The following is a 41,750-nucleotide window of genomic DNA, read 5'->3' as shown; positions in this document are numbered from 1 at the left end:
GGCTCCGGTCTCGTGGGCTCGGAGATGTGTATAGGAGACAGCCCCATCCCCAAGTCGGGCGAGGCCCTGCCCGTCATCGGCCTCGGCACCTGGCAGACCTTCGACGTCGGCGGCGCCGCGGGCGAACGCGCGCCGCTCACCCAGGTCCTCCAGAAGTTCTTCGCCGCGGGCGGGCGCCTCATCGACTCGTCGCCCATGTACGGCCGCTCTGAATCCGTCGTCGGCGACCTGCTCCAGCAGACCGGCCAGGAGAAGACCCCCTTCCTCGCCACCAAGGTCTGGACGCGCGGCAAGGCCGAGGGCACCGCGCAGATTCAAGCTTCGCTCCAGCGCATGGGCCACGGCCGCATGGACCTGATGCAGGTGCACAACCTGCTCGACGTGGACACCCACCTGCCCGTGCTGCGCGAGCTGAAGGCCGCGAAGAAGATCCGCTACGTGGGCGTCACCCACTACGCGCGCAGCGCCTTCGATGACCTGGAGCGCCACATCAAGACGAGCGCCCTGGACTTCGTGCAGCTGCCCTACTCGCTCGCGATGAGAGACGCGGAGGCGCGCCTGCTCCCCGCAGCCAAGGAGCACGGCGTCGCCGTGCTCGTGATGGAGCCCTTCGACAAGGGCAACCTGTTCCGCAAGATGAAGGGCCGCGCCCTGCCCGCCTGGGCCGCCGACTTCGACTGCGCCAGCTGGGCGCAGTTCTTCCTCAAGTTCATCCTGGGCCACCCCGCCGTGAACTGCCCGCTGCCCGCCACGTCCAACCCGGCCCATCTGGAGGACAACGTGAAGGCCGGTCTGGGACGGCTGCCCGACGAGAAGCTGCGCGCGAAGATGGTGAAGCTGCTGGAGGGCTGAGGCCCCTCCAGGTCGCCGCTTAAAGGTCGGACGACGGCGTGTAGCGCAGCTCGCCGCTCGGCTCCAGCACCAGCCCGGTGCCGGGCTCGCCGCCCTCGTCGTCGCGCCCCACCTCCAGCACCTGCTGCTCCGCGTCCCACTGGCCCAGGTAGTACTCGCCGCCCGCCACCATGCAGGCGCGCCCCTGCGACACCAGCGTCTCCACGACCTCCTTCCGGTCGCTCGTGAAGCGCAGCAGCGTCCACGTCTTGCCGTCCTCGCGGAAGCCCTTCACCAGGTCCGCCAGCTCCTCGTCGCGCGGCGCGCCGCCCGCCGTCTCCTCGCGCTTCCACTGGCGCGGCTCCTTCGCCGGCTGCGTCTTCTGCCACGCCCGCGCCAGCTCCAGCAGCTTCTGCTGGGCCCCGTCCTGGAGCGCGTGCATCGCGTCCGGCAACTCAATCTCCTCCAACGCCAGGAGCGCCGTCTCCAGCTGCAGCGCCTTCAGGCTCCACTCGTTCCACGCGGTCTTCAGCATCCGTGTCGCTCCCGGCCGTCGCGCCGCCCAGCCCAAGAAGGTCAGGAAGAACGTGGCGCCGCACGCCCCCTATCACACGCCCGCCTGCCCTGGCGCCGACCAGCCTCACCGCCAGTGTCCGTCCCCCACCTGCTGCCTACCTTCAGGCCCCAAGGGGAGGCGTGCATGACGACGACACAGAAGGACCCGCAGGACGTGGTGGCGCATCTGGGCAAGCTCATCCACGGCATCAAGGTCGCGATGATGACGACCGTGGACACCGACGGCAGCCTGCGCAGCCGTCCGATGTGGACCTACGACAAGGACTTCGACGGCGAGCTGTGGTTCTTCACCAACGACCACACCCACAAGGTGGACGAAGTGGAGAAGGACCACCACGTCAGCCTCGCGTACGCCGACCCCAGCAAGGACCGCTACGTGTCCGTCAGCGGACGCTGCCACCTGATCCGCGACAAGGCCAAGGCGAAGGAACTGTGGAACCCCAGCCTCAAGGCCTGGTTCCCCCAGGGGCTGGAGGATCCGAACCTCGCCCTCTTGCGCGTCAGCGTGGAGAAGGCCGAGTACTGGGACACCCCCAACAGCCGCAGGGTCCAGCTCGTCGGCTTCGTGAAGGCCGTCCTCACCGGCGAGAAGTACCACCCCGGTGACAACCAGAAGCTGGACCGCACCGTCACGCCCCGCCACAACTGAGGCCGGCCGGGCCCTCCAACCTTCCTGGAACCTGACAGCCCTGTCAGGGTTCAAGGAACGGAGGAAGCCCCAGATTTGTAGGACCGACACCCACCCGGCACCCCCATCCAGGGGAAATGTGCCGAGGTGGGTGACACTTTTACGATGAGTTGCTGTTTCTCTGACAGCCCCGTTCGCCGTGGCTTGTAGCGGGGGCCCGGCCTGGGTCATGCAGCCGCTCGCCTCCGTGCTACGAGCCCGAGCAGTCGCCACATCACGTTGAAGTGACGAACGGTTTAGAGTATCAACCATCCGCTTTCGAGATTTTCCACCTTCCGTCCGGCAGCCTGCCGGCGCCGGAGGGAGTGACCTCGGAGACGCTCATTGGGGCGGAGCGATTTCCCGCCTTCGAAGGAATCAGGACGATGGAGAACAAGAAGATGGTCGCGAAGCCCGAGGGCAAGCTGGCGGTGCTCATCCCGGGCCTGGGCGCGGTGTCCACCACCCTGATGGCGGGTGTGGAGCTGGCGCGGCAGGGCAAGGGCGCCCCCATTGGCTCGCTCACGCAGATGGGCACGGCCCGTCTGGGCAAGCGCACCGACGGCCGCACGGTGAAGCTCAACGAGCTGGTGCCGCTGGCCACGCTGAACGACGTCGTCTTTGGCGCCTGGGACATCATCAGCGAGGACGCCTACCAGGTGGCCCAGCGCTCCGGGGTGCTGAACGACAAGCACATGGAGCAGGTGAAGCCCTTCCTCCAGAGCATCAAGCCCAAGAAGGGCGTGCACGACGGTGAGTTCGTGCGCCGCATCGAGGCCAACCACGCCAAGGCCACGAAGACGCACCGCGAGAGCATCGAGGCCATCCGCCAGGACATCCGGGACTTCAAGAAGGAGCTCAACGCCAAGCGCGCCGTGATGGTGGTGTGCAGCAGCGTGGAGACCTTCCGCCCCCTGCCGGAGGCGTTCCAGTCGCTGGCCAACTTCGAGAAGGCGCTGGACGCGAACAGCCCGGACGTGAACCCCACGGCGCTGTACACGTACGCGGCCCTCAAGGAGGGCGTGCCGTTCGCCAACGCCACCCCCAACGCGAGCGTGGACACGCCCGCGCTGCAGGAGCTGTCCCGGCAGGAAGGCGTCCCGGTCGCCGGGCGTGACCTCAAGAGCGGCCAGACGATGATGAAGACCGTCATCGCGCCGGCGCTCAAGGCGCGCATGCTGGGCCTGGAGGGGTGGTTCTCCACCAACATCCTGGGCAACCGCGACGGCGAGGTGCTGGATGATCCCCAGGCCTTCAAGGCGAAGGAAGTGACGAAGTCGAGCGTGCTCGACACCATCCTGCAGCCGGACCTGTACCCGGAGCTGTACAACAAGTACTCGCACAAGGTGTCGATCCACTACTACCCGCCCCGCGGCGACGCGAAGGAGGGTTGGGACAACATCGACATCACCGGGTGGCTGGGCTACCCGATGCAGATCAAGATCAACTTCCTGTGCCGCGACTCCATCCTGGCCGCGCCGCTGGTGCTGGACATCGCGCTGTTCCTGGACCTGGCCAAGCGGCTGGAGTGGCGTGGCATCCAGGAGTGGATGTCCTTCTACTTCAAGAGCCCCATGGCGCACCCGGGTCTGCCGGTGGAGCATGACCTGTTCATCCAGCTCACCAAGCTGAAGAACACGCTGCGTGTCGTCGCGGGCGAAGAGCCCATCACCCACCTCGGCCTTGATTACTACGGGGATGACCTCCCGCTCGCCCGCTAAGAACTCCAACGCGTTCAAGTGGCTCGTCACCTTCCTGGCGGCGGGCCACTTCGCGCTGGTGTTCATCACCGGTCGGATCCGGTGGGAACACGTCGCGGCGGATCTGCTGCTGGTGGTGCTGGCCTGGGCCGGCGCCGGCCCGCGGCGGTTCCTCCGGGGCGCGTTCCCGCTGTGGTTGACCGGGATGATCCTCGACAGCCAGTCGCTGTGGCTGGGGGTGCGTGGCACCATCCACACCGGCGACCTGTGGGCGCTGGAGAAGGCGCTGTTCCCCGCCCCGGGCGGGATGATCTGGCCCGAGTGGTGGTGGCACAACCCCAACACCCCGTTGGACCTGCTGTGCGGCTTCGCCTACGCGGCGTACCTCTACGAGGTCTTCCTGGTGGCCATCTGGTTCTTCTTCAAGAAGGACCGCCGCTTCGAATCGCTCTGCTGGGCGTTCTTCGTGGTGAACGCCATCGGCGTCGTCATCTACGTGCTCTACCCCGCGGCCCCGCCCTGGTACGTGCTCCAGTACGGCCCCGGCCCGGCGAACCTGGCGGCGCTGCCCAGCCCCGCGGGCACGGCGCGCTTCGATGCCTTCTTCGACATCAAGTACTTCGCCAACTTCTACTCGCGAAACCCCAACGTCTTCGGGGCCATGCCGTCGCTGCACGCGGCCTACCCGCTGATGATGGTGCTGGTGCTCTGGTACCGGGGCACCGCCTGGCGGGTGGGCACCATCCTGTTCGCGCTGCTCGTCGCCTTCTCCGCCATCTACCTCACGCACCACTACATCCTCGACGTGCTGGCGGGCTTCATCGCGGCCGTCGTGGCGTTCGTCGTCGTGAGGGCTGTCTTCGCTCGTTGGGTCAGCGAGGCGCCGCAAGCGGTGCCCGTGCCCCTGCCGTCTGGAGGAAACACCCGTGCATGACAACGTCCTGGCCTGGCTGAGTGGAGACCTGTCCCCCTCGGCGCGCATCTGGACCGCGCTGGCGCCCGCGCTCCTCGCGATCGCGTACTTCCTCGGGGGGCTGCTGCTGTTCTGCATCCGGTGCGCCATCAAGGGCATCCCGCAGGACGCGGAGACGCTGACGCGCGGCAAGTCCATGCTGGTGGGCTTCTTCCTGCGGCACTACTTCTTCTGGGTCATCCAGCCGCTGTGGCGCGTGCTGCTGCGCTCGGGGCTGCCGGCCAACTCGCTGTCCATGCTGTCGGGACTGTTGGGCGTGTCCTCCGGCGTGGCGGTGGCGGCGGGCCGCTTCACGGTGGGCGGCTGGCTGTTCCTGCTGGCGGGCGTGCTGGACGTGATGGACGGCCGGGTGGCGCGCACCCGCAAGGAGGCCAACCCCGCGGGCGCGGCGCTGGACTCCGTGCTGGACCGCTACGTGGACTCCGCGATGTTGATGGGACTTGCCTGGTACTACCGGGACACCTGGGTGCTGCTGCCCGCGCTGGGCGCCCTGCTGGGTTCGTCGCTGGTGCCGTACGTGCGCGCCAAGGGCGAGGGCCTGGGCGTGAGCGTGCGCGACGGTGCGATGCAGCGGCTGGAGCGGGTGCTGTTCCTGGGCGTGGGCACGGCGCTGTCGCCCATCCTGGAGGCGCTGTTCTGGCCGGAGCAGAAGCACCCCATGCACTGGCTGGCGGTGGTGGGGCTCGTCTTCGTCGCCGTCATGAGCAACGTCACGGCGGTGGCGCGCTTCCGCACGCTGGTGCGGGCGCTGACGCCCAAGAAGCCCGTGCAGCCGCGCTCGGGCGTGGCGCTGTTCGGCTTCAACGCGGCGGCGGGCGCCATCGCCACGGCGGTGGACTTCGTCGCGGTGCTGGGCATGGTGGAGTGGGCCGGGCTGTCGCCGGTGCTGGCCACGGTGGCGGGCTGCGTGCTGGGCGGCGTGGTGAACTACTCCATCAACCGGATCATCACCTTCCGCAGCCACGGCGCGGTGGCGCCGCAGCTGGCGCGCTACACCGTGGTGAGCGCGACGAGCGCGCTGCTCAACGCGGGCGGCGTGGCGCTGCTCACGCTGCACCCGCAGCTGAGCTACACGCTGGTCTGGTGGCTGGTGCGCGGCGTCGTGTACTTCGCCTGGAACCTGCCCCTGCAGCGCGACTACGTCTTCAACGATACGTCGTCGGACGCGCTGCTGGAGCAGCGCCCCCATGCGGCGTGAGACGCGCCGCCGTGTCACCGGGCTGATGCTCGCCGCCGCCCTGGCGTTGCCGGGGCTTGCGGGCGCGGGGGTGCTGGAGCCGACCTTCAGCACCAACGACCGGTACGGGGAGAGCTTCACCTTCATCGCGGACACGGACGACGGCGGCTTCGTGCTGACGCAGCTGTCGGTGACGAACATCGGCCCGGGCTCGCGCACGGGCATCTGCCGGGCCACGGTGCTGCGCCCCGGCAAGCCGCTGTGGTCGCCGCAGGTCCGGGTGGGCGGCAAGGAGTGGAGCTACGACGCGGCCACCGACACGCTGAAGGTGGGCACGTGCAGCGCGAAGGCGACCGACAAGGGCGTGCGGGTGGACGTGGCGCTCGACGGCGGCAAGGTGGTGCTGGACTACGCGCAGAAGCCCGCGCCGTGGTCCCCCGACGGTTCGGTGGTGGAGCTGGGCAACGACCGCTACCGCCATGAGGTGCTGCTGGGCGCGAGCCCCGTGAAGGTGACGCTCCAGGTGCCCAAGGCCTCCGAGGAGACGCTGGTGGGCGGCGGCTACGCGGACCACAGCCGGTCCACCATCGCCCCGGCGAAGCTGGCGAAGCGCTGGGTGCGCTTCCGCGCGCTGCGCGGGGGCCAGCGCGTGGTGCTGCTGGCGCGCGAGGGGCTGGAGGGCGACTACGGCCCGGTGTACCTCTGGGAGGACGGCAAGGCGCCGCGCCTGCTGGAGTCATTCACCCTGGGCCGCGAGGGCACCAAGGAGCGCAGCGCGTGGAAGGCGGAGTTCACCGGCGACGACGGCCGCCAGGCCCTGGCCCTGCGCACGACGTCGCTGTTGCAGCGCAGCGCGCCGGTGGAGTCGCTGGGCGTGCTGGGCGGCCTGGTGAAGCCGATGGTGGGCTCGCCGGTGACGTACCTGCACCGCGCGGTGCTGGAGCGCGCCGGCAAGGCGCCGGTTGAAGGCCTGATGGAAGTCACGCTGGAAGGCGAGTAGCAGGAGGCGAAGGGCCCGTGAGCGAGTCGCTGCTTCGGTCGGTACATCACGTCCCCGGCGTCCGGGGATTCGTGCGCAAGCAGGTGCTGCGGGTGGTGGCGCGCGGGGTGGAGTGGAGCACCAAGCTGCCCGGCCAGCGCGCCCTCAACGTGTCCCAGGTGAGCCCGTGGCTGCACGTGGGCGGCGGCGTGCCGCGCTCGCGCTACGGGGAGCTGAAGGCCCGGGGCATCACCGCCGTCATCGACCTGCGCGCGGAGCGCTGCGATGACCGCGAGGCCCTGGCCGCGCTGGGCATCGAACTCCTGCACCTGCCGGTGACGGACCGCTTCCCGCCGTCGGTGGAGCAGCTGTCCCAGGGCGTGCGCTGGGCGCTGCCCCGGCTGGACGCGGGCGGCGTGCTGTACGCGCACTGCGAGCACGGCGTGGGCCGGGGCCCGCTGATGGGGCTCGCCGTGATGGTGGCGCGCGGCTGGGATGCGCCGGAGGCGTACCGGGCGGTGCGCCACGCGCGCTGGCAGGCGACGCTGAACGACCGGCAGCTGCGGGGACTCGCGGACTTCGTGGCCGCGTGGACGGGCGTGCCGGACCAGGCCGCGTAGCAGCGGGCGCGGCTGCCAGGCACCTCACGGCTTCACGCCGGAGCGCTCCTCGGGAGACGGGGCCTCGCCTGACGCGTCCTTCCCGGCGTCCCGGAGGCGTCGTCCAACGCTGCCCATCACGCGGTCCACCCACCGGTTGCTGATGCCGAAGTTGCGGTCCGGCGTCGCGAAGTGGTGGGCCATGTGGTGCGCGCGCAGCTCCCGGCCCCAGGCCGTGCGCGGCGTGCGGTGGTGCGTGGACCAGTGCATGAAGTCGTAGAACAGATAGCCCCAGACGATGCCGACGAAGTACGGGAGCGTCTGCGCCGGGTGGCCCACCAGCCACAGCAGCCCTCCGATGAGGAGGGCCATCGGGATGCTCACGCTCAGCGGCATCACCAGGCGCTGGGCGTCGTCCGGGTACTTGTGGTGGTAGCCGTGCGCAATCTCATGCACCCGCCGGGTGATGGGGCCGTTGCCCTCCCAGTGGAAGAAGAACCGGTGGATGCAGTACTCCATGGCGAGCCACGTCAGCACGCCGAGCGGCACGAACAGCGCGCTCATCCCCACCGTCGTCCATCCCCCGGACAGGCCCCACCCGAGCAGCCCCAGCGTGAGCGGGCCGTAGAGCAGGGGTGGCACCGCCGGGTGAAGCTTCGAGCAGGCCTCGAGGAAGGCGTTGTCGAACATGCGGCCGGATTGATGGCGGAAGTAGGAGCGACCCATGCACGGATGAGTCTTGGGCGTGGGGCCGCCAGGGGCCTCTGGCCCGTTCGTCTCACGGGAGTGTCGCCTGAATGAAAAAGGCCCCGGCGCGGGGTGCCGGGGCCCTTCTCTTCCGCAGCCGCGGTCCCGCGCTTCAGCTCTCCGGCGCGGGGTGCTGGGCTTCGTCGCCGCCCGGCGTGCTCGTCGTGGCGCCGTGCTTGTTGCGCCAGCGGTCCACCAGCAGGAGCAGCGCCGGGAAGCCCACCAGCACGACGACCATGTTCACCGCGAAGCCCAGGTTGGCCAGGTCACCAATGGAGTTGAGGCCCGGGTGCTTGGCGAACACCAGCGCCAGGAAGCCGATGGCGCTCGTGAGCAGGCCGCCGGTGATGGCCTTGCCCGTCTCCGCGTACACCGTGGCGAAGTCCGCGCCCGGTCCTCCCAGGCGTTCAATGAGGTGTACGCCCGCGTCCACCGTCGTCCCGATGAGCACCGGGATGACCACGATGTTGAGGTAGTTGAACTGCAGGCCCAGCAGCGCCATCAGACCCACCAGGGCCGCGATGGACAGGAGCGTGGGCAGCATGCAGATGAGCGCGTTGCGCAGGCTGCCCAGCGTCATCCACATCGCGAAGAACACGCTGAGCACCGCGGCCACCAGGATGCGCGGGCTCTCCTTGGCCACCATGTCCAGGATGTCCGCGAGGATGAGCGCCTCGCCCGCCGCGGACACCTGGCTGCCGTCCGACAGCTGGAGGTTGCGCACCTCCTTGGTGAAGCGCCGCGTGCCCACGCCGTCCGACAGGCTCACGTTCGCGTAGACGAGCACCACGCCGCCCTTCTGGCCCGTCGCCGGCTCGAACTGGCGGCGCAGGCTCACCGGCAGCTGCTCGCGCGTGAAGGGCTGCGCCTGCGTCATCTTCTGCGCGCGCACCAGGTCCGCGCGCGTCTCCTTGGCCACCCTCTCCGGGTCGATGCGCGCCAGCTTCTTGTGGATGGCCTGGAGCAGCGCGTGCTTCTCATCCTGCTGCTGGGGCACCAGGTCCTCCAGCGCGCCCACGAAGTCGATGGTGGAGTCCTTGCCGGACTGCTGCTTGCGCGCCTGGAGCTGGTTGACCACCTCGCGCTCCATCTTCTCCGAGTCCGTCAACACCACCACCGGCGTCGCCGAGTACCCGAGGATGTGGTCGATTCGCCGGTCCAGCCGCACGCTCGGCAGCGTCACGTCATCCAGCTTGGTGGAGTCGTAGTTGAACGTCACCCGGTACGCCTGGCTGATGAGCCCCACCAGCGCCACGCCCAGGACGAGGGACACCGCGCGGTAGCGGCGGGGCAGGAAGCGCGCCAGCATCGCCACGGGCCCCGACTGCGATTGGTGCTGGCGCGGCGTCCAGCCCCAGCGCGACACCAGCCCCAGCATCGCCGGGAGGATGAGCAGGTAGGACGCCACGCTCACCAACATGCCCACCGCCGCGATGACGCCGAACTCGTGGAACGCTCGGAACTCCGACAGCGACAGGCTGAGGAACGTGAGCGCCGCCACCAGCGCGGAGATGAGCGCGGAGAAGCCCGTGTGCTTGAACGCCTCACGCACGGCGTCCACGGACGACAGCCCCTCCGAGCGCAGCGTGCCCCAGCGGCCCAGCAGGTGGATGCCGTGCTCCACGCCCAGGCCGCCCAGCACCGCGGCGAGGAAGCCCGTCAGGAGGTTCACCTGGCCGTACGCCACGCCCACGAAGCCGTAGGTCCACACGAGGCCCGCCGCCACCGGCACCATGGTGAGCCCCACCGACAGCGCGCTGCGGAAGTGGAAGGCCAGGTACGCCAGCAAGAGCACGATGGCCAGCGACGACGCGCGCGCCAGGTCGCCGGTGATGACGCCCTGCTGGTCGATCTTCTTCTTGAACGTGCCGGTGATCTCCGTGCGGAAGCCGGGCCCGTACTTCGACAGGTCCTGCTTGGAGAGGAAGTCCTGCACCTGCGAAATCACCTGCTTGGAGTAGCCCAGGTCCGCGGAGCTGCCCTTCGCCTTGAGCAGCATCACCACCATGCGCTCCTGGGGATCCAGGTAGTACAGCTCGCCGCCCTGGCCCGACAGCCGCTGGTTGGCGCCGCCGGTGTACTTCTGCTCGATGTCGGAGAAGTCCAGCGACGGGGGCGGCGCCTCCTCCAGCCGCACGAAGAGGGGATTGGCCTGCTCCTTCTCCCACGCGAAGCGCGCGTCGATACGGTCCTGGATGACCTTCAGGTCCGGCAGGTCCACGTAGTAGAGCGCGTGCTGTTCGAAGAACTGGCTGGGCCGCTGGTAGTTGACGAAGCGGACCTCCGACAGGGTCGCCAGCCTGGGCGCCATGTCATCCACGAACTGCTTGAGCTGTTCGGGCTCCGCGCCGATGCCGGCCACCACCACGTTGCCCATGCCGCCGAAGCGCGTGCGCAGCTTCTCCAGGTCCTGCACGGACTGGAAGCTCCGGGGCAGCAGGTTCACCAGGTCCGCGTTGAGGGTCAGGTTGCGGGCGCAGAAGGTGCCCAGGCCCGTCAGCAACAGGGTCACGAACAGCGCCACCCAGGGCCGCTGGTGGCTGCGGGCCGCCAGGGAGCCCATCGCCGCCTCGAACCGTTCGGACCACCGCATCTCGCTCATGGATGTGACTTCCTGCTGAAGGCCTGCCGTGAGGGCGAGGCATCTTGAGTCCGCCCAAACCGGGCCGCTCACGCGTATATGCCTGGGGCCATCGTGCGTCCAGGCGTCGTCCCGGGGCCTCCGCCGGCCGCATGGGTAGGAGCGGGGGAGCAGGCAGCAATGAAACAAACGAGGAGGTATGCCGTCCCGGCGGGCGCTCCGCCAGTGGATCAGCATCACGCGGGTGCGGACAGGCGCCACACGCGCCGTACCCCTTCCGGGGCAGGGCAGCCGGGCGGGCCCCGGGGGCACACCACCCTGCAGGAGGTCTGTCGGGTGGCCAGCTTTGGCTCGAATGAAGCCCCCGGACCCCTCTTCGCCAGCGGAGCGCCCCTGGATGCACCGCGTGGAGGGCACGCTGGGTGCGCTCGCCGCGCACAACCACCGTCGCCCCGTCCTCGCCCTGCTCTGCGCCCTCGTGCTGTCCTGCCTGGGCCTGCTGTCCGCCCGCCACCTCTCCCTCAACGCGAACCTGGTGGACCTGCTGCCGGAGTCCTTCGAGAGCGTGCAGGCCATCCACACCCTGGAGGAGCGCTTCGGCGCCCAGGGCTGGGTGGTGGTGGTGGGCGAGGACGGGGACCCGGCGCAGCTCCAGCGCTTCGCGGATGACCTGGCCCCCCAGTTGGAGGCGCTGCCGGGCATCCGCTACGTGGAGATCACCCGGCCTGGCAGCTTCTTCCGGCGCCATGCGCTCTACTTTTTGTCACCAGAAGATTTGAAGGAGGTGGAGCGCCGCATCGACGCGCGCCTGAGGTGGGAGCGACAGCGGGCCAACCCGCTCTTCGTATCGCTGGACGACGCACCGGCCCCTTCGCTGGACTTCTCCGACCTGGAGAAGAAGTACGGCGGCGGCGCGCTGTCGCGCCTGTCCAGCAACCCCAGCGACTACTACCTGGACCCCGCCGAGCGCCGCGTGGTGGTGCTGGCCAAGCCCGACACGTCGTCCGCGGACCTCACCTTCTCCCGGAAGATCGTCGGCGAGGTGGAGGACGTGCTGAAGCAGCAGGACCTGTCCAGGTACGGGCCCGGCTTCCACATCTCCATCACCGGCTCATTCCAGAAGAAGATGGATCAGCAGGCGCAGATCACCCGCGACGTGGCGGTGTCCTCGGCGGTGGCGTCGGTGCTGGTGCTGCTCTACCTGCTGCTGCACTTCCGGAGCCTGCTCGCGGTGGGGATGGTGCTGGCGCCGGTGGGCGCGGGCCTTGCGTGGACGTACGGCCTCGTGGGCGTGGTGTACGGGCAGGTCAATCTGCTGACGGCCTTCCTGGGCGCCATCCTGGGCGGCCTGGGCGTGGAGCACGGCATCCACCTGATGGGCCGCTACTTCAACCTGCGCGGAGAGGGGATGGCCTCCGAAGCGGCCACGCGCGAGTCGTTCACGCACACGGGCGGCGCGGCGCTGGTATCCGCGCTGGTGGCGGCGCTCACCTTCTTCGTGCTGGGCACCTCCCGCTTCCGGGCGTTCCGCGAGTTCGGCGTCATCGCGGGCGTGGGCATGCTGGTGCTCATCCTCGCGTACGTGCTGGTGCTGCCGGCGGTGCTGGGGCTGATGTCGCGCTGGGGCTGGAAGCCGCGCGCCTCCTCCACGCGGATGACGGAGGCGCCGCTGGGACGGCTCATCACCCGCAGGCGCGGGCTGCTCACCGCCGTGTCCGCGCTCATCGTGGCGGGCCTGCTCACGCAGCTTCCGCGCCTGCGGTTCAGCTACGACATCTCCTCGCTGCAGGACCAGAACCTGGATTCGTTCGTGCTGGACCGCGCCGTCAACCAGCTCATCGGCTATTCGCAGGTCCCGCTGGTGGTGCTCACCGACTCCCGCGAGGAGGAGGCGGTGGTCGTCCGGGAACTCCAGGCGCGCAAGCAGCAGCGGGGCGCGGACTCCACGGTGGACTTCGTCGCGTCGCTCGCGAGCCTCGTGCCGGAGGACCAGGCGCGAAAGCAGCTCATCCTCCAGGACATCGGGGAGCTGCTGGACAAGGTGCCCGACGGGTCGCTCGACGGGCCGCGGCAGGAACAGCTCGCGCAGCTGCGCCAGCAGGTGCGGGCCGCGCCGTACACCGCGGAGGACCTGCCTGCCGGCGTGCGCCAGCAGTTCGCCGGACACGGCGGCCCGGGCACCGGCTTCGTGCTGGTGTATCCGTCCGTGGACCAGTCCGACGGACAGGCCATGCGTCAGCTCGCGAAGGAGGTGCGCGGGGTGACGCTGCCGGACGGCCGACCCGCGGTGGTGGCCGGCGAGGCGATGGTGCACGCGGACATCGTGGACATGGTGTCGCACGAGGCACCGCTCATCCTGCTGGGCGCGACGCTCGCGGTGCTGCTCGCGATGTGGATCACCCTGGGCAGCCTGCGCACCGCGCTCCTGTGCCTGACGCCCACGGTGGTGTCGCTGGCGGCGCTGCTCGGGCTGATGCCGCTGATGCACGCGAAGTTCAACTACCTCAACATCCTGGTCATCCCGGTGCTCATCGGGACGACGGTGGACGCGGGCGTGCACCTCGTCACGCGGCTGGCGTCACCGGCGAGCGACTTCATGCGGGTGTATTCGGAGACGGGCAAGGCCATCTGCGGCGGCCTGCTCACGAGCGCGGTGGGCTTCGGCGCGCTGTTCCTCGCGGACCACCCGGGCCTCAACTCGATTGGCGCGCTGGCGAACCTGGGCTTCGGCATGAACCTGCTCATGATGCTGGTGGCCTTCCCCGCCCTGCTGTGGGTGCTCTCCGAGCGCAAGCGGCGCCGCCGTGCGGTTCCATCGCGCCAGCGGCGTGAGCACCTCGTGAAGGACGGACAGGGGCCTCACCGTCCCACGCCGTCGCACTGAAGGCCGAGGCGTCGCCTGCCCGGCCACACACGGGCAAGGAGCGGGACGATGTCTCAGCAATGGATCTGGATGAGCCTGGCCGCCGTCATGGTGGCGCAGGTGGACCCCAACTCCGCGGGCGCCATCAACAGCGGGCAGACGAACCCGGGCACGCCGGCGGGCAGCATGACGGGCCTTCCGTCCCCGCAGCCCTATACGGGCCTTCCGTCCACGCAGCCCTATACGGGCCTTCCGTCCACGCAGCCCTATGGCGACACGGGGGGCGGCGCGAACGCGGGGGGCGGCGCGGACGCGGTCACCGGCGGCAGCGGCACGGGCGCGGTGCTGCCCCAGCCCTACAGTGCGACGCCCTCCCTCACCAACCCGGTGGCGGGCGCCCAGGGCGACGTCACGGGCTCCGGCGCGGTGCTGCTTCCGGTTCCAGGGGGCATGGGCTCCCCCATCACGGGAAACCCGGTCAGCGGCACGGGCGTGGTGCTGCCTCCGGATCCGGCGGGCATGGCCTCCCCCGGCGCGGGAAACACGGTCAGCGGCGCGGGCGCGGTGCTGCCCCCAGCGATGGGGACCCCGGCGGCGGGCGCGGCGGGCACCACGCTGTCGCCGGACACCAACACGTCCAGCAACTCCGTGACGCCCCTGGGCGGCGGCTCCATCCTGGACGAAGGCGCGGGGCGCTGAAGCGCAGGCGGCCCACCGGGCGCACGCCCGCGATGCCACGGCCAGGAAGCCAGGGGCCGGGCCCTTCAAAAGACATCTTCACGGGCGCAAGGGGGCAACCCGGCCTGCCAGTGCTGTTCCCAGGGCAGGCAGGCGGAGGAGCCACCCCTGCACACATCCCCCGGCCTGCCCACTTTCGGTCCAGCAGGCAGTCGGAACCTTCCAAGCAGTCGGACTCCTACCCAGGGGAATCACATGAAGCGCTTTCTGAAGACCCAGTTCACGGTGGCCGCTGTTCTCGCTGGCGCGCTCGCGCTCGGCACGGGCTGTAAGTCGAATGACTCCGCCACGCGCGGCACGGAGCCCGCGCCCGCCTCGGACACCACCGGCACCGGCATGGACTCGACGGGCACCGGTACGGACACCAGCGGCAGCGGCACCACCACGACCCCGCCGCCCAGCAGCGGCGGCTCCGGCTACGACACGGGCAGCACGCCGCCCGACTCGCAGATGCCGCCGTCCACCGACCCGAGCACGGGCGGCTCCGGCACGACGGATGACAGCACGATGCCTCCCAGCGAAGGCAGCATGTCGCCGGACACTGGCGCGGGCACCGGCGGCGCGGGCACCAGCGAGAGCGAGCCGGGCGTGCACGACGGCGAGATGACCGAGCCGGGCACGGGTGGCTCCGGCAGCATGTCCCCGGACAGCACCCTGCCCGACGACGGCAGCCAGCCCAGCGACTCCACGCTCGACCCGAGCACGCCCGAGGGCACCACGACCACCCCGGTGCCGGACTCGACGGGCACCCTGTCGCCCAACAACGGCACCACCCGCTAGGTGCCCTTGAAGTGGAAGCGCCGTGAACGCACGGCGGCCAGGTGACAGCGGGCGTCCGTGACCTTCGGGGTCACGGACGCCTCGTGCGTTTCGCCCTGCGCGTCTTCCGCGTGGAGCGCTCAGCTCACGCTGAAGCCCGGGTGCGAACGGGGGTGGCCCACCGGTTCGATGATCCGCGGAGCATGCGTTCCGCCCAGACCCTCGCCGGGACCGCCGTCGGGATTGAAGGTGGGGGGCACATGGTGGTGCCCGTGTTCCTCGTCCTCCGTCCCTGCCTCACGCTCCGGCGCGGGAGGCAGCCCTTCCAGGGGGATGTGCAACACGTCCTTCTTGCTCATGACAAACGCCTCCTTTCAGTCACTTCAAGGGTGGCGTGGGTCGGGGGTTTCCGCATGCGTCCAGGGAAGGGAGCCCCGCCCGGTGCCCTCGGTCCAGGCCTGCCGCCTGGATGCCCTCCGGGCGTTCCGCCAGGGGGCCCCGAAACGGACGCGGCCCTCCGGAAGCAAGCATCCCAGGATGACAGGGGGCAGCCGCGGGCATTATCCAGAGAGGTTCCACCCTCCACCCGAACCGAAGGCATCCGACGCATGAAGCTGTTGCTGGCAGGCCGACGAGGAGCAAGCGACCCGCTGTCGTTCCCCCCCGAGGCACCCCTGCCCTGGCTGGAGCGCGTGGAGGCCTGGGTCCAACAGGCGGCGGGGGAGCTGCTCGAGGCCTCGCGCATCGAGGACGGCCCCCAGGGCGCCCCCGTGCTGCGCCTGCGCCTGCACCCGGCCGCGGGCGAGGTGTCGGTGCTCGCCGCCACGCAGGAGCGGCTCGTCGTGTCCGCGGAGACCAGCGCCGTGGGCCCCGGCTACCACCTGTACCTCTGCGACCTGCTCAAGGCGCTGGGGGAGGCCCACGGCATCATCTGGGCCCCGCCCGACGCGGACGCGGGCGTGGGGGATGCGACGGGCTACTTCCACTCCGGGGACTCCGGCCCGGTGGAGGAGCACATGCTGGGGTGGTTGCAGCACTCGGTGGGGCAGGTGCTGCGCATGCGCAGCCTGGGCAACTCCGGCTTCGCGCTGTCCATGCGCTTCGGCCACACCTTCCAGCACCCGGGCGCGCTGCTCACGCCCATGGGGCCGCGCGACGAGCACTGGCTGCGCGCCGTCTTCGAGGATCCGCGCCAGGGCGTGGACGTGTTCCCCTGGTGGACCCCCGGCGTGGACGCGCGCATGCGCTTCCAGCGCGCGCTGTGCCGCTTGTGGACGGACGTCGTCTGGCGCCCGCCGCTCCTGGACGAGGAGCGCCAGCGCCTGCGCGACGTGGCCCGACTCCTGGAGCAGGCCTGGCGCGAGGACCCGTCGCTGCCCTACCCGTGGCGGGAGTGGCAGGAGGTGCTCGGCTACCTGGGCGTGGGAGGCACCGTGGCGGAGGAGGTCCACCGCCATGCCCTGGAGTCGCCCGGCACCGGGCCCTCCATCGGCTACCGGCGGGGCTCCGTGCAGGTGGCGCTCCCGGAAGGCTGGGAGATCCGCATCCCCGGCTCCCTCGCGGAGACGCGCCTGGGCGACGGCAGCTGGGTGGCCCGGGACCATCGCCGCACCGTGCGCGTGCTGCCCCTGGAGGACTCGGCGGAGGAGCAATTGGCCCCCACCAGTCCGGAGCGCCGCGCGCTGGAGCTGGAGCACCACGGGGCCCGCGTCAGCGGCCGCGCGTCGCTCCACGTCGGGCCCGGGGAGTGCCGGCTCACCGCCCTGTGCCGTTCGGGCAACCGCAGGGCCCTGTGCGTCGTCAGCTTCGATGATCCGGACGAGCAGGACTGGGCGCTGGGCACCTGGCGTTCGCTCGACCACGCCGTGGCGGCCTGAGCGGCGGCTGGAAGCCCCGGATAACCGGGACAGAAGGGTCGTTGCAGGGCCCATGACTTGCCAGAGCGCCGTCCGGTGGACAGTCAGGAAGCCCTGATGTCTTGCCGCGGCGCGAGGTCGCACCCAGATTCCGCCGGCATTTTCCACACGGAATCGAGCGATACCCATGAGCAGCAAGCGGGAGATCTGGCCGGGCAAGCCCTGGCCGCGCGGCGCGACCTTCGACGGGTCGGGCACCAACTTCGCGGTCTACTCGCAGGTGGCCACGCGGGTGGAGGTCTGCCTGTTCGACAAGGCGGACCCGGCGAAGGAGATCGAGCGCTTCGACCTGCCGGTGAGCACGGAGTTCGTCTGGCACGGCTACGTGCCGGACCTGGAGCCCGGGACGCTGTACGGCCTGCGCGTGCACGGCCCCTACGAGCCGGAGAAGGGCCACCGCTGCAACCCGCACAAGCTGCTGGTGGACCCGTATGCGAAGGCGCTGCTCGGCGAGGTGGACTGGCAGCAGCCGGTGTTCGGCTACCCGTTGGATCATCCGAAGAAGGACCTGATGCGCGACGAGCGCGACAGCGCCGCCGGCATGCCGAAGGGCGTGGTGGTCAGCGACTTCTTCAACTGGGGCAATGACCGGCGCCTGGACATCCCCTGGCGCAAGACGGTCATCTACGAAGCGCACGTGCGCGGCCTCACCATGAAGCACCCGGGTGTGCCGGAGCACCAGCGTGGCACCTACGCGGGCCTGGGTTCGCCCGTCATCATCGAGCACCTGCAGAAGCTGGGCGTCACCGCGGTGGAGCTGTTGCCGGTGCACGAGTTCGCGGACGACTCGTTCCTCAACGACAAGGGCCTGTCGAACTACTGGGGCTACAGCACGCTGAACTACTTCGCGCCGGAGCAGCGCTACGCCAGCCGCAAGACGCCGGGCGGCGCGGTGGCCGAGTTCAAGTCGATGGTGAAGTCGCTGCACGCGGCGGGCATCGAGGTGATCCTCGACGTGGTGTACAACCACACGTGCGAGGGCAACCACCTGGGGCCCACGCTGTCGTTCAAGGGCATCGACAACGCGTCGTACTACTGGACGATGCCGGACGCGCGGCACTACCTGGACTTCACCGGGTGCGGCAACAGCATCAACACCTCCAACCCGCAGACGGCGCGCTTCGTGGTGGATTCGCTGCGCTACTGGGTGGAGGAGATGCACGTGGACGGGTTCCGCTTCGACCTGGCCACGGTGCTGGGGCGCGTGGGCCAGGGGGGCTACGACCCGAACGCGCCCATCTTCCAGATCATCAACCAGGACCCCGTCCTGAGCCGCGTGAAGCTCATCGCGGAGCCGTGGGACGTGGGGCTCGGCGGCTACCAGGTGGGCGGCTTCCCGTCGCCGTGGCACGAGTGGAACGGCAAGTACCGGGACGCGCTGCGCAAGTACTGGAAGGGTGACGAGAACCAGGCGTCGGAGGTGGGCTACCGGCTCACCGGCAGCGCGGACCTGTTCGCGGCGGCGCGGCGCAGGCCGCAGGCGAGCATCAACTTCGTCACCGCGCACGACGGCTTCACGCTGCACGACCTGGTGACCTACAGCAGCAAGCACAACGAGGCCAACGGCGAGTACAACCGCGACGGCGCGGACGACAATCAGGCGTGGAACTGCGGCGTGGAGGGGGAGACGGACGACAAGGAGATCATCTCCCTGCGCGAGCGCCAGAAGCGCAACCTCCTGGCGTCGCTGTTCATGTCCAACGGCGTGCCGATGATTGTCGCGGGCGACGAGATGGGCCGCACGCAGAAGGGCAACAACAACGCCTACTGCCAGGACAACGAGCTGTCGTGGGTGGACTGGAACCTGGACAAGACGCGGCAGGACATGCTCGCGTTCACGCGCAAGCTGATCCACTTCCGGCACGGGCAGCCGGTGTTGCAGCGCCGCCGCTTCTTCCAGGGCGAGCACCTCTGGGACTCCGAGCACAAGGACCTGGCGTGGTACCGCCCGGACGGGACGGAGATGGGGCCGGAGGATTGGCAGAAGCCCTTCGTGCGCTCCCTGGCGTACCTGCTGGGCGGCGACGCCATCCCCACGCCGGACGAGCGCGGCCAGCGCGTGAGCGGCGACTCGCTGCTGGTGCTGCTCAACGCGCACCACGACACGGTGCCCTTCAAGGTGCCGCCGCTGGGCGAGGGCGGCGTCTGGGTGCTGGAGCTCTACACGGCGGACGACAAGCGCGGCGACGAGGAGATCCAGCCGGGCTCGTTCGAGATGGCCGGCCGTTCGCTCGCGGTGTTCCGCAAGAGCGGGGGAAGCAGCAACGCGCTGTGATGGCTTGCGGCGCACCCGCGCCGTGAGCGAGGGTGTGCGGCATGGCGGACGAAGCGGACGGCGGAGCACCTGGGCACGGTGGATCCGCTGTCGCGCGGGTGTACGGGGAGATCGCCTCGGCCTACGAGGTGCTCTTCCCGGCGCTGCACCGCTACGGCGACCGCGTGGAGACGTTCCTCGCGGGCGCGGTGGCCCCGGGGATGCGGGTGTTGGACGTGGGCTGCGGACCCGGCCTGCACACGCGAGGGTTGGACGCGTCCGTGGACGTGGTGGGCCTGGACCTGGCGCCGGAGATGTTGGAGCTGGCGAAGCGGGCGCGGCCGTCTGGAACGTGGCGCGTGCACGGCTACCTGGAGCCGGTGCCGGAGGACCTGGGCCGCTTCGACGTGGCGCTGGCCATTGGCTGCCTGGACTTCTGCGAGGACCTGCCGCGCGTGCTGGGGCACCTGGGCCGGGCGTTGAAGCCCGGGGGCCGGATGCTCTTCACGGTGCTGGAGCGCAGGCCCGGGCTGGAGGCGCACGAGGACGCCACGCGCACGGTGGGCACGGCGGACACGGAGGTGACGCTGCACCTGTGGTCCTTCGCGGAGACAGTGCGCGCGCTGGAGGCCGCGGGGCTGCGGGTTGGAAGCTACGTGCATGCGCCTGGATGGGTGCAGTTGGTGGAGGAGCGCACGATGTGGTTCGGCTGGTGGGACGTGACGCGGGGCTGAGTTTCGTTCGCGCGGCCTGTCAGGCTTTTTCCGCGTCCGCGTCTGGTGCCCTCGTCGGCAGCTCCCCGGGGCACACGGGGCTGGTCCGAGGCATTCGGGTCCCGGCAGCGGCGCTCTGCGTCGGTGCCGGGGCCCGGACGTTCCTCAAGGCCATTGCCTTCGTGTCTCTTCCCACCATCGGAGGCCGTACCGGTCGCGCGCCACCGTGAGGCGCGCACAAGGCTGTCCCTGACGGGACATCAACCTGGTCAAACACGAGAACAGCTCTCGCTGTCGAAGGTTCGAACCCTTCACATTGGGGCCCCGTCGTTTCGCTGATGCCAACGCGAGTCCACCGCGTCCTCCCCCCCCTCGACGCGACCTCGCCGGTCGCCAGGGCCTCCGGTTGCTTCCGTGCTGCTCGCGGAACGCTCCGGTCGCCGTCCGTGACCGGCTCCGGCGCGAACGCGCGGGTGGCCAGGTGCGGACCGGGCAGTCCGTGCGCGGGAAGCACTGGTGGGCGGCGGGGTCCTTTCCTTTCCTTTCTTTCGCAGCACCCTCCCCTTCGCGGGAGGCCACAGAGGTGACGTGTCATGGGCATCGGTCGGGTGGAAGTGGCGCAGAACGAGCGGCTGTTCGTGGTGGTGAACGGGCGGGCGGAGCAGTACCTGGGGCCGGGTCGGCACTGGGTGGTGCGTCCCTTCCAGCACGTCCGCTACGAGCGCGTGTCGATTGATCAGCCGCTGATCCGATTGGACGAAGCCAAGCTGGCGCTGGTGCCGGAGACGGACCTCCAGGTGGTGGAGCTGGGCGCGGACGAGCGGGCCATCCTCTTCCATCACGGTCAGCCGGTGCAGTGGCTGAAGCGGGGTCAGCACCAGGTGTGGACGGCGCAGCGGCTGCCCGGTCGTACCGGTCGGCCCGAGACGCCGACGGTGCGGGTGGAGCGCGTGGACGTGTCCGGCGTGGCGACGGCGCCTCCGCGGGACGAGGTCCGCGCGCTCCTTCCCGCCGCCGACTACACGGAGGCCACCGCCGCGGAGGGCAGCGTGGCGCTGCGGTACGTGGACGGCGTGTTGGACGCGGTGCTGCCTCCGGGCCGGCACGCGGCGTGGACGGTCGTGCGCAAGGTGCAGTTCGCGGTCATCGACCTGCGCGAGAAGCTGCTCCACGTCACCGGTCAGGACGTGATGACGAAGGACCGCGTGTCGCTGCGCCTCAACCTGTCCGCGGCGTTCCGGGTGGCGGACGCGCGCCGGCTGGCGGTGACCGCGCGCGCACCGGACGACGTGCTCTACCTGGCCATGCAGCTCGCCTCCCGTGAGGCGGTGGCCACGCGCACGCTGGATGAGCTGCTCGCGTCGCGGGAGGCGGTGGCGGCGTCGCTGTTCGAGCAGGTGCGGGCGGGAGCGGAGGCCGTGGGCCTGGAGCTGCTGCGCTTCGGCATCAAGGACGTGGTGCTGCCGGGGGAGATGAAGGAGCTGCTCAACCGGGTCATCCAGGCGCAGAAGGAGGCGGAGGCGAACGTCATCCTGCGGCGCGAGGAGACGGCGGCCACGCGGTCCATGGCGCAGACGGCGAAGGTGCTGGCGGAGAACCCGCTCCTCGTGCGGCTCAAGGAGCTGGAGGCGTACAAGGACCTCGCCTCCAAGGTGGGGCAGGTCCACCTGGTGCTGGGCGAGGGCGCGGTGCCCACGCTCCAGCTCAAGGGCGGCTGACGGCCCTGTGAATGCGGTGGAGGCCCTCGGACCGGAAGCACGGTCCGGGGGCCTTCGTGCGAAGTCGCTGAACCATCGTGCGCGCCAGACAATACCTGACAATCACCTGTCACAGCGGGCGGGCAAGGTTCTTCCCATCCACCCGATGCGGTCCAGGAGGACTGTCATGAAGCTCTACTTCCATCCCCTGTCCGGAAACTCGCGCCGCGTGCTGCTCGTGGCCGCCCACCTCGACGTGCCCCTTGAGCGCATCGTGGTCGACCTGCCCAAGGGCGAGCAGCGCGGCGCTCCGCACTTGAAGCTCAACCCCAATGGGCGCGTCCCGGTCCTGGATGACGACGGTTTCGTGCTCTGGGAGTCGCGCGCCATCATGCAGTACCTGACCGAGAAGACACCGGGGCAGACCCTGCTCCCGGCGGATGCGCAGGGCCGCGCGGATGTGAGCCGCTGGCTCTTCTGGTGCGCGGCCCACATGGCCCCGGCGAACACCATCCTGGTCTTCGAGAACTTCGTGAAGGCGCAGACTGGCCGCGGGCCGGCGGATCCCGCCGAGGTCGCGAAGGGAGAGGCGCTCGTCGCGCAGAACGCGCAGCTGCTGGACGCGCACCTGAAGGGCAGGACGTGGGTCGCGCAGGATCGCCTGACGCTCGCGGACTTCTCCCTGGCCGCGTCGTTCGCCCTCGCCGGTCCGGCGCGCCTGCCCATCGCGGACTACGCGAACCTCCGGGCCTGGCTCGGGCGCGTGCAGGAACTCGAGGCGTGGAAGCGCACCGCGCCGACCTTGCCCCGCGGTTGACGCCGGGGGCGGGAACCTCCAGGGGTGTGGCCGGACAGCCACGGTGCTGCGCGCGAAGTGTCTCCCGCGAGCCGACACACCGGGCCGTTTCCGAGGCGTGAGGGGTTGGCCCAGGGGCTGCAATGTCCCCCCGGCACACCCTGAAACCCAAGGTTCCAACCATGCGAGTCACGCTCGCCACGCTCTTCGTCTGTCTGCTGGCCCTGCCGGCCTTCGCGCAATCCCGCCCCGACTGTCCGCCCCCGGTGTCCCCCACCAGCAAGGGCGCCGTGTCCCAGGGCACGCTCGTGGCGCTGCTGCGGCAGCAGGCCGAGGACACCGGGTGCCCGGCCACCGCGCCGCTCACCTTCAGCCTCAAGCACACGGAGGTGGACGCGGAGGTCAGCGGCTTCCTCGCGTCCGTCACCGTGACGCAGGTCTTCGAGAACCCCTACACCGCCCCGCTCGAAGCGCTCTACGTCTTCCCGCTGCCGGAGCTGGCCGCGGTGGACGGCATGGAGCTGCACATCGGTGAGCGCGTCATCCAGGGCGTCATCCAGACCCGCGAACAGGCCCGCGACACCTACGAGCGCGCGAAGGCCGAGGGCAAGACGGCCGCGCTGCTCGACCAGGAGCGCCCCAACGTCTTCACCCAGTCCGTGGCCAACATCCTCCCCGGTGAAACCATCCGCGTGCGGATCCACTACGTGGAGCGGCTCACCTACGACGCGGGCACCTACCGCTTCACCTTCCCCATGGTCGTCGGCCCCCGCTTCATCGGCGGCGAGGCGCTGCCCACGCGCCAGGGCGAAGGCACCGCGCCGGACACCACCACCGTCCCCGACGCGAGCCGCATCACGCCCCCCGTGCTCCCGCCCGACCTGCGCAGCGGCCACGATATCCAGCTCACCGTGCGCCTGGACGCGGGCCTCCCGGTCCACGCCCTGCGCTCCACATCCCACCGCGTGGACGTGAAGCGTGAAGGTCAGTCCCGCGCGAAGGTCAGCCTGGGCCGCGATGACCGCATTCCCAACAAGGACTTCACGCTGGAGTACGTCGTCGCCGACGCGCTCATCCGCCCCGCCGTGCTCGTGCACCGCGACCCGGGCGCGGACCACGGCTACTTCATGGTGATGCTCAACCCGCAGCTCGCGCCCACGGAGAAGGAGCTCGTCCCCCGCGAGCTGTACATGGTGCTCGACACGTCCTGCTCGCAGTCCGGTCTCGCCATCGAGAAGTCCAAGGCCATCACGAAGGAGGTCCTCAACCACCTGATGCCGGAGGACACCTTCCAGGTGCTCAACTTCGACACGCAGGTGACGAAGTTCGCGCCTGGCGCCGTCCCCGCCACGCCGGAGAACATCCAGCGCGCCCTGCCCTACGTGGAGAGCTTCTGGGGCGGTGGCGGCACCGACGTGCGCATCGCCGCCGAGGAGGCCATGGTGCCCCCCAACGACCCGGCCCGCCTGCGCATGGTGCTCTTCATGACCGACGGTTTCATCGGCGGGGATGACGCAGTGCTGGGCACGCTCCAGTCCCACCTGCGCGAGGAGACGCGCATCTTCTCCGCCGGCGTCGGCTCCAGCGTGAACCGCTACCTCGTCGCCAAGATGGGCGAGCTGGGCCGCGGCGCCTCCACCTTCGTGAACCTGAACCGCCCGGAGGAAGAGGTCGCCCGCGAGTTCGAGCAGCGCATGCGCGGCCCCGTCCTCACCTCGCTCGTGGTCGACACCGACGGCCTGCCCGTCACCGACGTGTACCCGAAGTCCGTGCCGGACCTGTTCGCCGGCCAGCCGCTGTTCCTCGTGGGCAAGTACACCGGAACCGGTGACGGCATGCTGCGCATCTCCGGCCGCGTGCGCGGTCAGGTCCGCCGCTTCGACGTGCCCATCCACTTCCCGGCAGTCGCACCGGAACACGACGCCCTCAAGAGCCTCTGGGCCCGCCAGCGCATCGAGGAGCTCACCGTGCAGGGCTACCGCAACGAGACGCCGGAAATCGTGCAGGGCATCACGAACACCGCGCTCGAGTACCACCTGATGAGCCGCTTCACGTCCTTCGTCGCGGTGGAGCAGGTGGCGCGCACGGCCCCCAACGGCGAGACGGTGAAGGAGCTGGTCCCCGTGCAGCTTCCGGACGGCATGGTCGCGGGCTCCCTGAGCCGCGAGGAGATTCCCCCGGGCGACCCCATCATCTCCGTGCGCGCCCCGCGCGACGCCCGCCGCGTGACGGCCTACTTCCCCTTCGGCCTCGTGAAGCCGCTCACGTTCGACGCGGTGTCCGGCGCCTGGCGCGGCCGCTTCCTCGTGCCGCTGGGCGTCGCGGACGGCTACTACACCGTGTTCCTCATCAGCGAGCTGGCGGACGGCCATGTGCAGCGCAGCGAGGTGCGCTACCGCCTGGACTCGAAGGGCAACGACTTCGAGGTCGTCCTCTCCCAGCGCGAGCTCGCGCCCGGTGACACGCTGACGCTGGACGTGGACGCGGTGGAGGCCTCGCACGAGGTCAGCGTTTACGGAGACCTGTTCGGAGACGAGCAGCACCTGCTGGAGTCGTCGGACGGCCTGCGCTTCACGAAGGCCCTGGTCGTTCCGGAGGGCACCCCGGCCGGAACGTATGAGCTGGTGTTCGTCGCCCGCGACGCCGCCGGCAACCGCTTCGAGCGCCGCGAGACGCTGCGCGTCATCCGCACCCAGCGCGACTGACCGGCGAATCAATCTCGGATACCCTCACGGTCCGCCTGTTCCCGCGCGGTGGTTGGCGCGGGCCTGTTCTTGGCGCTGGCCGTGAGGAGCCTTCCGAATGTCGTCGTCGTCCCTGCACTACACGCCCAACCTCCGCGATATTGAGTTCAACCTCTTCGAGTTCCTGGACATCGGCCGCACGTCGCTGGGCAAGGCGCCCTTCGGGGACCTGGACGAGACGGCGGCCCGGCAGATGCTGGAGACCTTCTCCCAGCTCTGCACGCAGGAGCTGGCGAAGAGCTTCGACGAGGCCGAGCACAACCCGCCCAAGCTGGTGAACGGCGAGGTGAAGCTGCCCCCCGGCATCAAGGCGGCGATGGGCGCCTTCTACGACGCGGGCATGCACCTGTTGGAGGTGCCCACGCACCTGGACGGCCTGGGCGCGCCGCCGTCGCTGGGCTGGGCCGCGTTCGAGCTGCTGCTGGGCTCAAACCCCTCGCTGGCCTTCTACACGCTGGGCAACCTGCTCGCGCGCGTCATCGACCGGCTGGGTACGGATGAGCAGAAGAAGCGCTTCCTGCCGCACTGCCTGGAGCGCCGCTGGAGCGGGTCCATGGTGCTCACGGAGCCCGACGCCGGCAGCGACGTGGGCGCGGCGCGCACCAAGGCGCGGCAGGTGGACGGCGACCTGTGGGAGATCGAAGGCGTCAAGCGCTTCATCACCAACGGGGAGTCGGACATCGCGGAGAACATCATCCACATGGTGCTCGCCCGTCCGGACGGCGCGGCGCCGGGCACCAAGGGCCTGTCGCTGTTCGTCGTGCCCAAGTTCTGGGTGAACGAGGACGGCAGCATGGGTGAGCACAACAACGTCGTGTGCACCAAGCTGGAGAAGAAGATGGGCCTGAAGGGGTCCGTCACCTGCGAGCTGACGTTCGGCGACGGCAAGCCCACGCGCGGCCTGCTGCTGGGCAACGTGCACGACGGCATCCGGCAGATGTTCCACATCATCGAGAACGCGCGCATGGCGGTGGGCCTCAAGTCCATGGCCGCGCTGTCCGCGGGCTACTTCCGCGCGCTGTCGTTCGCGAAGGACCGGCTCCAGGGGTCGGACCTGGCGAAGGCGCGCGACAAGACGGCGCCGCGCGTGCCCATCCTCCAGCACCCGGACGTGCGCCGCATGCTGATGGCGCAGAAGGCGCACGCGGAAGGCATGCGCGCGCTGTGTCTGTTCACCGCGTCCACGCAGGACCAGGTGGAGCTGCAGGGCGGCCACCGCTCCACGGCGGCGGGCGAGGCGGACGTGCTCAACGACATGCTGCTGCCGCTGGTGAAGGGCTACTGCTCGGAGAAGGCGTACGAGCTGCTGTCGCTGTCGCTCCAGGTGCACGGCGGTTCGGGCTACCTCACGGACTACCCGTTGGAGCAGTACATCCGGGACCAGAAGATCGACTCGCTCTACGAGGGCACCACGCACATCCAGGCGTTGGACCTGCTGATGCGCAAGGTCGCGCGGGATGGCGGCGCGACGCTCCAGGGGCTGCTGTCGCGCATCCGCGAGACGGTCGAGGGCGAGGAGGGCGGCCCGGAGCTGAAGACGGAGCGCGCCGCGCTGGGCGAGGCGCTGGGGCACCTGGAGACGATGCTCGGCACGCTGATGGGCAAGCTGGGCGAGTCCGTCTACCACGTGGGGTTCCAGGGCAACCGCGTGCTGGCCGCCGTGGCGGAGACGGTCATCGGCTGGCTGCTGGTGCGCCACGCCGCCGTGGCGATGGACCGGATGAAGACGAACCCCGGAGACAAGGCGTTCTACGGCGGCAAGGTGGCCAGCGCCCGCTGGTACTGCCACGAGGTGCTGCCCGGCATCGCGCACGCGGCGCGCATGGTGGAGCACGGCAACCTGGACCTGATGGACGTGCCGGAAGAGTCGTTCTAGGCGCGGACGCGCTGGCCCGGGGCCGCACGTGTGGCCCCGGGGAGACACCTCCGGGGCTGCCAAGGCTGGCCCGGGGTTCGCATTGAGGGTGGGGCGTGATGCTCTCCGCCCTCACTGCCCTGGCCCTCGCGGCCACCGTCACCAACACCGAGACCGTGCACGACCTGGAGCCGTTTGGCGGCCACGTCGTCGCGTGCACCGAAGGGGGCCTGGAGCTGTTCACGGCCGCCGGCCGCCCGGTGCGCGTGCTCACGGTCGAGGACGGCCTGCCGGGCCACTTCTGCCGCGCGCTGGAGTCCACCGGCGACCGGCTCTTCGTGGCCACCGATGAGGGGCTCGTGTCGTTGGACACCGGCTTCCGCGTGACGCCGGTGCTGGACGTGCGCTGGCAGGCCCTGCCCGCCGCCGAGGACGCGAGCACCCCGGACTACGTGAGCCGGTTGGAGTCACTGGCCGCCGTGCTGTCACCGGGCGCCACGTACACCGCGTTCTCGCCCCGCTTCGCGGGCACGGCGGAGGGGCGTCTGTTCGAGCTGGGCACCCAGCGCGCGTGGGCCCTGCCCGGTCCGGTGCGCTTCCTCTCCGATACGAAGGACGGCGTGGACGTGGGCACCAGCGAGGGCGCCTTCACCATCGACGGGCGTGGACGTCTCGCGGCGGTGGGCACCGTGCCCACGGGCCCCCTGTCGTTCAGTGTCACGGAGCACGGCGTGCGCATCGTCGGAAGCAACGGGGACGTGCGCGCGTGGGGCGCTCCCCGCTCCGATGAACCAGCGAGCGTTCCCTCCGGCGCCACCGTGCTGACCGGCGACTGGGCGGGCACTCGCGCTTCGGGTGCTTTCATTCGTGAGGCGAAGGGCTGGCGCCGCGTGACGCCCACCGGGCAGCTCTGCGGCAATCACATCACCGCGCTCGCCCGGCACAAGGGCCGGCTCGTCGTGGGCACGTTCGACCGGGGCGCCTGCTGGCAGCGCGATGACAGCCGGTGGCAGACCTTCCGCACGCCCGCGCTCCCCAGCAACCAGGTGCTGGGCCTCACCAGCGATGGACAGAACCTCTACGTCGCCACCACCTATGGCCTGGGCCTCCATGACGGGAAGACCTGGACGCAGCTGGCCTACGGCGGCCGCAACCCCGTGGCCCTCGGCAAGCTGTCCGTACTGGGCGCCTCACGGATCCAGGACGGCGTGGCGCTCGTGGATGGACGCGGCCTGTCTGTCGTCACCCCGGGCAGCTCTCCCCTGTCACTCGTGCGTCGGCTGCCCCTGCCCGAAGGCTGGAGCGAACATCCCTCCGTCGCGGAAGGCTCCGGCCGCTTCGTCTGGATGGGCAGCGAGGACCGAGGCCTGCTGCGCTGGGACGGCGAGCGCTGGCAGCGCTTCCACGACGGGCGCGACCTCACCGACAACTGGGTGACGGCGCTGTCCACCGACGCGGAGGGACGCGCCATCGCGGGCACCTGCCAGGACGGCTTCAGCTACTTCGACGGCGCACGGTGGACCCGCGTGCCCACCGCGCCCGGCCTGCCCTCGCCCGCCATCGTCGCCGCCGCGCTCGTGCCCGGTGGAGCGCTGGTCGGCACGCTGCTCGGAGCGTCGTACTTCGACGCGGGCACCGGCGCCGTGCACGCCCTGCCCCGGCTGGCGGATCCGCGCGTGTACGCGGTCCTCCCGGAAGGAGACACCGCGCTGTTCGGCACCGAGGGCGGCCTGTCCCGCGCGACCTGGAAGCCCTCGGCCGCCGTCAGCCGGCGCTGAGGCCTACGCGCGCTTCGCGGCGGCGGCGCGCGACGCCAGCTCGCGCTCCACGTACAGCCGCAGGATGTGCATGAAGTCCTGCGCGTTCGTCACCACGCCGAACGCCTGGTGCGTGCCCCGGTCCTTCAGCTTGCTCACCACGAACTCGGACGAGTCCACGCAGATGGTGGGCAGCTCGCGCAAGCTGCCGTCCGCCTCCGTGACGAACGCCGGCAGCATGTTGCCCGTCGCGATGGCGTGCAGCGCCGTCGCCACCAGCACCGCCATCGTCGCCTTCACCGCGTGCCGCCGCATCACGTCCTGCGCCTCCAGGTTGTCCGTCACCACGTCCGGCAGCGGCCCGTCATCCCGGATGGAGCCCGTCAGCACGAACGGGACCTTGTGCACCACGCACGCGTGCATGATGCCGTTGGTGATGACGCCCGCCTCCACCGCCTTCGCGATGGAGCCCGCCCCCCGCACCCGGTTGATGGCGCGCATGTGCAGCCCGTGGCCACCGGAGGTCGCCTCGCCCACGCCGCTCATCCCCAGCGTGGTGCCGAAGATGGACGCCTCGATGTCGTGCACCGCCACCGCATTGCCCGCGAGCAGCGCGCCCACGAAGCCGTTCTCCACGAACCACGTCATGTCCGTGCGCGCCCGCGAGTGCACCAGCGCCGGCCCCGTCACCCAGATGGGATAGCCGCCCCGCTCGCGCTCCTCCACCAACAGCCGCGCCATGTGCGCGTAGTCGATGGGCTTCTCGCGCGACACCTCGCTCGTCATGAACTTGAACTCGCCCTCCCCGCCCGACGCCAGGTAGGCCATGTTCACGAACACGCCCTCGCTGCCGTCCTCCGCGAACCCCACCACCACGCGCTCGCCCGCGCGCACCCGCCGGCCCTCGCGCACCCACAGCTCTCCCTGCGCGTCCAACACCAGCGCGCCGTCCATGCGCGGCTCGCGCGGCATCCGCCACCGCCCCTCCACCCGCACATAGGTGGGCAGGTTCGTCGTGGTGAAGAAGCCCTCGGGCAGCACGCCGTCCCGGGGCGCTGGCGTGAGGCGCGCGTCCGGGAAGCCGGCGAACCGCGCCGCCGTGAAGTCGGGATGAGCAATGGTCGTCACCCCGACACCATGCGCGGCGCCCCCCACCCCGTTCAAGCGCCGTGCACCCCCACGTCCGAAGCACGACGCCCCACTCCCCGGAAATCCCCGGGAATTGCGCGCCGCGGCATCCCTCCGGGCGTCCAGCGAGGGTGGAAGCGTCTCAAGAGGCGAGACTTTGGGGCCGGAGATTCCGCTCCAGGTGTGACCTTGCCTCCCATGTGCGCGCTTGCAGTGAAAATCAGGATGCGAAGCAACCCGGACTTCTTGAATGCCGAGAATGGAAACAATCGCAGCCGGTGACCGAGGTCGGGTCACTGCTCCCCCTCCCGGAGCCCCCCATGAGCAGCTACTCCATCAAGTCTGGCGACACCCTGTCCGGCCTGGCCAAGCGCTACAACACCAGCGTCAGCGCCCTGATGAAGGCGAACCCGGACATCAAGGACAAGAACCTCATCTACGCCGGCAAGAGCCTGAACATCCCGGGCTCCAAGGACAGCTTCGAGCCCGGCACCTCCGGCACGCGTGGCGGCACGGGCGGCTCCAGCGGCACGGGCGGCACCAGCGGCGGCGGCAACGTGACGGCCCCTGCGGGCGGCGCGGGCCCGGGCACGCGTGGCCCCGGTGGCAGCCCGTTCGACATCGCCCAGTCGCACCTGGGCAAGAACGCCGGCTCGCTGAAGATGGAAGGCAGCGGCGTGGGCGCGGACATGGAGGACTGGGTCCCCAACAACGTGAACTGCGCCAACTTCGTCTCCGCGTGCCTGGAGCAGGCGGGGCAGATCAAGGACAGCCAGCACAGCGCCTCCGTGATGACCCTCCAGGCCAACCTGGACAAGGACCCGAACTTCAAGCGCGTGGACCTGAAGGACGCGAAGCCCGGTGACGTGGTCTCCATGAAGGTGGGCAGCGGCCAGCACGTGGTGATGTTCGCGGGCTGGAAGGACGGCAAGGCCCAGTTCATCGGCTCCAACAACGTGAACAGCGACGGCTCGCAGCGCATCAGCCTCACGTCGATGAACTACCCCATCATGTCCGTGCACCAGTACCGCGGCTGAAAGCGACGGCCTTCTTCGCCGCGCCCGCCACACCCCGGAGGGGCCTTTCGCCTCCCGCGCCCACCGCGCGGGAGGGGGAGGCCCCTTCCTCGTTTCCACGTTTCCACCTCCATGCCCTCCTCCCGGCGCCCCCTGACTCCTGCCCCGGGAGGCACCGGAGTGCCGCCGGCTCCACAGTGAGCGGCCCGGACGTCCAGGGCTGGACGTTCCCGGGGGGCGGGGGCTTTCAGGCGGGGCCGGCCGGGAGGAGGCTGGGGAGCGCCATGCGAAGCCTCATCCTCCTCGTGGAAGACCATGTTGACAGCCGGGAGATGCTCGAGGAGTTCCTCACGCTCGAAGGCTTCGCCGTGGAAGTCGCCGGCAACGGCCTGCACGCGTGGGAGCGCCTGAGGCGTCAGCCCGTGCCGGACGTGATGCTGCTGGACCTGATGATGCCGGTGATGAGCGGCTGGGAGCTGATGGAGCGCGTGCAGAAGGAGCCGCGCTTGAAGGGCCTGCCCGTCATCGTCGTGTCAGGCGCGGGCGCCACGCGGCCCGTCCCCCAGGGCATCCGCGCCTCCATCCCGAAGCCGCTGGACCTGGACGACCTGATGCGCGCGCTGGAGCCGTTTCGCTCGCAGCCCGAGTTAGCCGCCGCCTACTAGGCGCGGGCCTCTTCGCGCGGCAGCAGGACGCGGAAGGCCGTGCCCTCCGAAGCGCGCGAGCGCACCTCGATGCGGCCCCCGTGGCCCTTCACCACCTGTTCGACGATGAAGAGCCCCAGCCCCAGGCCGCCGTGCGCCTTGCCGCCGCCGTGCCGGAAGGGGTTGAACAGGTGCGGCAGCACGTCCGGCGGGATGGGGTCGCCGCCGTTGTGCACCTCCAGCATCACCTGATCGTCCTGGTCCGACAGCGTGAAGCGGACCGGGGAGTCCACCGGGCTGTACTGGAGCGCGTTGCCGCCCAGGTTGCTCACCACCTGGAGCAGCCGGTCCGCGTCCCAGGCGCCGTCGTAGCGGCCCGGGCCTATCTGGAGCGTGAGGGAGCGCTCGGGCCACGCCGCCTCCAGCTCCTCCACCCCCTGGCGCACCACCGCGCGCACGTCGCCGGGCACCCGTTCGATGGGGAGCCCACCGCCCAGCCGGCTGCGCGTGAAGTCCAGCAGCTCGGAGATCATCCGCGCCATCCGCTCCCCGGAGCGGGCGATGCGGGACACGGCCTTGCGCTCGCGCTCCGGGAGCGTGTCGCCGTGCAGCAGCTTCGTCACCGACAGCTGGATGGCGTTGAGCGGGTTGCGCAGGTCGTGGCTGACGATGGCGATGAAGCGCTCGCCGAACTGCGCCGCCTCGCGCGCGGCTTCTTCCGCGCGCCGGCGCTCGGTGACGTCCACCAGGGTGACGACGCCCGCGACAATCTGGCCTTCCGAGTCGCGCACGGGCGCGCTGGAGCCCAGCAGGTTCGCGGTGGTGCCGTCGGGGCGCCGCACCACCAGCGGCTCCGCCTGGCGCGTCTCGCCCGTCTGCAGCGCGCGCACCAGGGGCCAGGCCTCTTCCGTCAGGGGCTGCCCCTCCGCGGTGAAGATCTGATGGGCCGGCTCGTAGTCCGTCACGTGGGTGGAGGACCGGAAGGGGTGGCCCAGGAGCGACTCCAGCGCGCGGTTGCCCAAGAGCAGCCGGCCGCTGGGAGCCTCCGCGATGAGCACGCCCACGGGGAGCTGATCCAACACCGCGGACAGCCGCGCGCGCTCCGCCTCGATGGTGGCCAGCAGCCGCTGCCGCTCCGCCTCCGACTGGCGGCGCTGGGTGATGTCCAGCACCGTGGCGGCGCGGCCCACGCGGCGGCCCGTCGCGTCGCGCAGGGACGTCACGTGCACGAAGGCGGGGAAGCGGCTGCCGTCACCGCGCAGGTGCAGCGTTTCGTATTCGTGCGCCGGCTTGGAGCTGGCGGCCGCGAGGTGCCGGGGCAGCGCCCCGCGCGACTCGGGCGCCACCAGGTCCTCCAGCCGCAGCCCCTTGAGCGCCTCGACGGGCTGGCGGTGCATGCGCGCGAGCGCGGGGTTCGCCGCCACGAGCGTGCTGTCGTCCGCGCTCATCACGCCCACGCCCACGCCCAGGTGGGTGAAGACCTCCTCCCAGGTGCGCTGCCCGGCCGCATCGGGGTGCGCCTGTTCGAGCATCGCCACGGCGCGCGCCTCGTGCAAGCGGGCCTGGACATGGGCCTCGAGCGCCGCCGCCTCCACCGCGTCCACGGCCTCGTGGAAGCGCTCCTCCTTCGCCAGGACCCCGTCCTCCCGCTCCATGCCGGGCTGTTGCCGCCACAGCCGCAGCACCGTGTCGCGCAGGCGCCGGAAACCCGCGCCCACGGGGCGGCCGTCAGGGCCCCGTACGAGGAGCGCCGCCTCCCGCGCGAGTTCCTCGGAGATCCGGGCCAGGGGGTTCGCCATCCGGGCCGCGACGGCCCCGAGCACGTGCGTGAAGGTGTCGCCGGAGCCGGGGGCTTCGCGGATCCACGCGTCCTGGAGGACATCCCGGGACTGAAAGAGGAAATCGGCCAGGGGCAGGGACACGGAGCGAGGCTCGCAAGCAGGGGACAAGGCCCGGAACGGGGAGGGAATCCAGGGGGTTGCAGCGACAGCAGGCCCTGGAAGCCCGGCCTCCGACTTAGGCGGCCCCCTCGCACGGGACAAGCACCGTGTGAGCCCCTTCAGGAGGAAGGCGGTGGCACGATGCAGAGGGGTCGCAGGGTGGTCAACCGCAGCAGCCCCTCGCCCGGTTCCACCCGGTAGCGGACCTGGAAGCCGCAGGCGAGCAACGCGGCCCCCTCCCTCCCAGGCAGCGGCACCGGGACGCCCGGCATCAGGCTGGCGAGTGCCCCCAGTTCCTCCTGGAGCTGCTCGCGCACCCCCGAGGGGCACGCCGAGAGGGTGTGCACCACCTGGGGCTCAAGCTGGAAGCGGTAGGCCATGACGGCCGCAAGAGTGTGCATTGCCACCCACCTGCAACAAGACAGCCTGACGGTCATTGTCTTTGTTGGCAGGTGGGCGTCTGGGGGGAACAGTCCTCTCGGAATCAATGTCGGACAGGCGATGCTCGGGCCGGTGCTCGGGCCCTCAATTGGACATGGGTCCCATTTGAGAAACCTGGAGAAAGCGGGTCGAATCAGGGATGGCCATGGGGATGCACCACCTGCTGCTCGTCGAGGACGATGAGACGTGGCGGGACGGCGTGGGCCGTGCCGCGCGCGAAGCAGGCTTCCAGGTGACGCCGGTGTCGGACGGCACCGAGGCGCTGGCGTGGCTGAATCAACGGCCGCGGGCGCAGCACCCGGACCTCATCCTGCTGGACCTGCTCTTGCCTCGCGTGGACGGGTGGGAGCTGTACGGCCGGCTGCGCACGGACGCGCGGCTGCGACACCTGTCGGTGATGATGATGTCCTCCGCCCGGGGCCTTCCCCCGGAGGTGCCGTTGAGCGGGGTGGTGGGCTTCCTGCACAAGCCGGTGCAGCCCGAGGAGCTGGTGACGGAGCTGACGGAGCGCCTGCGCGAGCTGCCCCGCCGCGCGGAGCAGACGCCGCGCGTGCCGTACGCGCTGCGGCTGCCGGACGCGTCACTGTATTCGCTGCACTCCCTTCCGGACCCCATCCGCCACGCGGTGCGCGTGCACCTGTTGCGCGCCGCGGAGCTGGCGGCCACGGAGCTGCCGCTGGCGTCGTCGTGGCTGATGGCGCTGCACAGCGAGCAGCCCTCGCTGCTGGTGACGGTGGAGGGTGTGCGGGTGGTGCTGGAGGTGGACGACGACGCGTGCGCGCTGACCGCGAGCATCGTCATCGTCCCCAGCCACCTGCGCGCCTCCTGACGCTCACGCCACCGGCACGCGGTGGACCTCACCGGAGTGCAGGTCCAGCCACACCACCCGGCCGAGCAGGTCGTGGACGACGAACCACTCCTCCGTGAGTCGCACGACCTGGGGCGGGGTGCCGGTGAACTCGACGCTCGCGCGCAGGTTTCCGGCGACGTCGCGAAGGTGGGTGGTGCGCGTGGTGCCCGCGCTCAGCCGCGTCAGGCTCCAGCCGCTCCCCAGCACCAGCCCCACGCGCGAGGGCTCCCGCAGCGGCACGACGTGGTTCGGTCGGGACACGAAGGGCACCAGGATGCTCCCCCGGACGGGGGTCTCCTCTTCGGGGGAGACGGAGCGCGCCGCCACCGCCTCGCCATCCGCCGTGAGCGCGTGGATGTCCGGCATCCCGGCCCTGCACTCCACGTCCGCGCGGTGGCGCAGGGTGGGGCCGCCCTCCAGGGCATAGCCCCAGCGCTCCAGGCGGTGGAAGTCCTGCTCCGCGGAGAGGTGGAGGACGAGGAAGGACAGGTGCTGTTCGTCCACGGCCAGCTCCAGCACCGCGCCGCCCACCTGCGGCACCCGCCAGAGGGAGCGCAGGTCGTCCGCCAGCGCGTCCACCATCAGCACGGCGTCGCGCACGGCGACGAACCACCGGTCCCCGTCGTACGTGGGGGCCCACGCGCCCAGCTCCATGTCACACCAGCGCGAGGCCCGGCGCGCCACCAGGTCCAGCCGGGACAGGCGCCACACGTCGCCCCGGCGTGCGAGCGCGAGCGCGCGGTCCCCCTGCGTGGAGACCACCAGCGAGAACGCCGGCACGTCGAACCAGGCCAGCGTCCGCCCGTCCGCGTCGACCAGCCGCGCGCCCGCCTCCCCCAGCGCGAGCAGCACGCGCCGGCCCGGCAGCACCACCGCGTCATGCACCGCGTGGGCGCCCGCGTCGCTCTCCTCCAGCGTCACCCCCTGGGCCGGCAGCGTTGTGAGCGCGGACCACCCGGGGGCAGGTGTCGCCGTGTGCATCGGCAGGTCCGTGCGGAGCGCGGCCATCGCGGGTTCCTTCATGGCGCGCATCCGCCGCAGGAGCATGTCCAGGCGCAGGGAGTGGTCCGTCACGCGGTCGCGCATCAGCGCGCGGAACGTGGGGACGAGGAGCGCGGCCTGGGCGTCGGAGGGCTCCTCTCGCAGCAGCTCCGTGGCGAAGGCGAGGCGCTCCGGGGCGCGCTCGGCGGAGGTGTCCGACAGCAGCGCCTCCACCTGCCCGCGCGCCGCGCCGAAGCCGTCCGGGAACCCGAGCATCCAGTGCACCAGCAGCTTCGCGCCGCTCACGCCGCCCGTGCGCACGCCCCGCTCCACCCAGGCGCGGGCCAGGTGGCGCGCGGACGTGACGGGCCAGAGGGCCTCCACCGCGCGGGCCCAGTTTCCGGCCTCCGCGAGCGACTCCGCCCACAGGAGCCGCAGCGCTTCGGCTTCGCGCGGATGGGACTTCTCCAGGCGCAGCACCGCATCCGCGAACGCGCCTCCGCGGCGTGCGATGGCCACCGCGCGCGCGACGTCCTTCGCCAGCAACCACTGGCGCACCACGAGGCCCGCGGGCAGCTCACGGCCCTCGGCCAGCTCCGCGGCCAATCGCAGACGGCCGTGACGCTCCAGGAAGGACACGGCCTCTTCCGCGGCGTTGAGCAGCTCCGCCAGGACGAAGGCGGCTTCGTCGATGCGCCCCTCGCGCTCCAGCCGGCGGAAGGTGGTGCGGTAGCGCTCGCGCAGGGCCTCGAACACGGCGGGGCCGCCGCCGAAGACCTGGGCGCTGCCGGCGTTCCCGCGCGGCTGGATGCGCAGCTGTTCGCGCGGGCCTGGGACGCCCAGGGCGAGCTGGGCCTGGGGGTCCGGATCCCTGCCGAGGGGAATCGCGTGGCGCAGGGCTTCGTCGAGCCTGCCTTCCTCGAACATCTCCAGGAGATTGCGCAGGTAGTCGCCCTTGCGCCGGCCCACGAGCGCACCCAGCGGCGTGTGCTGGAGCATCCACGCCTTCATCCGTTCGAACGCGCTGGGGCCGGGCGGAGGCGCCTGGGTGGGCGCGGCCTGCGTGCCCTGGGTTGCATTCGTCGCACCGGAGGGCGCGGATGCGGCGCCCAGCCACGCGAGCAGGCGTGAGAGCACGCCCTGACGCTGCACTGTCATTGCGCTTCCCGGAGCAGCTTCGGGCCTTGCACCGAAGGCCTGGCGCAAGCGTGAGAACAAGCCCCCACGTTGCACGGGCTTCAAACCAAAGGCTCGGCGCACCCGTGCGGTTCGCTCCCTCCGCTGCGCCATCTCGGCGGTCTCCGAAGCGGCTGCGAAGCTCGCACCGAAGGCCCGTCGCAACCGTGCGAACACTCCCTCGCGCCGCACGGCGACCGTCTCTCCAGGCTGCCGGGAGAAGACGCGGCGCAGGCGCGCGAACCACCCCTCGCGCCGCGCGACGACCGTCTCTCCCCGCCCCTCCATGAGCGCCAGCATCCGCTGGGCCTCGGGCGCGAGCGCGGGCACTCCCGGTCCGAACGACTCGCGCGTGGGCGGCGGCAGGGGCGCCAGCATGTGCCGCAGGGCCGGCGGAGGCGCGCCCAATCCCTTCACCTGCATCCGCTGCCAGCCGGACACGTCCAGCCACGACCCCAGGTCCACCTGCCGCAGCTCACCGGGCACGTACAGCCGCGCGACCCCCTCATGCACCAGCACGACCGCTCCAGGCGGTGGCGCCAGTCGCTCGCGCTCCTTCGAGGCCAGCGGCGCGCTGGTCAGCACGCCCGACTCCAGCACCAACGGCAGGCCCGGCGCGGCGTCCACGGCCACCTTGCACGGCGTCGCCAGCCGCAGCAGGTGGCCACCCGCCAGCGCCCAGACGGTGGCCCCCGGCCTCCACGCGGCCAGCACGCGGACACGGGCCTCGGTCGCGCCTGTCGTTCCGGGATGGAACCAGAAGGCCGCCGCCAGCACGGTTCCCCGGTGCACGTGAACCCGGGGACTCAGGGCTCCAGACGGTTCGCTCACGGCATGGTCCCCGGCAGTGCGCGGTAGAGGACCGTCTTCTCCATCAGGTCCCACAGCACCAGCTCCCCCGACTTCGTCAGCCAGCCGAACACCGGCTGCCCATGGCTCGCCTCCGCCTGCACCACGTCGTCACCGGCCACGGTCAGGATCTGGGGGGCATGCTGCGAGAGGAAGGAGAACGTCCGCAGGTCGGGGCCGAGCGTGAGCATCCCCGCTGGGGAAGGCGCGGGAGGCTGCACCACGCCCACCACGCGCTGCTGTGTGGGAACCAGGACCTCCACCATTCCCGTGTCCAGGAACAGCCGCCACGTGTCCGCCGAGTGGCGCACCGCCAGCAGCCCCGCTTCGGGATGCGCACCGGAAGGGGAGTAGCCGAAGAACGCGTCACCCTGACGCGCATTGAGCGGAGCGACCCGGGGCTCCTCCTCCCCCAGCACCGCGAGCCGCGCGACCAACGCCAGGCCCCTGCCGTCCGGAGGCGGGGGCCGCATCACGCAGACGGGCGTGTTGCGCACCTCGGCCATCGCGGAGACGTGCGGCTCCAGCGGGAGGAGCGGCACGGTGCCCGCGGCCCTGGGGGGCGGAAGCGAGAACAGCTGCTCTCGTCGGTCCCGCATCCAGAGCTGCTCCTGGCCCTTGGAATCCACCCAGCTCATGAGTCGGAGGGGCAGCGCTCCCGCCGGCGGATCCGGTCGCTCCGCCTCCACCTGCGCGTGGTAGCGCCCCTTGCGGAGCCCGTCGGGCATCTTCACCTGCCCGTGCATCACGTACTCGTCTCCCGTGCGCGCCAGCACCAGCAGCCCCCCCGAGGAGCGCCAGCCCGCCGCGACGACGCGCATCCCCGAAGGCACCAGGAGGCGCCGGGGCTTGGGCAAGGTCGCGCGCGGCGAGTGCGGCACCGCCATGGCCGCGACGCTGCCATCCGTGTAATGCAGCAGCAGGCGGCGGCCATCCCCGGAGAACGCGAAGCCGAGGAGGCGCTTCTCCTGCCGGACCACCGCCTGCCCCGAGAGGCTCTGGCCCAACGGGTTGCGCAACAGCCGCACGCAGTCGTCTGGAGACGGAAGCTCCAGCACCACCGACCGCGCGACGCGCGCCGCGGGCCGCACGTCCACCGTGAGCCGGTGCGCGCCGGGCTCCATCGGCTCCGTCACCTCCACGCGGGACATCCCCTCCGCGCCGTCCAGCCGCGCCAGACGCGGAGCCCCCACCAGCCACACATCCCCGGGGGCCTGCTGGAGGGCGAGCGCCTCGCGCCACGCGGTCAGGTGGTGGGATGCCACGGGCTCGACGGAGCGGGCCTCCAGCCACTTCAGCAGGGAGTTGCCGTCCAGGCCCGTGTGCGGGCCACGCAAGGGGTCGGACTGGAGCGCGCCCCAGGTGAACGCGGCGCCCGCGGCCTCGGCCCTGCGCGCGAGCACGACGAGCAACGCGAGGTGCGCGATGCGGGGCAGGCCCAGTTGATCCGGTCCTGCGTCCAGCAGCACCACCGTGCGCAGGGCCCCGCGCGGCTGCCGGAACGCGGGCTTGAGGAAGGACAGCTCACCGAACGCCGCGCGGCGCACCAGCTCCTCCGGAGCCTCCAGCGCCCACAGCCATTCACTGACGAGCAGCCGCTCGAAGGTGCCCCTCCGGGTGAGCCCGTCATAGCCCTGCGGCTCACCGCCCTCCGCTTCACCGCGAGGCCGCAGTCCCCCGAGCGCCGCCGACAGCCGCGCCACCTGCGCGCCCAGTTGGAGCGCGAGGTCATTCGGGAAGAGGGAGAGCTGCGTCGCCCAGGGGCGCAGCGCCGGAGGCAGCGCGGTCACGTCCCGGCCTCCGTCCCCTTCGCCGACGTGAGCCACGCTTCCAGCGAAGCGCGCACGACCTGCTGGGCCGCGCCCACGGGTACGAGCTGTCCGGAGGCAGGCAGCACCGCGAGCGGAGCATCCCCCTGCCCCGCCAGCAACGCGCGCTCCAGCAGGGACACCGCCACCTCCGGCTCCAGCGCGCACGGCAGCAGGAGCGCGGGGGCCAGCGGATCACGCCCCAGGTAGACCACGCCCTCCACCCACGGAAGCGAAGCCTCAGCGCCCAGGAGCACGAGCACGTCCGGGCCCGCGACCCCGCTCCACGCCGTCAGCGCCGCATCGTCCGCGAGCAGGGCCCGCTGTCCCAGCACATGCGCCACCGCGCCCACGCCCGCCACGGCGACGGGCTCCAGGGGTGCGGCCCTGGAACGCCAGCGCACGGGCAGCCCCGCGACGCGCTCCGCTTGCGGCCTCATGACGCCCTTGCCCTCAACGGAGGTGAGACTTTCCGGACCGCAGTACACAAAGACGCGGAAGGCCGAGAGCCTGCCCTCGAAGAGAAAGTCTCGGCCCTGGGACGCCAGTGCACGGGCAGCCCCGAGGGTTTCCGGACCGCCGTACACAAAGACGCGGAAGGCCGAGAGCCTGCCCTCGAAGAGGGATGCCCCGCCACGCGGATACAGCCCCGCGAGCGTTGGATTCGACGCACCTTCACGCCGCCCGCGCCCCCGCGGGGGTCAGCGCCGCCGCCACCTCCGCCCGCAGCGCGCGCAACACGTCCGGCAGCGACTCCGGCGCGAAGCCCGCGTCCATCTCGCGCGCCACGCCCTCCAGCTTGAGCCGCCACGCGGCCAGCGCGTCCCCCTCCGCGTCCGGAGGCCGCGTCTCCAGCAGCACCCGTCCCGCCTGCGCGATGCGCTGCGCCCGCGCGAGCGGCCCCGCGCTCGCCTCCAGCGCCGCGGCCGGCAGCGCCGCGTTCTCCGACGCGGAGAGCACATCGCGCAGCACGTCCCGCGCGAGCGCCTGCGCCTCCTTCGTGGGCACCGCGTAGACGAGCGGCCACAGGTCCGCCACGCCCGGCGTCGCGCGCCCCGCCAGCGCCGCCGCCGCCGCCACCAGCCGCTGCACCTTCACCGCCCGCCGGTCCGACAGGACGATGCCCGCGGCCCGCAGCGTCCGCAGCGCTTGCGCCAGGTGCGGGCGCACCGGCGCCAGGTCCGCGTCGCGCGCCGCGCCCGCCACCACGTCCAGCGACTCCAGCGAAGCCACCCGGGGCGCCGCGTCCCGCCACAGCGATGCGCCGCCCGCGAGCAGCTCCTCCAGCCGCGGATCCGGCACCGGATCCAGGAAGATGCGCGCGAGGAAGCGGTCGGAGAAGGCCGCCAGCGCGTCGTCCTCCGGCAGCGCGTTGGACGCGCCCACGCACACCCGCAGCGGACACTGCATGCGCGTGTGCCCACGCCGGAAGGTGCGCTCGTTGAGCAGGCCCAGCAGCGTGTTGAGGATGGCGGTGGAGCCCAGGAACACCTCGTCCAGGAACGCCACCTCCGCCTCCGGCAACATGCCCGCCGTCTCCGTCTCCACCAGGCCTTCGCGCAGCTTGCGCAGGTCCACCGGCCCGAAGATTTCAGACGGCTCCGTGAAGCGTCCCAGCAGGTACTCGAAGTATGAGCCGCCAAGCGCCCGAGCCGTCCGCCGCACCGCCTCGCTCTTCGCCGTGCCCGGCGGCCCGATGACGAGCAGGTGCTCCCCCGCCACCGCCGACAGCGCCACCAGCTCCACCATCGCCTCGCGCTCCACCAGCCCCTGGCCTGCGTCGATGAGGGCGTCGCGGACGGTGGCCGCCGCGACTTCGAACGTAACGGACATGGGCGCGAGCCTAGCCGGTGCGCATACACTGGCGCGATGGGAACGAAGTGGACGTGGCTGGCGCTGGCGGGGGTGTTGGGGACGGGGCCAGCGCTGTCTCTTATACTCATCTCCGAGCCCACGAGACCGGAGCCTACCTCGTATGCCGTCTGCTACCTGAAA

The 41,750-nt window shown here is 71.0% G+C and carries 32 protein-coding genes; 21 read left to right on the top strand and 11 right to left on the bottom strand.

Translation table 11 applies throughout. The annotated features are described in order from the left end of the window. The first annotated feature begins 24 nt into the window (after window positions 1–24). The gene (locus D7X12_RS11915) at window positions 25–852 is read left to right on the top strand and encodes an aldo/keto reductase (protein ID WP_439329360.1); all 828 of its coding nucleotides are present in this window, start codon (window positions 25–27) and stop codon (window positions 850–852) included. Between the two features lie 19 nt (window positions 853–871). Here D7X12_RS11915 and D7X12_RS11910 read toward each other — a convergent pair whose 3' ends face one another. Continuing rightward, the gene (locus tag D7X12_RS11910; RefSeq protein WP_120625387.1) at window positions 872–1,366 is read right to left on the bottom strand and encodes a P-loop NTPase family protein; all 495 of its coding nucleotides are present in this window, start codon (window positions 1,364–1,366) and stop codon (window positions 872–874) included. A gap of 165 nt (window positions 1,367–1,531) precedes the next feature. On the opposite strand from D7X12_RS11910, the gene D7X12_RS11905 reads away from it, so the two are divergent. From D7X12_RS11905 to D7X12_RS11880, 6 genes are all read left to right on the top strand, one after another. Beyond that, window positions 1,532–2,056 (top strand): pyridoxamine 5'-phosphate oxidase family protein, encoded by a 525-nt coding sequence (locus D7X12_RS11905; protein ID WP_120625386.1) that lies wholly within the window; start codon window positions 1,532–1,534, stop codon window positions 2,054–2,056. Between the two features lie 404 nt (window positions 2,057–2,460). Next, the gene (locus D7X12_RS11900) at window positions 2,461–3,795 is read left to right on the top strand and encodes an inositol-3-phosphate synthase (protein WP_120625385.1); all 1,335 of its coding nucleotides are present in this window, start codon (window positions 2,461–2,463) and stop codon (window positions 3,793–3,795) included. Further along, window positions 3,773–4,708, top strand: coding sequence for a phosphatase PAP2 family protein (locus tag D7X12_RS11895; protein ID WP_120625384.1), 936 nt, complete (start codon window positions 3,773–3,775; stop codon window positions 4,706–4,708). The genes D7X12_RS11900 and D7X12_RS11895 overlap by 23 nt, the downstream gene beginning before the upstream one ends. Then, window positions 4,701–5,945 (top strand): GtrA family protein, encoded by a 1,245-nt coding sequence (locus D7X12_RS11890; protein WP_120625383.1) that lies wholly within the window; start codon window positions 4,701–4,703, stop codon window positions 5,943–5,945. Before D7X12_RS11895 ends, D7X12_RS11890 begins: the two co-directional genes overlap by 8 nt. Next, window positions 5,935–6,924, top strand: coding sequence for a hypothetical protein (locus tag D7X12_RS11885; protein ID WP_120625382.1), 990 nt, complete (start codon window positions 5,935–5,937; stop codon window positions 6,922–6,924). Before D7X12_RS11890 ends, D7X12_RS11885 begins: the two co-directional genes overlap by 11 nt. A gap of 17 nt (window positions 6,925–6,941) precedes the next feature. Next, window positions 6,942–7,523, top strand: a complete 582-nt coding sequence (locus tag D7X12_RS11880; protein ID WP_120625381.1) for a protein-tyrosine phosphatase family protein — start codon at window positions 6,942–6,944, stop codon at window positions 7,521–7,523. A 24-nt stretch (window positions 7,524–7,547) separates the two neighbouring features. Here D7X12_RS11880 and D7X12_RS11875 read toward each other — a convergent pair whose 3' ends face one another. Together D7X12_RS11875 and D7X12_RS11870 are read right to left on the bottom strand one after the other, a co-directional pair. Continuing rightward, window positions 7,548–8,228 (bottom strand): sterol desaturase family protein, encoded by a 681-nt coding sequence (locus D7X12_RS11875; protein ID WP_244224502.1) that lies wholly within the window; start codon window positions 8,226–8,228, stop codon window positions 7,548–7,550. Between the two features lie 133 nt (window positions 8,229–8,361). Then, entirely contained in the window at window positions 8,362–10,851 is a 2,490-nt protein-coding gene (locus D7X12_RS11870; protein WP_120625380.1) for an efflux RND transporter permease subunit, read from the bottom strand. A 376-nt stretch (window positions 10,852–11,227) separates the two neighbouring features. On the opposite strand from D7X12_RS11870, the gene D7X12_RS11865 reads away from it, so the two are divergent. The 3 genes from D7X12_RS11865 to D7X12_RS11855 all read left to right on the top strand — a co-directional run bounded on the left by D7X12_RS11865 (window position 11,228) and on the right by D7X12_RS11855 (window position 15,211). Next, window positions 11,228–13,714: an efflux RND transporter permease subunit gene (locus tag D7X12_RS11865; protein WP_208718963.1), complete on the top strand. Its 2,487-nt coding sequence runs from the start codon at window positions 11,228–11,230 to the stop codon at window positions 13,712–13,714. 48 nt (window positions 13,715–13,762) lie between these two features. Beyond that, the gene (locus D7X12_RS11860; RefSeq protein ID WP_147443617.1) at window positions 13,763–14,392 is read left to right on the top strand and encodes a hypothetical protein; all 630 of its coding nucleotides are present in this window, start codon (window positions 13,763–13,765) and stop codon (window positions 14,390–14,392) included. A gap of 234 nt (window positions 14,393–14,626) precedes the next feature. Then, window positions 14,627–15,211, top strand: a complete 585-nt coding sequence (locus D7X12_RS11855; RefSeq protein WP_120625378.1) for a hypothetical protein — start codon at window positions 14,627–14,629, stop codon at window positions 15,209–15,211. A gap of 119 nt (window positions 15,212–15,330) precedes the next feature. Here D7X12_RS11855 and D7X12_RS11850 read toward each other — a convergent pair whose 3' ends face one another. Next, a complete protein-coding gene (locus D7X12_RS11850; RefSeq protein WP_120625377.1) occupies window positions 15,331–15,549 on the bottom strand; it encodes a hypothetical protein in 219 nt (72 codons plus the stop codon). 249 nt (window positions 15,550–15,798) lie between these two features. Between D7X12_RS11850 and D7X12_RS11845 the strand changes: the two genes are divergently transcribed. The 8 genes from D7X12_RS11845 (at window position 15,799) to D7X12_RS11810 (ending at window position 28,943) form a co-directional block, all read left to right on the top strand. Then, window positions 15,799–17,067, top strand: coding sequence for a hypothetical protein (locus D7X12_RS11845; RefSeq protein WP_120625376.1), 1,269 nt, complete (start codon window positions 15,799–15,801; stop codon window positions 17,065–17,067). Window positions 17,068–17,233: 166 nt separating this feature from the next. Then, window positions 17,234–19,381, top strand: a complete 2,148-nt coding sequence (glgX, locus tag D7X12_RS11840; protein WP_120625375.1) for a glycogen debranching protein GlgX — start codon at window positions 17,234–17,236, stop codon at window positions 19,379–19,381. A 41-nt stretch (window positions 19,382–19,422) separates the two neighbouring features. Then, a complete protein-coding gene (locus tag D7X12_RS11835) occupies window positions 19,423–20,094 on the top strand; it encodes a class I SAM-dependent methyltransferase (protein ID WP_120625374.1) in 672 nt (223 codons plus the stop codon). A 572-nt stretch (window positions 20,095–20,666) separates the two neighbouring features. Further along, complete coding sequence (locus D7X12_RS11830; RefSeq protein WP_120625373.1) at window positions 20,667–21,791, top strand: slipin family protein; 1,125 nt, start codon at window positions 20,667–20,669, stop codon at window positions 21,789–21,791. 166 nt (window positions 21,792–21,957) lie between these two features. Beyond that, entirely contained in the window at window positions 21,958–22,587 is a 630-nt protein-coding gene (locus tag D7X12_RS11825) for a glutathione S-transferase family protein (RefSeq protein ID WP_120625372.1), read from the top strand. Window positions 22,588–22,748: 161 nt separating this feature from the next. Then, window positions 22,749–25,271, top strand: a complete 2,523-nt coding sequence (locus tag D7X12_RS11820) for a VIT domain-containing protein (RefSeq protein WP_158620035.1) — start codon at window positions 22,749–22,751, stop codon at window positions 25,269–25,271. A gap of 97 nt (window positions 25,272–25,368) precedes the next feature. After that, window positions 25,369–27,186: an acyl-CoA dehydrogenase gene (locus D7X12_RS11815; protein WP_120625370.1), complete on the top strand. Its 1,818-nt coding sequence runs from the start codon at window positions 25,369–25,371 to the stop codon at window positions 27,184–27,186. 95 nt (window positions 27,187–27,281) lie between these two features. Next, entirely contained in the window at window positions 27,282–28,943 is a 1,662-nt protein-coding gene (locus D7X12_RS11810; protein ID WP_147443616.1) for a ligand-binding sensor domain-containing protein, read from the top strand. A 3-nt stretch (window positions 28,944–28,946) separates the two neighbouring features. On the opposite strand, the gene D7X12_RS11805 is transcribed toward D7X12_RS11810, so the two are convergent. Beyond that, a complete protein-coding gene (locus D7X12_RS11805; RefSeq protein WP_120625368.1) occupies window positions 28,947–30,050 on the bottom strand; it encodes a putative NPN-dependent ornithine cyclodeaminase in 1,104 nt (367 codons plus the stop codon). 320 nt (window positions 30,051–30,370) lie between these two features. On the opposite strand from D7X12_RS11805, the gene D7X12_RS11800 reads away from it, so the two are divergent. Both D7X12_RS11800 and D7X12_RS11795 read left to right on the top strand, forming a co-directional pair. After that, on the top strand, window positions 30,371–31,087 hold the full coding sequence (locus D7X12_RS11800; RefSeq protein ID WP_120625390.1) for a LysM peptidoglycan-binding domain-containing protein: 717 nt from the start codon (window positions 30,371–30,373) through the stop codon (window positions 31,085–31,087). 263 nt (window positions 31,088–31,350) lie between these two features. Beyond that, complete coding sequence (locus tag D7X12_RS11795; RefSeq protein ID WP_120625367.1) at window positions 31,351–31,731, top strand: response regulator; 381 nt, start codon at window positions 31,351–31,353, stop codon at window positions 31,729–31,731. Here the strand turns inward: D7X12_RS11795 and D7X12_RS11790 are convergent. After that, a complete protein-coding gene (locus D7X12_RS11790) occupies window positions 31,728–33,632 on the bottom strand; it encodes a sensor histidine kinase (protein ID WP_244224501.1) in 1,905 nt (634 codons plus the stop codon). The genes D7X12_RS11795 and D7X12_RS11790 overlap by 4 nt on opposite strands. Before the next feature lie 137 nt (window positions 33,633–33,769). Then, the gene (locus D7X12_RS11785; protein ID WP_120625366.1) at window positions 33,770–34,051 is read right to left on the bottom strand and encodes a hypothetical protein; all 282 of its coding nucleotides are present in this window, start codon (window positions 34,049–34,051) and stop codon (window positions 33,770–33,772) included. Window positions 34,052–34,230: 179 nt separating this feature from the next. Here D7X12_RS11785 and D7X12_RS44995 point away from each other — a divergent pair, with 179 nt between their 5' ends. Next, window positions 34,231–34,920 (top strand): response regulator, encoded by a 690-nt coding sequence (locus D7X12_RS44995; RefSeq protein ID WP_120625365.1) that lies wholly within the window; start codon window positions 34,231–34,233, stop codon window positions 34,918–34,920. Window positions 34,921–34,923: 3 nt separating this feature from the next. On the opposite strand, the gene D7X12_RS11775 is transcribed toward D7X12_RS44995, so the two are convergent. The 4 genes from D7X12_RS11775 to D7X12_RS11760 form a co-directional block, all read right to left on the bottom strand. Beyond that, entirely contained in the window at window positions 34,924–37,890 is a 2,967-nt protein-coding gene (locus D7X12_RS11775; RefSeq protein ID WP_244224500.1) for a bpX6 domain-containing protein, read from the bottom strand. A gap of 35 nt (window positions 37,891–37,925) precedes the next feature. Further along, complete coding sequence (locus D7X12_RS11770) at window positions 37,926–39,737, bottom strand: hypothetical protein (RefSeq protein ID WP_120625388.1); 1,812 nt, start codon at window positions 39,735–39,737, stop codon at window positions 37,926–37,928. After that, window positions 39,734–40,195, bottom strand: coding sequence for a bpX5 domain-containing protein (locus D7X12_RS11765; protein ID WP_120625363.1), 462 nt, complete (start codon window positions 40,193–40,195; stop codon window positions 39,734–39,736). The genes D7X12_RS11770 and D7X12_RS11765 overlap by 4 nt, the downstream gene beginning before the upstream one ends. A 235-nt stretch (window positions 40,196–40,430) precedes the next feature. Continuing rightward, a complete protein-coding gene (locus D7X12_RS11760) occupies window positions 40,431–41,588 on the bottom strand; it encodes an AAA family ATPase (protein ID WP_120625362.1) in 1,158 nt (385 codons plus the stop codon). Window positions 41,589–41,750 lie beyond the last annotated feature (162 nt).

It is taken from the genome of Corallococcus sicarius (genome assembly GCF_003611735.1).
In the GTDB taxonomy this organism is placed as follows: Bacteria; Myxococcota; Myxococcia; order Myxococcales; family Myxococcaceae; genus Corallococcus; species Corallococcus sicarius.
The sequence above is the reverse complement of the archived record's forward strand: the minus strand, read 5'-3'. Positions and strand labels throughout refer to the sequence as shown.

Bases quoted from the DNA above. Each gene is read 5' to 3' on its own strand.
- glgX (WP_120625375.1), top strand. From the start codon at position 17,234: ATGAGCAGCAAGCGGGAGATCTGGCCGGGCAAGCCCTGGCCGCGCGGC.
- D7X12_RS11865 (WP_208718963.1), top strand. From the start codon at position 11,228: ATGCACCGCGTGGAGGGCACGCTGGGTGCGCTCGCCGCGCACAACCAC.
- D7X12_RS11825 (WP_120625372.1), top strand. From the start codon at position 21,958: ATGAAGCTCTACTTCCATCCCCTGTCCGGAAACTCGCGCCGCGTGCTG.
- D7X12_RS11830 (WP_120625373.1), top strand. From the start codon at position 20,667: ATGGGCATCGGTCGGGTGGAAGTGGCGCAGAACGAGCGGCTGTTCGTG.
- D7X12_RS11850 (WP_120625377.1), bottom strand. From the start codon at position 15,549: ATGAGCAAGAAGGACGTGTTGCACATCCCCCTGGAAGGGCTGCCTCCC.
- D7X12_RS11860 (WP_147443617.1), top strand. From the start codon at position 13,763: ATGTCTCAGCAATGGATCTGGATGAGCCTGGCCGCCGTCATGGTGGCG.
- D7X12_RS11875 (WP_244224502.1), bottom strand. From the start codon at position 8,228: ATGGGTCGCTCCTACTTCCGCCATCAATCCGGCCGCATGTTCGACAAC.
- D7X12_RS11915 (WP_439329360.1), top strand. From the start codon at position 25: ATGTGTATAGGAGACAGCCCCATCCCCAAGTCGGGCGAGGCCCTGCCC.
- D7X12_RS11785 (WP_120625366.1), bottom strand. From the start codon at position 34,051: ATGCACACTCTTGCGGCCGTCATGGCCTACCGCTTCCAGCTTGAGCCC.
- D7X12_RS11760 (WP_120625362.1), bottom strand. From the start codon at position 41,588: ATGTCCGTTACGTTCGAAGTCGCGGCGGCCACCGTCCGCGACGCCCTC.
- D7X12_RS11765 (WP_120625363.1), bottom strand. From the start codon at position 40,195: ATGAGGCCGCAAGCGGAGCGCGTCGCGGGGCTGCCCGTGCGCTGGCGT.
- D7X12_RS11845 (WP_120625376.1), top strand. From the start codon at position 15,799: ATGAAGCTGTTGCTGGCAGGCCGACGAGGAGCAAGCGACCCGCTGTCG.
- D7X12_RS44995 (WP_120625365.1), top strand. From the start codon at position 34,231: ATGGCCATGGGGATGCACCACCTGCTGCTCGTCGAGGACGATGAGACG.
- D7X12_RS11900 (WP_120625385.1), top strand. From the start codon at position 2,461: ATGGAGAACAAGAAGATGGTCGCGAAGCCCGAGGGCAAGCTGGCGGTG.
- D7X12_RS11885 (WP_120625382.1), top strand. From the start codon at position 5,935: ATGCGGCGTGAGACGCGCCGCCGTGTCACCGGGCTGATGCTCGCCGCC.
- D7X12_RS11835 (WP_120625374.1), top strand. From the start codon at position 19,423: ATGGCGGACGAAGCGGACGGCGGAGCACCTGGGCACGGTGGATCCGCT.
- D7X12_RS11895 (WP_120625384.1), top strand. From the start codon at position 3,773: ATGACCTCCCGCTCGCCCGCTAAGAACTCCAACGCGTTCAAGTGGCTC.
- D7X12_RS11815 (WP_120625370.1), top strand. From the start codon at position 25,369: ATGTCGTCGTCGTCCCTGCACTACACGCCCAACCTCCGCGATATTGAG.
- D7X12_RS11910 (WP_120625387.1), bottom strand. From the start codon at position 1,366: ATGCTGAAGACCGCGTGGAACGAGTGGAGCCTGAAGGCGCTGCAGCTG.
- D7X12_RS11800 (WP_120625390.1), top strand. From the start codon at position 30,371: ATGAGCAGCTACTCCATCAAGTCTGGCGACACCCTGTCCGGCCTGGCC.
- D7X12_RS11905 (WP_120625386.1), top strand. From the start codon at position 1,532: ATGACGACGACACAGAAGGACCCGCAGGACGTGGTGGCGCATCTGGGC.
- D7X12_RS11855 (WP_120625378.1), top strand. From the start codon at position 14,627: ATGAAGCGCTTTCTGAAGACCCAGTTCACGGTGGCCGCTGTTCTCGCT.
- D7X12_RS11795 (WP_120625367.1), top strand. From the start codon at position 31,351: ATGCGAAGCCTCATCCTCCTCGTGGAAGACCATGTTGACAGCCGGGAG.
- D7X12_RS11820 (WP_158620035.1), top strand. From the start codon at position 22,749: ATGCGAGTCACGCTCGCCACGCTCTTCGTCTGTCTGCTGGCCCTGCCG.
- D7X12_RS11870 (WP_120625380.1), bottom strand. From the start codon at position 10,851: ATGAGCGAGATGCGGTGGTCCGAACGGTTCGAGGCGGCGATGGGCTCC.